Origin of the sequence: Methylophilus sp. VKM B-3414 (assembly GCF_032248435.1) — a bacterium.
GTDB classification, from domain to species: domain Bacteria; phylum Pseudomonadota; class Gammaproteobacteria; order Burkholderiales; family Methylophilaceae; genus Methylophilus; species Methylophilus glucosoxydans.
This window is the reverse complement of sequence record NZ_JAVTLI010000003.1, coordinates 1-57,671: the sequence shown is the minus strand read 5'-3', so window position 1 is coordinate 57,671 and position 57,671 is coordinate 1. Positions and strand designations below refer to the sequence as shown.

At 52.3% G+C, this 57,671-nt stretch carries 50 protein-coding genes, 1 pseudogene and 1 riboswitch (1 of these 52 running past the window's edge); of the genes and pseudogenes, 37 read left to right on the top strand and 14 right to left on the bottom strand.

The window, feature by feature from the left end; all coding sequences use genetic code 11:
* From ntrC to glnA, 4 genes are all read right to left on the bottom strand, one after another.
* Positions 1-782, bottom strand: partial view of a nitrogen regulation protein NR(I) gene (gene ntrC, locus Q9292_RS02540; protein WP_194749576.1) — the 5' portion only. It extends 610 nt beyond the left edge of the window; the window shows 782 of its 1,392 coding nt (coding positions 1-782); it begins with the start codon at positions 780-782; the stop codon falls past the left edge of the window.
* Positions 783-798: 16 nt separating this feature from the next.
* Positions 799-1,902, bottom strand: coding sequence for a nitrogen regulation protein NR(II) (gene glnL / locus Q9292_RS02535; RefSeq protein ID WP_194749575.1), 1,104 nt, complete (start codon positions 1,900-1,902; stop codon positions 799-801).
* 109 nt (positions 1,903-2,011) lie between these two features.
* The gene (locus Q9292_RS02530; RefSeq protein WP_194749574.1) at positions 2,012-2,503 is read right to left on the bottom strand and encodes a DUF4124 domain-containing protein; all 492 of its coding nucleotides are present in this window, start codon (positions 2,501-2,503) and stop codon (positions 2,012-2,014) included.
* Between the two features lie 126 nt (positions 2,504-2,629).
* Positions 2,630-4,039: a type I glutamate--ammonia ligase gene (gene glnA / locus Q9292_RS02525; RefSeq protein WP_194749573.1), complete on the bottom strand. Its 1,410-nt coding sequence runs from the start codon at positions 4,037-4,039 to the stop codon at positions 2,630-2,632.
* A gap of 366 nt (positions 4,040-4,405) precedes the next feature.
* On the opposite strand from glnA, the gene Q9292_RS02520 reads away from it, so the two are divergent.
* The 3 genes from Q9292_RS02520 to mtgA are packed head-to-tail and all read left to right on the top strand — an operon-like array spanning position 4,406 to position 6,385.
* Positions 4,406-4,855, top strand: coding sequence for a rhodanese-like domain-containing protein (locus Q9292_RS02520; RefSeq protein WP_313984400.1), 450 nt, complete (start codon positions 4,406-4,408; stop codon positions 4,853-4,855).
* 11 nt (positions 4,856-4,866) lie between these two features.
* Positions 4,867-5,685 (top strand): shikimate dehydrogenase, encoded by an 819-nt coding sequence (gene aroE / locus Q9292_RS02515; protein WP_313984397.1) that lies wholly within the window; start codon positions 4,867-4,869, stop codon positions 5,683-5,685.
* A 13-nt stretch (positions 5,686-5,698) separates the two neighbouring features.
* Positions 5,699-6,385 (top strand): monofunctional biosynthetic peptidoglycan transglycosylase, encoded by a 687-nt coding sequence (gene mtgA, locus Q9292_RS02510; RefSeq protein ID WP_313984394.1) that lies wholly within the window; start codon positions 5,699-5,701, stop codon positions 6,383-6,385.
* 244 nt (positions 6,386-6,629) lie between these two features.
* On the opposite strand, the gene Q9292_RS02505 is transcribed toward mtgA, so the two are convergent.
* Together Q9292_RS02505 and Q9292_RS02500 are read right to left on the bottom strand one after the other, a co-directional pair.
* Positions 6,630-6,908, bottom strand: coding sequence for an Lrp/AsnC family transcriptional regulator (locus tag Q9292_RS02505; protein ID WP_194749569.1), 279 nt, complete (start codon positions 6,906-6,908; stop codon positions 6,630-6,632).
* Positions 6,909-6,959: 51 nt separating this feature from the next.
* Complete coding sequence (locus Q9292_RS02500; protein WP_313984390.1) at positions 6,960-8,474, bottom strand: NAD(P)/FAD-dependent oxidoreductase; 1,515 nt, start codon at positions 8,472-8,474, stop codon at positions 6,960-6,962.
* 272 nt (positions 8,475-8,746) lie between these two features.
* On the opposite strand from Q9292_RS02500, the gene Q9292_RS02495 reads away from it, so the two are divergent.
* Genes Q9292_RS02495 through andAb form a run of 6 tightly spaced genes read left to right on the top strand, consistent with a single transcriptional unit; the run spans position 8,747 to position 14,641 of the window.
* Positions 8,747-9,976 (top strand): dienelactone hydrolase family protein, encoded by a 1,230-nt coding sequence (locus Q9292_RS02495; RefSeq protein WP_313984388.1) that lies wholly within the window; start codon positions 8,747-8,749, stop codon positions 9,974-9,976.
* An 8-nt stretch (positions 9,977-9,984) separates the two neighbouring features.
* A complete protein-coding gene (locus Q9292_RS02490; protein WP_313984385.1) occupies positions 9,985-10,770 on the top strand; it encodes an SDR family oxidoreductase in 786 nt (261 codons plus the stop codon).
* Positions 10,771-10,825: 55 nt separating this feature from the next.
* Positions 10,826-11,794 (top strand): transporter, encoded by a 969-nt coding sequence (locus tag Q9292_RS02485; protein ID WP_313984382.1) that lies wholly within the window; start codon positions 10,826-10,828, stop codon positions 11,792-11,794.
* Between the two features lie 15 nt (positions 11,795-11,809).
* Positions 11,810-13,093, top strand: a complete 1,284-nt coding sequence (gene andAc / locus Q9292_RS02480) for an anthranilate 1,2-dioxygenase large subunit AndAc (RefSeq protein ID WP_313984379.1) — start codon at positions 11,810-11,812, stop codon at positions 13,091-13,093.
* A gap of 10 nt (positions 13,094-13,103) precedes the next feature.
* Positions 13,104-13,577, top strand: coding sequence for an anthranilate 1,2-dioxygenase small subunit AndAd (andAd, locus tag Q9292_RS02475; protein WP_194749565.1), 474 nt, complete (start codon positions 13,104-13,106; stop codon positions 13,575-13,577).
* Complete coding sequence (gene andAb, locus Q9292_RS02470) at positions 13,574-14,641, top strand: anthranilate 1,2-dioxygenase ferredoxin subunit AndAb (RefSeq protein ID WP_313984375.1); 1,068 nt, start codon at positions 13,574-13,576, stop codon at positions 14,639-14,641. The genes andAd and andAb overlap by 4 nt, the downstream gene beginning before the upstream one ends.
* 173 nt (positions 14,642-14,814) lie before the next feature.
* Here andAb and Q9292_RS02465 read toward each other — a convergent pair whose 3' ends face one another.
* Together Q9292_RS02465 and uvrA are read right to left on the bottom strand one after the other, a co-directional pair.
* Complete coding sequence (locus Q9292_RS02465) at positions 14,815-15,891, bottom strand: AraC family transcriptional regulator (protein WP_313984372.1); 1,077 nt, start codon at positions 15,889-15,891, stop codon at positions 14,815-14,817.
* Positions 15,892-16,107: 216 nt separating this feature from the next.
* Positions 16,108-18,936, bottom strand: coding sequence for an excinuclease ABC subunit UvrA (gene uvrA / locus Q9292_RS02460; RefSeq protein ID WP_313984369.1), 2,829 nt, complete (start codon positions 18,934-18,936; stop codon positions 16,108-16,110).
* A gap of 78 nt (positions 18,937-19,014) precedes the next feature.
* Here uvrA and Q9292_RS02455 point away from each other — a divergent pair, with 78 nt between their 5' ends.
* From Q9292_RS02455 to Q9292_RS02415, 9 genes and pseudogenes are all read left to right on the top strand, one after another.
* Positions 19,015-20,412 carry an MFS transporter gene (locus Q9292_RS02455; RefSeq protein WP_313984366.1) on the top strand — a complete coding sequence of 466 codons (1,398 nt, stop codon included), beginning with the start codon at positions 19,015-19,017 and terminating at the stop codon, positions 20,410-20,412.
* 4 nt (positions 20,413-20,416) lie between these two features.
* On the top strand, positions 20,417-20,947 hold the full coding sequence (ssb, locus tag Q9292_RS02450) for a single-stranded DNA-binding protein (RefSeq protein ID WP_275357292.1): 531 nt from the start codon (positions 20,417-20,419) through the stop codon (positions 20,945-20,947).
* 231 nt (positions 20,948-21,178) lie between these two features.
* Positions 21,179-21,292, top strand: a pseudogene (locus Q9292_RS02445) (IS3 family transposase); the annotation flags it as partial.
* Between the two features lie 412 nt (positions 21,293-21,704).
* Positions 21,705-24,038, top strand: coding sequence for a hypothetical protein (locus tag Q9292_RS02440; RefSeq protein ID WP_313984361.1), 2,334 nt, complete (start codon positions 21,705-21,707; stop codon positions 24,036-24,038).
* 644 nt (positions 24,039-24,682) lie between these two features.
* Positions 24,683-25,141 (top strand): (2Fe-2S)-binding protein, encoded by a 459-nt coding sequence (locus tag Q9292_RS02435; RefSeq protein WP_313984358.1) that lies wholly within the window; start codon positions 24,683-24,685, stop codon positions 25,139-25,141.
* A 2-nt stretch (positions 25,142-25,143) separates the two neighbouring features.
* On the top strand, positions 25,144-27,360 hold the full coding sequence (locus Q9292_RS02430; RefSeq protein WP_313984354.1) for a xanthine dehydrogenase family protein molybdopterin-binding subunit: 2,217 nt from the start codon (positions 25,144-25,146) through the stop codon (positions 27,358-27,360).
* A 9-nt stretch (positions 27,361-27,369) separates the two neighbouring features.
* Positions 27,370-28,650 carry a cytochrome c gene (locus tag Q9292_RS02425; protein WP_313984351.1) on the top strand — a complete coding sequence of 427 codons (1,281 nt, stop codon included), beginning with the start codon at positions 27,370-27,372 and terminating at the stop codon, positions 28,648-28,650.
* Between the two features lie 178 nt (positions 28,651-28,828).
* Positions 28,829-28,913, top strand: a riboswitch (cyclic di-GMP riboswitch).
* Between the two features lie 223 nt (positions 28,914-29,136).
* Complete coding sequence (locus Q9292_RS02420; RefSeq protein ID WP_313984349.1) at positions 29,137-30,546, top strand: EAL domain-containing protein; 1,410 nt, start codon at positions 29,137-29,139, stop codon at positions 30,544-30,546.
* A gap of 114 nt (positions 30,547-30,660) precedes the next feature.
* Positions 30,661-31,275 (top strand): hypothetical protein, encoded by a 615-nt coding sequence (locus Q9292_RS02415; protein ID WP_313984346.1) that lies wholly within the window; start codon positions 30,661-30,663, stop codon positions 31,273-31,275.
* A 1-nt stretch (position 31,276) separates the two neighbouring features.
* Here Q9292_RS02415 and ribA read toward each other — a convergent pair whose 3' ends face one another.
* A complete protein-coding gene (gene ribA, locus Q9292_RS02410; RefSeq protein WP_313984343.1) occupies positions 31,277-31,924 on the bottom strand; it encodes a GTP cyclohydrolase II in 648 nt (215 codons plus the stop codon).
* Complete coding sequence (locus Q9292_RS02405; protein ID WP_274703494.1) at positions 31,911-32,951, bottom strand: sigma-54 interaction domain-containing protein; 1,041 nt, start codon at positions 32,949-32,951, stop codon at positions 31,911-31,913. Before Q9292_RS02405 ends, ribA begins: the two co-directional genes overlap by 14 nt.
* 565 nt (positions 32,952-33,516) lie before the next feature.
* Here Q9292_RS02405 and ssuD point away from each other — a divergent pair.
* The 7 genes from ssuD to Q9292_RS02370 all read left to right on the top strand — a co-directional run bounded on the left by ssuD (position 33,517) and on the right by Q9292_RS02370 (position 41,867).
* Entirely contained in the window at positions 33,517-34,650 is a 1,134-nt protein-coding gene (gene ssuD, locus Q9292_RS02400) for an FMNH2-dependent alkanesulfonate monooxygenase (RefSeq protein WP_313984340.1), read from the top strand.
* 8 nt (positions 34,651-34,658) lie between these two features.
* Positions 34,659-35,879 (top strand): acyl-CoA dehydrogenase family protein, encoded by a 1,221-nt coding sequence (locus Q9292_RS02395; protein WP_313984337.1) that lies wholly within the window; start codon positions 34,659-34,661, stop codon positions 35,877-35,879.
* Between the two features lie 158 nt (positions 35,880-36,037).
* A complete protein-coding gene (locus Q9292_RS02390; RefSeq protein WP_313984334.1) occupies positions 36,038-36,898 on the top strand; it encodes an amidohydrolase family protein in 861 nt (286 codons plus the stop codon).
* A gap of 15 nt (positions 36,899-36,913) precedes the next feature.
* The gene (ribB, locus tag Q9292_RS02385; RefSeq protein ID WP_313984331.1) at positions 36,914-37,618 is read left to right on the top strand and encodes a 3,4-dihydroxy-2-butanone-4-phosphate synthase; all 705 of its coding nucleotides are present in this window, start codon (positions 36,914-36,916) and stop codon (positions 37,616-37,618) included.
* 170 nt (positions 37,619-37,788) lie between these two features.
* Positions 37,789-38,313: a sigma-70 family RNA polymerase sigma factor gene (locus Q9292_RS02380; RefSeq protein ID WP_313984328.1), complete on the top strand. Its 525-nt coding sequence runs from the start codon at positions 37,789-37,791 to the stop codon at positions 38,311-38,313.
* On the top strand, positions 38,310-39,308 hold the full coding sequence (locus Q9292_RS02375) for a FecR domain-containing protein (RefSeq protein ID WP_313984325.1): 999 nt from the start codon (positions 38,310-38,312) through the stop codon (positions 39,306-39,308). The genes Q9292_RS02380 and Q9292_RS02375 overlap by 4 nt, the downstream gene beginning before the upstream one ends.
* A 132-nt stretch (positions 39,309-39,440) precedes the next feature.
* Positions 39,441-41,867 (top strand): TonB-dependent siderophore receptor, encoded by a 2,427-nt coding sequence (locus Q9292_RS02370; protein ID WP_313984322.1) that lies wholly within the window; start codon positions 39,441-39,443, stop codon positions 41,865-41,867.
* A gap of 135 nt (positions 41,868-42,002) precedes the next feature.
* Here Q9292_RS02370 and Q9292_RS02365 read toward each other — a convergent pair whose 3' ends face one another.
* Entirely contained in the window at positions 42,003-43,235 is a 1,233-nt protein-coding gene (locus Q9292_RS02365) for an SfnB family sulfur acquisition oxidoreductase (protein WP_313984319.1), read from the bottom strand.
* A gap of 429 nt (positions 43,236-43,664) precedes the next feature.
* On the opposite strand from Q9292_RS02365, the gene msuE reads away from it, so the two are divergent.
* The 11 genes from msuE (at position 43,665) to Q9292_RS02310 (ending at position 54,198) form a co-directional block, all read left to right on the top strand.
* On the top strand, positions 43,665-44,240 hold the full coding sequence (msuE, locus tag Q9292_RS02360; protein WP_275357256.1) for an FMN reductase: 576 nt from the start codon (positions 43,665-43,667) through the stop codon (positions 44,238-44,240).
* A 13-nt stretch (positions 44,241-44,253) separates the two neighbouring features.
* On the top strand, positions 44,254-44,628 hold the full coding sequence (locus Q9292_RS02355; protein ID WP_313984316.1) for an LLM class flavin-dependent oxidoreductase: 375 nt from the start codon (positions 44,254-44,256) through the stop codon (positions 44,626-44,628).
* On the top strand, positions 44,546-45,379 hold the full coding sequence (sfnG, locus tag Q9292_RS02350; protein WP_313984313.1) for a dimethylsulfone monooxygenase SfnG: 834 nt from the start codon (positions 44,546-44,548) through the stop codon (positions 45,377-45,379). The genes Q9292_RS02355 and sfnG (Q9292_RS02350) overlap by 83 nt, the downstream gene beginning before the upstream one ends.
* Before the next feature lie 31 nt (positions 45,380-45,410).
* Positions 45,411-46,721, top strand: a complete 1,311-nt coding sequence (locus tag Q9292_RS02345; protein WP_313984310.1) for an ABC transporter substrate-binding protein — start codon at positions 45,411-45,413, stop codon at positions 46,719-46,721.
* Positions 46,722-46,778: 57 nt separating this feature from the next.
* A complete protein-coding gene (gene sfnG / locus Q9292_RS02340; protein ID WP_275357250.1) occupies positions 46,779-47,873 on the top strand; it encodes a dimethylsulfone monooxygenase SfnG in 1,095 nt (364 codons plus the stop codon).
* A 22-nt stretch (positions 47,874-47,895) separates the two neighbouring features.
* Positions 47,896-49,050 carry an AMP-binding protein gene (locus tag Q9292_RS02335; RefSeq protein WP_313984306.1) on the top strand — a complete coding sequence of 385 codons (1,155 nt, stop codon included), beginning with the start codon at positions 47,896-47,898 and terminating at the stop codon, positions 49,048-49,050.
* A complete protein-coding gene (locus Q9292_RS02330) occupies positions 49,047-49,835 on the top strand; it encodes an ABC transporter ATP-binding protein (protein WP_313984303.1) in 789 nt (262 codons plus the stop codon). Before Q9292_RS02335 ends, Q9292_RS02330 begins: the two co-directional genes overlap by 4 nt.
* Positions 49,836-49,857: 22 nt before the next feature.
* Entirely contained in the window at positions 49,858-50,739 is an 882-nt protein-coding gene (locus Q9292_RS02325) for a branched-chain amino acid ABC transporter permease (RefSeq protein WP_313984300.1), read from the top strand.
* 25 nt (positions 50,740-50,764) lie between these two features.
* Positions 50,765-51,832: a branched-chain amino acid ABC transporter permease gene (locus Q9292_RS02320; RefSeq protein WP_313984297.1), complete on the top strand. Its 1,068-nt coding sequence runs from the start codon at positions 50,765-50,767 to the stop codon at positions 51,830-51,832.
* A gap of 117 nt (positions 51,833-51,949) precedes the next feature.
* The gene (locus tag Q9292_RS02315; RefSeq protein WP_313984293.1) at positions 51,950-53,296 is read left to right on the top strand and encodes an ABC transporter substrate-binding protein; all 1,347 of its coding nucleotides are present in this window, start codon (positions 51,950-51,952) and stop codon (positions 53,294-53,296) included.
* A 113-nt stretch (positions 53,297-53,409) separates the two neighbouring features.
* Positions 53,410-54,198 carry an ABC transporter ATP-binding protein gene (locus Q9292_RS02310; protein WP_313984290.1) on the top strand — a complete coding sequence of 263 codons (789 nt, stop codon included), beginning with the start codon at positions 53,410-53,412 and terminating at the stop codon, positions 54,196-54,198.
* Between the two features lie 61 nt (positions 54,199-54,259).
* Here the strand turns inward: Q9292_RS02310 and Q9292_RS02305 are convergent, their stop codons facing one another.
* The 3 genes from Q9292_RS02305 to Q9292_RS02295 form a co-directional block, all read right to left on the bottom strand.
* Positions 54,260-55,363 carry a porin gene (locus Q9292_RS02305; protein ID WP_313984287.1) on the bottom strand — a complete coding sequence of 368 codons (1,104 nt, stop codon included), beginning with the start codon at positions 55,361-55,363 and terminating at the stop codon, positions 54,260-54,262.
* Positions 55,364-55,716: 353 nt separating this feature from the next.
* Entirely contained in the window at positions 55,717-56,079 is a 363-nt protein-coding gene (locus Q9292_RS02300; RefSeq protein ID WP_275357237.1) for a hypothetical protein, read from the bottom strand.
* Between the two features lie 73 nt (positions 56,080-56,152).
* Complete coding sequence (locus Q9292_RS02295) at positions 56,153-57,109, bottom strand: L-threonylcarbamoyladenylate synthase (RefSeq protein ID WP_313984282.1); 957 nt, start codon at positions 57,107-57,109, stop codon at positions 56,153-56,155.
* 109 nt (positions 57,110-57,218) lie between these two features.
* On the opposite strand from Q9292_RS02295, the gene Q9292_RS02290 reads away from it, so the two are divergent.
* Positions 57,219-57,542, top strand: coding sequence for a cupin domain-containing protein (locus tag Q9292_RS02290; RefSeq protein ID WP_194749532.1), 324 nt, complete (start codon positions 57,219-57,221; stop codon positions 57,540-57,542).
* Positions 57,543-57,671: the final 129 nt, after the last annotated feature.

Below are 57,671 nucleotides of genomic sequence, written 5' to 3'. Positions count from 1 at the left end.
ACGCGATAAAACTGGCCGTCGGACAAGACGCGCAACAATCTGGTTTGCAAGTCAGCAGGCATGTCGCCGATTTCATCAAGAAACAAAGTGCCGTTATCTGCTTGTTCAAAGCGGCCCCGTCTGGCGGCGGCGGCTCCTGTAAATGCTCCGCGTTCATGACCAAACAATTCAGATTCTAATAAGTCTTTTGGGATCGCGGCTGTGTTGATAGCGATAAATGGTTTGTCAGCCCGTGGACTGTGTCTATGCAGGGCGCTTGCGACCAGTTCTTTACCGCTGCCGGATTCGCCGTTAATGAGCACGGTGGAGTGCGAGCGACTCAGGCGGCCAATGGCACGGAAAACCTCTTGCATGGCGGGGGCCTGGCCGATAATTTCTGGCGAAGGGCCAGTGTCTTCTACGGCCTCGACAGATTGACGCATGCTTTCTTCAACGGCACGTTTGATAATTTCGATGGCTTGGTCTACATCAAACGGTTTGGCCAGATACTCAAACGCACCACCCTGAAAGGCGGCGACAGCGCTTTCGAGGTCTGAGTAAGCGGTCATGATAATGACGGGAATCTCGGGAAAGCGCTGCTTTACCTCGGATAAAAAGTCCAGGCCCGAGCCATTCGGCATGCGGATGTCACTGACAATGACTTGGGGTTGTTCACGATTTAAAGCGTTGAGTGCTTCTGCCGGGGATGAAAATGTTTTGAAATCAAAGTCCGTGCGGGCAAGTGCTTTTTCAAACACCCAGCGGATGGATTTGTCGTCGTCTAGGATCCAGATTGGCTTCATAGCTGTTTCTCGTGAATTATTGTACTGATGATTTTAATTGCGTACTTTCAATAGGTAGCAATATATGGAAGATGGTTTTACCCGGCTGTGAATCACAGTCGATCATGCCATGGTGTTGGGTGATAAAGGTTTGCGCCAGCGCAAGGCCCAAGCCTGTGCCGCCTTCGCGACCAGATACCAGCGGGTAGAAAATGCGTTCTTTGATGCCGGCAGGGATGCCTGGGCCGTTATCAATAATCTCTAAATGAATCCCGACACGGTAACGTTTTCTGGCTAGCGTAATTTGGCGCTCAGCACGCGTGCGGAAAGTAATGCTCGCGCCTTCGGTCTGATGCTGTTGCATCGCTTGTGCCGCATTACGCGCAATATTGAGCACGGCTTGTATCAGTTTCTCGCGATCGCCAATGAGCTCCGGCAAGCTGGTATCGTAGTCGCGGATCACGCGGATATGGTTAGGCGATTCTGCCAGTAACAGACTGCGTACGCGCTCCAGCACTTCATGAATGTTGGTGGGCTCATATTTTGGCACGCGGTGAGGTGCCAGCAGTCTGTCCATGAGGCTATGTAGTCTGTCAGCCTCTTTGATAATCACCTGGGTATATTCTTTTAGGCTGGGTTGCGGCAACTCAAATTCAAGCAATTGTGCCGCACCACGCAAGCCGCCTAGCGGGTTGCGGATCTCATGCGCCAGATTCCTGAGTAATTCAGAGTTGGCTTGCTGCTGTATCAACATGCGCTCTTCACGCGCAATACGCAATTGCTGATCCATTTGCACAAACTCCAGAATCAGCATGTCTTCCGGCGTTTGGTTGAACGCGGCTGAAATAGGGGTGGCTGTGCAGGTCACGGCCGTTGTATGGCCGCGTTGGGTGGTCAGTGCAAACTCATGCTCACGATATGGGCTCTGTGTTTCTATGGCGTTGGTCACGGCCATTTGCAAAATTTCGCAATTCACAAATACGTCATGGATATGCGCCCCTTGAATCTGGTTGGCACTAAATGCAAACAGAATCTCGGCGCTGGAGTTGGCGTAAGTAACTTCTAGTTGGTTATTAAGCAAAATGACTGCCGTGGCAATATGCTCTAAACCACTAAAGCCGTTGGGAGATTTCTGTACCATGTCCTGAGCTTGTTAAAAAGAGTGAATCACGCCCTGTTTTAAAGCAAAACCCAAGCCAATTCTTACAAGAAGCGTAAAAATGATTGAGCAAGCCCCCAAAATGGTGCATTTAAAGGTTGAGTTCTTTATTTAACAGCTCGATATTGCGCTCATGTGCCTGAATTTCCGCCTCAATCACTCGCAGTTTTTCTTCATACTTGGCGACGTTTCTAAACGTTTTGCCATTGGCGCCTCTGTAGACTTCTGGCGTGTTCTGGGCTTCTTCATATAACAGGCGAGCATTCTCAAGTGCTTGTTTTTCTTGAGAAAGCTCGTTCATTAATAGCTCTCGCCGCTTTTGGTCGCGTTGATTTTGTGTCTGATTATCGACTTTGGGAAAATCGGCCGGAGAGGGTGTTTTTACATTGGCTTTTTTCTCCCTGGCAGGGGGAGGAGGCTCTGCGGTTCTGGGCCCACTAATAATGAGCTCTGCCTTGCTTTTGCCTTCGGGTTTGATATTGGTATAGGTGGTGACGCCGTTACTGTCGGTATATTTGTAAATATCTGCCCAGCTTTGGTTGCACATGAGCGCGAAGGTGCAAATGTAAAAAAGTCTTTTCATGGCAATAGTTTAGAGTAGATCGTTGAGGGTATCAACGTCTGCTCGCCTAAAAACGTTGACGGAACAGCGCGCACATAAAAAAACAGGGCAGCCTGGGCTGCCCTGTTTTAGTGCGTGCTCTTGTGATTAGCAGGAGTAGTACAGACCAAATTCCACTGGGTGTGGTGTTTGGCGCAGTTTAGTGACTTCTTCCATTTTCAATGCAATGTATGCATCAATCCAGTCGTCTGAGAAAACGCCGCCGCGTGTTAAGAACTCGCGGTCTTTATCCAGATACTCCAATGCTTGTTCCAGAGATGAACATACTGTTGGGATCAATGCATCTTCTTCTGGTGGCAGATGGTACAAGTCTTTAGTCGCTGGTTCACCTGGGTGAATCTTGTTCTGAACGCCATCCAGACCAGCCATCAACAGGGCTGAGAAAGCCAAGTATGGGTTAGCAATCGGGTCTGGGAAGCGCGCTTCAACACGGCGTGCTTTGTCTGAATGCACAAATGGAATACGAATCGCAGCAGAACGGTTTTTAGCTGAGTAAGCCAATTTCACTGGTGCTTCGTAGTGTGGAACCAAGCGCTTGTATGAGTTGGTGCCTGGGTTGGTAATCGCGTTCAAAGCACGTGCGTGCTTGATGATGCCGCCGATGTAGTACAAAGCGAAGTCGCTCAGGCCTGCATAGCCGTTACCTGCAAACAGGTTTTTGCCATCTTTCCATACCGACTGGTGTACGTGCATACCGGAGCCGTTGTCACCAAACATCGGTTTAGGCATAAATGTAGCAGTTTTACCGTAAGCGTGTGCAGTATTAGTCACTACGTATTTCAGGATTTGTGTCCAGTCAGCACGTTGTACCAAGGTCGCAAACTTAGTACCGATTTCACATTGACCGGCTGTTGCCACTTCGTGGTGGTGCACTTCAACAGGCACGCCCAGTTCTTCTAAGGTCATGACCATGGCAGAGCGGATGTCATGCAATGAATCGACAGGAGGCACTGGGAAGTAGCCGCCTTTAACGCCTGGACGGTGGCCAGTGTTGCCGCCCTCGAATTTTTCACCTGAGGACCAAGCGGCCTCTTCGGAGTTGATTTTCACAAAGCTACCACCCATGGTGGCATCCCATTGTACGCTGTCAAAAATGAAGAACTCTGGCTCTGGACCAAAGTAAGCAGTGTCGCCCAGGCCGCTGGATTTCAGATAAGCCTCTGCGCGCTTAGCCAGGCTACGTGGGTCACGGTCATAGCCTTTGCCATCGGTAGGGTCTACCACGTCACAGGTCAGAACCAGGGTTGGTTCGTCAAAAAATGGATCGATGAATGCGGTGCTTGCATCAGGCATCAATTGCATGTCAGAGGCTTGAATGCCTTTCCAGCCAGCAATGGAAGAACCATCAAAGGCATGACCTTCGGTAAATTTATCTTCGTCGAAGGCAGACACTGGCACGGTCACGTGCTGCTCTTTACCTCTGGTGTCGGTAAAACGGAAATCAACAAATTTGATGTCGTTTTCCGCAACCAGTTTCATTACGTTTGCAACGGACATTACATTCTCCTCAGTGATCAAGATCTAAAATGATTCAACTTGCGCACGCAAAAAAGGGACATGTTGCGGATGTCCCGGAACGTGAGCAAATATAAAAACACAAACTAGCAAAACAAATAGATATGTGGAATTTTTGGTTTACGAATTCCATTGAATCTTAGGATGTAATAGTAGCAGGAAGCATGCCACCCAAAAACAGGCATTTTGCATGGATATGAGATATCTGACATAAAAAAGCAAAATCAATGGGCACTAATTAGGTGCACTGCAACAAATTGAGCACAAAAATGGTGCCAAATGTGTTTGCATGGCTTTCACAGGTATACTCGCGGTTTAACTAAGTGATTGAAAGAGTGAAGGTGTCATTTGGAGAGTGTTGAAAAAATCTTGCAACAAGCCGCTCAGCGTGCTCAGCAAAATGGTTTGCCGTATGCCGGCGCGATGACGCCCCAGGAGACGTATGCGCTGATTAGCCAAGATCAAAATGCGGTGTTGGTGGATGTGCGCTCACGTGCCGAGTTGGAGTTGGTTGGGCGCGTGCCGATGGCGGCCCATCTGGAATGGGCATTTTATCCAGGCATGATTGCCAATCCTGAGTTTGCCGATCAGCTACAGGCGCTGGTTGATCCTGCGCGCACCGTCGTATTTATGTGCCGCACGGGTGGCCGCAGCCATAATGCTGCCTTGCTGGCGCAAAAACTCGGATATCCCAACGCCTACAATATGCTCGAAGGCTTTGAAGGCGAAGCGAATGAGGCCAAGCAAAGAACCCTGATCAATGGCTGGAAACATGCAGGCTTGCCCTGGTCCAACTAGGTGATCTTGGTATGTCGGTTGAAAAATACGCAGTCATTGGCCACCCGATTGCGCACAGCAAATCGCCGTTGATTCACCAGGCATTTGCGCAGCAATTTGGCAAGACGATTGTTTACGAAAAGGTGTTGGCACCTCTGGATGGCTTTGCGTCCACGGTGCAGCAATTGCAGCAGCAAGGGTATGTGGGTGCAAATGTCACGGTGCCATTCAAATTTGAAGCCTATGACTTGAGCCAGACTTTATCTGAACGCGCGCAGGCGGCCGGGGCAGTGAATACCCTCAGTTTTGGGCAAACGCAAATTCAGGGCGACAATACTGACGGCTGTGGGCTGGTCAATGACATTCTCAAACATCACCAGACGGTCCTAGCCGCAAAAAAAATCTTGTTGCTGGGCGCAGGCGGCGCGGCGCAAGGCGTGATGCTGCCGTTGATTGCACAAGGCCCGGCGCAATTGACCATTGCTAACCGCACGCAGGATAAGGCGCAAGCCATGCTGGATAAGTTTGCGGGCGCGGGGGGGCAATGTGGCGTCTCGCTGGCTGTGACCACGTTTGCAGCACTTACCGAGACCTATGATGTGGTCATTAATGCCACTTCTGCAGGATTGACTGAAACGCCATTACAGTTTTCATCGCATGTGTTTGGCACGCATACCCTGGCTTACGACATGATGTATGGCCGGGAGACGCCGTTTATGCAGCAGGCGCGTACCGCAGGCGCACAGGTGGCAGACGGATTGGGCATGCTCATAGAGCAGGCGGCAGAAGCGTTTTTTATCTGGCATGGCTTGCGTCCTGACACGGCCCCAGTGATTCAGACATTCCGCTAATCTTCTTTCAGTCATGAAACAAAGCATCAAGCTGTTTTTTGCCCTGTTTTTACTCTGGGCCTTGTTATATCAGGTTTGGATACTCGGCCATATTTTGTGGTGGGTAGATCACAATCCGGACGCCACTGCCTTCATGCAGGCGCGGCTGGAAGTGATGCAAGAAAGCCATCCCGAAGCCACCATACAGCAGCAGTGGGTGCCTTACGCCAAGATTAGCAACCATTTAAAACGCGCAGTGATTGCGGCGGAAGATAGCAAATTCGTTGACCATGAAGGCTTTGACTGGGTCGGGATCGAAACCGCTTTTGAGAAAAACCTCAAGAAGGGCAAAATCGTCGCTGGCGGCTCCACCATTAGCCAGCAACTGGCCAAGAATTTGTTTTTATCCGGGCATCGCACGCCCTGGCGCAAAGCACAAGAAGCGGTGATTACCTTTATGCTGGAAAAGCTCATGACCAAGCGCCGGATTCTGGAAATCTACCTGAACGTGATTGAGTGGGGCGAGGGCGTGTTCGGTGCACAAGCGGCGGCCAAGCATTACTTTCACGCTTCGGCCGCCAGTCTGGCACCCGCCCAAGCGGCGCGCTTGGCGGCCATGATTCCTAACCCGCGTTTTTATGATCTGCACCGCAGTACCCGCTATTTAAATCGCCACACCGCTACCATTCAGGCGCGCATGCGATTGGTCAAAATACCCTGATTTTACGGGCCTGATTTAGGCATGAACGTGAAACACGCCTGCATACAATGTTTGCTATCAATGGATTTGATACATCATTTCCATCGGCGGTGTATGCAGATGCACCGTCAGGCAGGTTGCATGTTGACCTTAGCCTTTGACAGCGAGATGTTTTACAAGGGTGTGAGGTAACGGCCAGGTAACTGGCCGTATTTTTTTGAACGCATCCACGCTTACCTCACCAAACTTCAGTAGGTGGCCGGTATTAACTGGACCCGATATCAAACATGGCGTCCAGATCCTGTTTGCGGTACGTGCGCAGTGATAGCATGGTTTCGGTTCTCACAATGCCGTTGATGGCAGCCAGTTGGTGGTTCACCAGTGCAGAGAGTGCCTCGGGCCCGGTGACTTGTATGACGGCCACCAGGTCATATTGACCACTCACTGAATAGACTTCTGTCACTTGCGCTAATGATGCCAGGGTTTCCGCCACCGTGGCCATTTGTTGGCGCTCAGCGTTCACCAGCATAATACACGTCATCATAAGACACTCCTTTTCAAGACCTCCGCCTGTGCGCGGCGGAGGCTACGCCCTTCAAACGGTTTTGGTCTGTACCGGCATCTTCTGTGCAGCATGAGGCTGATGGCGTTGCAGCAGGGCCTTGTGCAAATACTGAAAATCCGCCGGATCAATCGGTAAAAACCACTGCTTGAAGCGGGTCGCGACGCCCAGCGGCAGGCGCATGTCCGATAACAACTCGTCAATATGATGCAGTGAGAACGGAATGATATTGGTGCCTTTAGAGTGTTTGCCTTCTGTACGCGCTTCCATCCATGCCAGACGTTCCTTGATTGTGCTGCGTTGTGCTTCTGCGGTCGGCAACTTCATCTTTCCACCAATCCAGTCGGCCAGCCAGTAAGCGCCTACTTCGGCATTGAGCTGGCTAAAGAATGAAGAGTTATAACCATTAAACGCCAGACCTGGTATGCCAACCGGTGCCATCGACCGGTACAGCACAAAATTACCTTCTGCATCGGTCACATGTTTCATCACTTCATCAGTTAAAAAAGGCACACGCTGATGCCAGCCTGTCCCGCAAATCACAATGTCGGCTGGCAAGCGACGGCCATCGGTTAAATGTGCATAACGCACGCCATGCTCAATGCTAAAGCCTGTGATGCTGTTTTGTTTGGCAACGTCAATATGACCCGCTCCCACGCTTTCAAAGAAACCTTCGGTGACCAGGCTGACGGTGCTACGCGCAATCGATTCTAGTGGCTGGTCAGGCTTGAGGCCCAGTTTTTCGAGGCGGCATTGGCGGTTGATGACCCACTGCACCTGATTCAGCATGCTGTTACGGATTGGTTTGCCGATGCCGTGCAAAAAGCGCTCTATACCTTTAAGCCGGATATATTTAAACAAGCCTTCGCCCATGCGCGTCAAAAACAGGTATTTGTAATTGAGTACATTCATGAGTCGTTTGGGCACTTTCCAGATCAAATGTCTGGCCACCACCGTGGTGCTCGCCGCTTGCTGGCAAACCGCTTGTGCCACATCGGTAGAAGATTTGCCGTAGCCCACAATCAGCACATGTTTGCCTTTGGCATCTGCAAGCTCCTTGAACTCGCTGGTGTGGCAAATACGGCCACCTGCGGCGGTAAATTCGGCTGCACCCGGATAGTCCGGGATCATGGGCTGCGAAAAAATTCCGTTACAGACAATTAAAAAATCAAAATGTCGCGTTTCCTCTGCTTTGCCTTCGGTCTTGACGGTGAGTTGCCAGCCTTGACCAACCGGTGTAGCCAATTTCACTTCGGTATTCAAGCTGATCAGGTGTGCAAAATTGAACTGCTTGGTATAGGCATCCAGATAGTGCTGCACCTGCTCGCCACTCGGCCACTCAGGGTAATGCTTGGGATAGGGGAAATCTGAAAAGGCATAGGTGGACTTCACATTTTGTGTGGTCAGGCTAGGGTAGCGTCTGGAGGCGCTCCACACCCCGCCGACGTCAGCCTCCTTCTCAAACACCGTGACCTGGTGACCAAATGCAGTCAGCACTTTTGCTGTACTCAAACCGGCAAACCCGGCACCCACAATCGCAATATTCATACGGTTTCCTTTGCGCTTAAAAAAATCATACAGGGCCTATCCCTGTATCGTCGGCTGCAGTATTGAGCGAGCAAAGTTTGCCGACTATCCAGAAACTGCCTGCACTATCCGCGTTCGGCAACAACCTGCATGCGCACTGCATTTGGCTGCGCAATGCGGATAGTGGCTGCACGGAGCGGATAGCCCCGCCGTCTGCGCTGCGAGAAAGTAGAAACCACAACGAAGGTGATCACTTGCCTTCCCACCCTTCAACCGAGCAAGCGAGACGAAAAATGGGACAAATGATAGAAATCAGCGCGCAATTCCCGGCCTTTAAAGGCTATCTGGCCCTGCCAGCCACCGGCAGCGGGCCGGGCCTGGTGTTGTGCCAGGAAATTTTTGGCGTGAATGCCAATATGCAGGCCATTGCCGACCTGTATGCCGAAGAGGGTTATATGGTGCTGGTGCCAGATTTGTACTGGCGCCTGCAGCCTGGTATTACCCTGACCGATGCAGCCGAGGATATGCCGGCCGCGTTGGGCTATTACCAGCGGTTTGATGAAGCTACCGGCATGCAGGATGTCCAATTGGCCATCAGCTGTTTGCGTGGCATGGCAGGGGCCAGTGGCAAGGTGGGTGTGCTGGGCTATTGCCTGGGCGGCAAGCTGGCTTATCTGGCGGCCAGTCAGACCGATGCCGATGTGGCGGTGGGTTACTACGGGGTAGGTATAGAGCAGGCCTTGCCACAGATGGCTGCGCTACGTTGCCCGTTAACCCTGCATATTGCTGAGAAAGATGCCTTCTGCCCACCTGCGGCCCAAGCCGAGATTCTGGCTGCAGCCAGCACACAGCCGCTGGCGAAGACCTATGTGTATGCCGGTGTAGATCATGCGTTTGCCCGCCTGGGTGGTGCGCATTACCACGCCCCCTCGGCACAAATGGCATATAGCCGCACCCTGGGCGCCTTGCGTAAAGCCATGGGGCCGGATTATGACCTGAGTGCGATTGCAGATCATCACTTTGCGCTCGAATTTGCCACCCGCGATGCCGATGCCACCATGACCACCATGGTCGCCCAGCCGTATGTGAATCATGTGCCCACCATGACGGGCGGGGTCGGCTACACCATGCTGCGTCGCTTTTATCAGCATCACTTTATTCACAATAACCCGGCAGACATGCAAATGACGCCAATTTCACGCGTGGTCGGTACAGACCGCATGGTGGATGAGTTTGTGCTCAGTTTTACGCACGACTGCGAGATTGACTGGTTGCTGCCGAATGTACCGCCGACCGGGCGCCGGATTGAAATCCCCATGCTGGTGGTGGTGACTTTCCGTGGTGACAAGCTGTTTAACGAACATATTTACTGGGATCAGGCCAGCGTGCTGGTGCAAGCGGGGCTGCTGGATCCCGCCCTGATTCCAGCCATCTGCGGGGTCGAGCAAGCACGCAAACTGCTGGACCCCAACCTTCCTTCCAACACGCTGATGGCCAACTGGTCACTCAGTGCTAATGCATGAGGTGTGCCATGAAAGGGATCGCAAACAAAGTCGTCATCGTCACCGGTAGCGCCACGCTGATCGGTGCGGCCGTGGTCGAAGCCTTCCACGCCGCGGGCGCAAAAGTGGTGGCGGTGGATATTGATGCACGTGGGGCTGCGGTGGCTGCGGGCATCAGCCCGGACATTCTGTTTTTACAAACAGACATTACCGATGATGCCGCCTTGCAACAGCTGGTGGCGACCACGCAACACACCTTTGGCGGTGTAGATTTTCTGGTCAACCTGGCCTGTAGCTATGTGGACAACGGCTTTGCTGCCAGCCGCGAGGATTGGTTGCTCAGTTACAACGTCAACCTAGTGGGCAGTGTCATGCTGGCCAAAGCTTGCCATGCGGCCATGTGTCAGCGTGGCGGTGGCGCCATCGTGCATTTTTCCAGCATCTCAGCCAGTGCTGCGCAAACCGGCCGTTGGCTATATCCGGCCAGCAAGGCCGCAACCGAACAACTGACGCGCAGCATGGCGATTGATCTGGCCAGTGACCATATCCGGGTCAATGCAGTGGCCCCCGGCTGGATCTGGTCACGCGTCATGGACGAGCTGACGGGCGGCAACCGCGCCAAAACCGATGCCGTAGCAGCGCCTTTCCATGCCCTGAAACGCGTAGGTGACCCGCAGGAAGTCGCCGATGTGGTGCTGTTTTTATGTTCTGACCATGCTTCGTTTGTTACGGGCGCCGTCTATGCCGTCGATGGTGGCTACAGCGCGATGGGCCCCGAACAGGCAGAGCCCGCCATTCCCAAGCTGGCGGATTGATAGTTATACCCAGATTTTTTAAACGATTGAATCTCACTCTGAAAGGAACCCCTCGATGAACCTCCTCTCCTCTGGCAGTAAACCCCTTGGCGCACTGGGTCTGGCACTGGCCGCCACCAGCATCCCCATGCTTGCCCAAGCCTATGATTTGCCCCCAATCAACCTTGGGTTCACCAGCTTTCTGGATGGTGCCCCGCCCGCAGGCAATGGCTGGTATTTCAGCCAATACGTGCAGCAATACCATGCCGACAAGTTCAAGGATAACGCAGGCAATAGTCTAGGTTTGCCTAACCCCAAAGTGGATGTCACCGTCAGTCTGTCGCAAGTACTGTATATCTCGGATATCGAAGTCGCCGGGGCTAATCTGGGCATGGATGTGATTGTGCCCGTGGTCAGTCCGCATACCAGTTATGGCGCCGCCTCCAATGCGTTCCCCAAAGCGGGTGACAGTGGCGTAGGCGATTTACTGGTCGGCCCCTTCCTGCAGTGGCCTATTGTCATGGGCGAAAAAGGGCCTAAATTCATGCAGCGCGTTGAATTACAGTTTATTTTGCCCACGGGCGAATACAGTGCTAACCGCGAAATCAACCCGGGCAGCAATGCCTGGTCGTTCAACCCTTACTGGTCAGGCACTTATTTTTTTACGCCAGAATGGACCGCCTCTGTGCGTGCACACTATTTGTGGAACGGCAAAAATGATGATCCCAACCGAGGGTTTCAGGCATTGGGCGCCAGCAGCACGCGTGCAGGGCAGGCGTTTCATACCAACTTTGCCATGGAGTATGCCTTTACACCGCAACTGCGCTTGGGCGTTAACGGTTACTACCTCAAGCAAACCACCGATACCCAAATGAACGGTCATGACGTGTCTGGGCGTCGCGAGCAGGTATTGGCACTGGGCGTGGGGGGCATGTACAGCTTTTCCAAGCAGGATCATCTGATGTTTAACTTCTACGATGAAATGGCAGTGAAAAACCGTACCGAAGGTGAACGTTACAACCTGCGTTTTGTGCATCACTTTTAAGGATTCGAGGTCAATATGAACGCTATTCAAGCACAAGCCGTCCAGTTCCATACTGGCAAGTCCCAGTCTGGTGAGCCCTTGCTCAAGTTTCCCACCGATGACGGTTCACGTATTCCCTACGCCGTGTTCAGCTCGCAAGCGGTATATGAGTTGGAACAAGAACGCATCTTTCGCGGCCCGACCTGGAGTTTTCTCGGGCTGGAAGCCGAAATCCCCAACCCCGGCGACTTTAAAAGCACGTTTGTTGGGGATACGCCGGTGGTGATGACCCGCACCAAAGAAGGCGGACTGGCCGCCTGGGTGAACCGCTGTGCGCACCGCGGCGCACAAGTCTGCCGTCAGGCGCGCGGTAATGCCAGTGAGCATACCTGTGTGTATCACCAGTGGAGTTTTGACTGTGAGGGCAATTTGCAGGGCGTGCCGTTCCGCCGTGGGCAAAAAGGCATGTCTGGCATGCCCAAAGACTTTAACCCCAAAGAGCACGGTCTCAAGCAGCTGCGGGTAGACAGCTATAAAGGCCTGGTGTTTGCCACCTTTAGCGACACGGTGGCGCCTTTGCCTGACTATATCGGTCCTGAAATGCGGCCGTGGATAGACCGTATTTTCCACAAGCCGATCGAGTATCTGGGCTGCACCCGCCAATACTCCAAGTCCAACTGGAAACTGTATCTGGAAAACGTCAAAGATCCGTATCACGCCAGTTTGCTGCACCTGTTTCATACCACCTTCAATATTTTCCGTGTCGGCATGAAGGCGCGTTCGATCCCGGATGCCACCCATGGCTTGCATAGCATCATCACCGCAACCAAAAACGAGGTGCAAACCGCCGAGGCGTATAAAGCGCAGGCCATCCGTTCGTTTGATGAAGGCTTTCAGCTCAAGGATGACAGCCTCCTCGGACAGATACAGGAGTATGAAGAGCTGACCACCAACCATATCCAGCCGATTTTCCCGCAATTGGTCGTACAGCAAATCCACAATACGCTGGTGGCGCGGCAGTTGCTGGCCAAAGGCCCCCACAATTTCGAGCTGATTTTCCACTTTTTTGGCTATGTGGATGACACGCCGGAATTGCGCGCCATGCGGCTCAAACAGGCCAATCTGGTGGGCCCGGCGGGGTATATCTCGATGGAAGACACCGAGGCGACCGAGCTGGTGCAACGTGGCACCGTGCGTGATGGCGATGCCTGCTCGGTGATTGAAATGAGCAAAGACCAGCCAGACCAGCAAGACACGCTGATCACCGAAAGCCTGATCAGACGCTTCTGGGTCGGCTATCAGCAGCTCATGGGTTTTTAAGGAGGACAGCATGCAAGAATTACAAACCTGGTTTGAAGTGCAACAGTTACAGCAGGCCTATATTGCGGCGCTGGATAACGATCAGCTGGAGCGCTGGCCACAGTTTTTTACCGAAGACTGCCACTACAGCATTGTGCCGAAAGAAAATTTTGATGCGGGCTTGCCCATAGGCATGATTTATTTTGATAACCGCAATATGCTCGAAGACCGCGTCACTTCCTTGCGCCATGCCAATATTTTTGAGAGCCATACTTACCGCCACATGACCTCTGGCCTGGTGTTGCAGGCCAGCAGTGCGGATGAGGTGCAGGCAGAGTCCAGCTATGTGGTGGTGCAAACGCTGCAAAATGGCGAATCGCACGTCTACCAGACGGGTCGTTACATCGACCAGATTGTGCGTACCGACCAGGGCTGGCGTTTCAAGCGGCGGCAGGTGGTGTATGACACCTCACGTGTACAAACCTTGCTGGCGACGCCGATATGAGTACCGTCCATTTACACCGCTGGACAGACATTGGCGCCGTCGAGGACTTTAGCGAGGAGGAGCCGGTCGTGGTTGAGGCCGGTGGCATGCAGCTGGCCATTTTCCGGCTTGAGGATCAGTTATTCGCTTTGCATGATTTGTGTACCCATGGCGTGGCACGGCTGTCTGAGGGCTATGTGGAGGATGGCTGTGTCGAGTGTCCTTTGCATCAGGGCTTGTTTGATATCCGTACCGGGGCCGCCAAATGCGCGCCGGTGACCGAGGCCGTGCGTAGCTTCCCGCTCAGGATACATGAGGGCAGGGTGCAGGTGGCTGTAGAGGCGGATGCCGCGCCAGCCACTGCCAAGCCTGCGGCGGTGGAGGTGGTGTTGACCAGCCTGGAGAAGGTGGCGCCGGATGTGGCGCTGGTGCGGATGCAACTGCCAGCTGGGCACCGTTTTGCTTACCAGCCCGGTCAATATATCGATATCCTGCTCGGCGACCAGCGCCGCAGTTATTCATTGGCCCAAGTCACGGCCAATGCGCTGGAGTTGCATATCCGTCATCTGCCAGGTGGCTTGTTTACCGATCAGCTGTTTCATCAACTCGCACCGGGCACGCCGCTGTCGATTGATGGTCCGCATGGACAATTCACGCTGCAGGCAACGCAGAAGCCAAAAATCATGGTCGCGACCGGCACCGGCTTTGCCCCGGTCAAGGCCATGCTCGAGGCGCTGATTGCTGTAGGCAACGGGGTCCCCGTCACCTTGTATTGGGGCGGCCGCACCTTGCCGGACTTGTACCAGCATAGCCAATGCCTGAATCTGGCCACCCGCTACCCCTGGTTTCAGTACGTGCCGGTATTATCGGCAGCCACAGCGACGTCCTGGCAGGGGCGGCAAGGCTATGTCACGGATGCGGTATTGCAAGACTGGCCAGACTTACAGCCATTTGAGGTCTATGCCTGCGGCTCGCCAGCCATGGTGGCCACTGCCAACCAGCGCTTTGTCGCACAAGGCCTGGCACCCACGGCATTTTTTGCCGATGCCTTCTATTCACAGGCCGACCGTCGACAGGCCGCATAACCCACGTGTGTCGCGCTGATTAACCAGCCATTACGCTGGCAAAAAGCGCGACACACGGGGCCATCCGCAAGGCTTCAGCACATTGCGCTGTGATGCGCCCATCACCTGAATTAAGTCATCGTGGGACTTAGCGCTAGCCATGAGGTTTGATGATGGCTACTGCTCACTGAGCATCAATGCCCCGGCCCAAACCGGCGGCTGGCGGAAGGGGATTCGCCAAAGCGTTTTTTATAATCAATCGCAAACCTGCCCATATGATTAAATCCCCATTGCATGGCGATTTCAGTCACTGACAGGTGTGCCGTTTTTTCCGATAACAGCATCTCTCGCACGCGGTCCAGCCGGACTTGCCGCAGGTAATCCATCGGGCTCAACCCCCGATAACGCTGAAAGCCCGCGAACAAGGTGCGGGCGCTGACCCCGGCAATCGCCGCCAGGGATTCTATCGTCATGCTGTCGGCAGTATGGGCATGAATATAGTCTTCAACCCGCTTGATGTAGAACGGCGCAATATTGGTAATCGGGGCTTTCATACACAGATTGTGAGGTTGGCCATACAGCAGGGCATTAAACAGGGTGGATTCAAACTGCTCAAATACGATGGGTTCATTTAACTGCGGATACGGGCTCTGCATGTTGTCGGCCAGCATGCTCACCAGTCTTAAAAAATATTGTCCGGCTGGCGTTTGCAGTTGCAAGTCAGGATGAAACTCCAGCGGTTTTTCCAGCTGCGGCATGCCCAGATGCTGCGCACAGTGCTTGTCCAGGCGGGCGCGTTCAATGCGCAAAATGATGTCTGCACTGCCAGCTTCCCATTCAATTTCGAGTGGCAAGGTCGGTGACACCAGCGAGGCATTCTCGGGGGTAGACACAAAGCGGTGATTGCCACAGCGGATGGTGGAACTGCCATTCATCGGGATATGCACCAGAAAAAAATCATTGAGGCGGTCAGGGTCTATCACCACTTCATGCTGGTACTGCAAGCGGTTTAACGACAAGGCGCCCTGACGCACATGATGCATGCTGGCAATGCCATGCTCGCGGTGGTCGCGGATTTTCAGGCGGTGAGGCTTGAAAATATCGCCTACGGTCTGTTGTACTTCGTCCATGTCCGACGAACAAAACAGCCGATTATCGTCATTAAATAATGTCGTTTCCAGCTGAGCAATCAGGGCCGACACACGGTGGTCCGTCCGGCTGGATTGATCCAGTCTGGTTTGCTCCAATATAGTGCTGCCTAACACAGTCATGGTGCGCCTCTCTCTTCCCTCTGGCCTGAGGATCTGCAGTATCCGGATAGTGGCTGCACTTTTTGGATAACCTCAGCTATCTATCTGGATTAAAAAGAATTTTTTACTGTTATAGGTCTTAAAGATAGCAAGATGCATACCACCCCAATGGCGCAGGCACACAGAAAAAAGCCAGGCGTGCATTTGCAGGCCTGGCCATAGAAGCAGGGGGGTAAATCAGGGTTTGAGCTGTTTTAACAGCGGAATCAGGTAGCGGCCCGTGTAGCTGGCGCTGTTGTCTGCCAGTGTTTCCGGCGTACCGACACCGACCACCACGCCCCCGCCATCGCCGCCTTCGGGGCCCATGTCGATCAGCCAGTCGGCGGTTTTGATCACGTCCAGATTGTGTTCGATGATGACCACGGTATTGCCCGCGTCACGCAAACGGTGAATCACGTCCAGTAATAACTGGATATCCGCAAAGTGCAAACCGGTGGTGGGTTCATCGAGGATATACAGCGTGCGGCCGGTGTCGCGTTTGCTGAGTTCCAGCGCCAGTTTGACCCGTTGTGCTTCACCGCCAGACAGCGTGGTGGCCGATTGCCCCAGCGTGATATAGCCCAGGCCCACGTCCAGCAAGGTTTTCAGTTTGCGTTCAATCACCGGCTGCGCATTAAAGAACTGGTGCGCTTGTTCCACCGTCATGGCCAGCACTTCGTGGATGTTTTTGCCCTTGAACTGGATTTCCAGCGTTTCGCGGTTATAGCGCTGGCCTTTGCAGACGTCGCAAGGGACATACACATCCGGCAAAAAGTGCATTTCCACGCGGATCACGCCATCGCCCTGGCAGGCTTCGCAACGGCCGCCCTTGACGTTAAATGAGTAGCGGCCCGGACCATAGCCGCGCGCGCGGCTTTCCGGCACGCTGGCAAACAGGTCACGGATCGGCGTAAACAAGCCGGTATACGTCGCCGGGTTAGAGCGCGGTGTGCGGCCAATCGGGCTTTGGTCAACATCGACCACCTTGTCAAAAAACTCCAGGCCTTCAATACTTTGGTGCGCGGCAGGTTCGGTGCTGCTGCCATATAAGTGCGCGGCGACCACGCGGTAAAGCGTGTCGTTGATCAGCGTCGATTTGCCGCTGCCGGAGACGCCCGTGACGCAAGTCAGCAGACCGACCGGAATCTCAATACTGACGTCTTTGAGGTTGTTCCCGCTGGCGCCATTGAGCTTGATCATGCGCTTGGGGTCTGGCTGCGTCCGTGGCAGCTTGAAGGTAATCTGTTTTTTGCCGCTGATGTATTGCCCGGTCAATGAGTTGGGGTCGGCTTCAATCTGGGCCGGGGTGCCAAAAGACACAATATTGCCGCCATGCTCGCCCGCGCCGGGGCCAATGTCGACAATAAAATCTGCCAACTGAATGGCATCCTGGTCATGTTCGACCACAATCACGCTATTGCCAATGTCGCGCAGGCGCTTGAGGGTTTCCAGCAGGCGGTCATTGTCGCGCTGGTGCAAGCCGATGGAAGGCTCATCCAGCACATACATGACGCCAGTCAGGCCGCTGCCGATTTGCGAGGCCAGGCGGATACGCTGCGCTTCGCCGCCAGACAGGGTTTCTGCCGAGCGCGACAGCGACAAGTAGTCCAGACCGACATTGGTTAAAAACTTGAGGCGGCTTTCGATCTCCTTGACGATCTTGTCGGCAATGGCCAGCTTTTGCCCGCTCAGTTGCAGTGTTTCAAAGAAATTGAGCGCCTGTTTGAGCGGCACTTCGCAGATCTGGTGAATGTTTCTGTCGCCGACCTTGACGTGGCGTGCCTCTTTGCGCAAACGCGTGCCGCCACAATCCGGGCAGGCAGTCGCATTGATATATTTTGCCAGCTCATCGCGTACCGCAGTCGAGTCACTCTCGCGATAACGGCGTTGCAGGTTATTGATAATGCCCTCAAAGGTATGCGACTTGCTAAAGAAGGTGCCTCGCTCATTGAGGTATTTAAAGGCGATTTGCTCGCGGCCAGAACCATACAGCAGAATTTGCTGGGTTTCTTCAGGCAGCGTCTCAAACGGCGCTTCCAGGTCAAAGTCATAATGCTGGCTCAGGCTGGCCAGCATCTGAAAGTAAAACTGGTTGCGCTTGTCCCAGCCTTTAATCGCGCCACTAGCCAGTGATAAATGCGGAAAAGCCACCACGCGCTTGGGATCAAAAAACGTGACCTGACCCAGGCCATCGCATTTTGGGCAAGCGCCCATCGGGTTGTTAAAGCTGAATAAACGCGGCTCGAGTTCGGCCAGTGAGTAGTCACATACCGGGCAAGAGAACTTGGCAGAGAACAGGTGTTCTTTTTCGCTATCCATCTCCAGCGCGACCGCTTTGCCATCTGCCAGTCGCAAGGCAGTTTCAAACGATTCAGCAATCCGTTGCTTCATGTCTTCGCGCACTTTAAGCCGGTCGACGACCACGTCTACACTGTGCTTGGTGGTTTTCGCCAGTTGCGGCAGGCTATCCATTTCGTAGATCTTGCCATCAATGCGCAAGCGCACAAAACCCTGGGCTTTGAGCGTATCAAACAGATCCAGCTGCTCGCCTTTACGGTTAGAGACGACCGGCGCCAAAATCATCAGCTTGGTGTCTTCCGGCAACTTGAGCACACTGTCCACCATCTGGCTCACGGTTTGTGCTTCAAGCTTGATGCCATGCTCTGGGCACTCCGGGTCCCCGGCACGTGCATACAGCAAACGCAGATAGTCGTGGATTTCAGTGACGGTGCCGACGGTGGAACGCGGGTTGTGTGAGGTCGATTTTTGTTCGATGGAGATGGCCGGTGACAAGCCTTCAATCAGGTCCACATCCGGTTTGTCCATGCGCGCCAAAAACTGGCGGGCATACGCAGATAAACTTTCGACGTAGCGGCGCTGTCCTTCTGCATACAAGGTATCAAAAGCAAGCGAAGACTTTCCTGAGCCTGACAGGCCGGTGACCACAACCAGTTGGTTGCGCGGAATATCCAGATTGATGTTCTTGAGGTTATGGGTGCGCGCCCCGCGAATTTTGATAAATTCCATGATACTTTCACGAACAGACAGCCAACCTGATAATATACGCAATTATTTGAAATTAAGCCAAGTTTTCTTAAAGGATTCATGCAGTTCTCCGAAAAAATGACCCAGCTGGAAACCCGTGCCACTGCGGCATTGGCCTCCATCTACGGGCTACGTATGTTGGGCATGTTTTTAATTCTGCCTATTTTTGCCATTTATGCCGAAACCCTGCGCGGCGGCAATAACCATACCCTGATTGGTCTCGCCCTGGGCGCCTATGGCTTCATGCAAGTCATTTTCCAGTTGCCGTTTGGCATGGCGTCTGACCGTTTCGGCCGTAAAAAGCTGATTTATCTGGGCTTGATCATGTTTGCGCTGGGCAGTGTCTGCGCCGCAATGGCGCAGGATATTTACATGGTGATTGTCGGGCGGGCGATTCAGGGTGCGGGTGCCATTTCTGCCGTGGTCACTGCGCTGGTGGCCGATTCCACCCGCGAAGAGCACCGTACCCAAGCCATGGCCATGATAGGCGCAACGATAGGCGTGACCTTTGCCGTGTCACTGGTCGCGGGGCCCATCCTCAACCAATGGATAGGCGTGCCAGGCATTTTCTGGCTCACCGCCGTGCTGGCCATTCTCGCCATCGGCGTGGTTAAGTTTGCCGTGCCAGAGCCCTTGCATGCGCACTTTCACTCCGATGCCCAGGCGGTGCCGGCCAAAATCGGCGAGGTATTACGCGATAAGCAATTGCTGCGCTTGAACTTTGGCACGTTTTGCTTACATGGGGCGCAAATGGCCATGTTTATGGTGGTGCCGTTTGCCATCAAGCACAGCACCGGCATGAATGAAAATTCTCACTGGAAAATTTATTTACCAGTGCTGCTGATTTCATTCATCTTAATGGTGCCCGCCATTATTTATGCCGAGAAAAAAGCCAAGCTTAAACCGGTATTTATTAGCGCCGTCGGCCTCATGCTGTTCACGCAAATCGCCTTCATGTTCAGCCTCAACAGCCTGTGGGGCATTGTCGCCACCCTGTTCTCCTATTTTGTGGCGTTTAATATCCTTGAGGCCTCGCTACCGTCACTCATCTCAAAAATGGCGCCGGTTGCTGCAAAAGGCACCGCCATGGGCGTGCACAACACCGCGCAGTCCTTTGGCATGTTTTTAGGCGCCGCCCTCGGTGGCTGGCTCTCGCACACCTATGGCAGCAGCACCGTGTTTGTCTTCTGCGCTGTGCTCATGCTGATCTGGTTTGGCCTCGCGCTCGGCATGCAGGCACCGCCCAGTGTCAAAACCAAAATGTTCCATTTGCAAGCAGGGTATAATGACGCCCAGGCCGCCAAACTGGTGCAAGATATCCGCGCGATGGAAGGCGTCTATGAAGTCGTCGCCATTCCCTCAGAAACCATGCTCATGGTAAAGTTGGAAAATCAGCGCAGCAAAGCATTTCAGGCGGCATTGTCGCAAGCAATCATGAATCGAATAGGGGAGTCGTAACACCATGGCATCAGTCAACAAAGTGATTTTGATGGGCAATCTCGGGCGTGACCCTGAAGTGCGCTACATGCCAAACGGTGAGGCAGTGGCTAACTTCAGTATCGCCACCACCGAAAACTGGAAAGACAAATCCGGCGTGCGCCAGGAAAAAACTGAATGGCACAATATCGTCATGTACCGCCGTTTGGCCGAAATCGCCGGCGAATACCTAAAAAAAGGCCGCCCAGTCTACATTGAGGGCCGTCTGCAAACCCGTAAATGGGAAAAAGATGGCGTCACCCGCTACAGCACCGAAATCGTTGCCGACCAGATGCAAATGTTAGGCACTGGCCGTGAAGGTGGCAGCGCCTCCTATGATGGCGGTGAGATGGATCAAGGCGGCGGCATGGACGACTACAACCAGGCCCCCCCACGCCAGCAGCAACCTGCGATGGGCAGCGGTAACGCCGCTGGCGGCGCAAACCGCAATGCCTTCCAGCCTGCTAGCAAACCAGCTGGCAATTTTGACGATTTTGATGACGATATTCCGTTCTAGAGTCGACTAAAAGTTATTATGTAAATAACTATTTGGAGCCAATTGATTTGGCTCCATTTTTTTGTTTACATGATCTTCAGTGAGGCATACTATTTTTATAGAAAGCTCACTTGGAGAATGTAAACAAATGAGTAATTCTTTTCTAGTTAGAACAGTCATCTTTGAATCTGGTGAGAGATTTCCTGTCCTGATCGATCGGGATTCTGGAATGCCTCTTTTTGATCCCACCGTATATTTGAATATATCGAAGTGTTTTACAATCGTAAACGTCGGCACAGTCACTTAAGCCAACTAAGTCCGATGATGTTTGAAAGTTACAAAATGGAAACTAATAAACGTCTATGAAACTCTGGGAAGTCCACATCAGGATTCTTTGGGGAGAACATATTCTCAATAGCATTGCGGCATACAAGCAAATTAGTGACAGCTCAAAATTGCAACTTATGGCATATCTCACAGTTGTTTCGCAACTTGTAAATAAAATTTACTTGCTTTTGTATACATAATACAATTTCATAAAATATTTGGTTAGTGGTCGCGATTATGCTCTGATCTGTTGTGAAATTCTAATTAATTTAGAATAATTGATTCATAGACTCAAACTTAATAAGAAATGGATCTGAGTCACGTTAAAAGTGAAGTTAAAAAATAGCTGGAATTGATAAAGCTCTAACGATTAAAAAACTGAGCAAAGCTTGAAGCTCTTAAAGGATCGATAATTTGTTTAGGCTTAATTGTGAAATTCAAGGGGAGAGCTATGAGCAATTTCAGAGATGCCGTGAGCAGGATGCATGCAATCATTCAATTTTCTGTTTTATTAATAAGTCCACTTTCAGGCGCTGCCGCGGATCAAAGCGAGATCAAGAAGTGCGCTAATAACCAGCATGAAGTAATGGAACCGTGCATTGAGGCACGCGATACCATATTTCAGTCTGAGCCAGAAGAGAAGAGTCAAGAGGCCCCTAAAGAACCATCAATCCTCAAAGAAATGCCCAAAGTTGATGATATTCAGGTGCCTTCTACAGTTAATTCCAAATCCCAAATATTAAAATATTTTTCCAACGAACCTTGGTCAAAAAAGAAGGAGTTGCCTTCCATTGGCCTTGCGTTATCAGGTGGGGGGTCTAAGTCGGCGCCCTTCGTAATGGGTGTTATGAAGCGGTTTGCAGAAAATGATTGGATGGCCAAAACAGACATTATCTCAAGTGTTTCTGGCGGAGGATATTCAGCCTATTATTATTATAAAAAGATGTGGATGATAAAGTATGAACCTGAATTCATGAAGGAGTACAGAACCCTTGAAGATTACAAAAAGGGTGTGAAGTCCTTACCATCAACCAGAGAGATATTTGTTGATATAAGAAAGGAAAAATACGGAGAGGTTTTGGGTAATAAAGCATGTGAATCAAACACAGAAACAAATTTGACTAGATGTAATGTGATTACCGACGATTACAAGACCTATGGCAATTTAACTAGAGCAAATAGCTCGTGCAACAAATTTGAACTAAATTCTACTCGACATCAAGACTATATCGAGTGTTACCAAGATGTACTTTCGGTAACACCAGGCGGTACATCGAACACTGATTCTTCGTATCCAGTCCCTGCATTTGTAGGGATGCTGCTAACTACAATCGCTTCTTTGCCTTTTCATCATATTGCAAATAGTTTATTCGATTGGAAAGTGCCTCTTAGCCCTACCCAGTTTACTTACAAACGCGGCATAAAAAGAACTTATGGGAATACGCCGGATGATAAAAGTAATAATCTACTTAAGGACTTAATTCCTACGACAGACAAATTCGATTTCAAAGGGCTGATGGGTCTATATGAGGAGTGCGAAGGGTGCGGCAAGCTACCTTGGTGGATAATCAATATGACTAATAGTGTTTATGAAGATGATAAAAAATCTATAAATAAAACAGTCTTCGAATTAACAGCTAATTCTATGGGTTCTGGCAACTATGGTTATGTTTTTGGTAAGAACTTTTCTGACCTGATTCCGGGTTTTAGGCCCATTGATGCTGTAGCTGCTTCAGGAGCATTTTTTGATACATTAAGTGCTTATTTTCCATACGCAGTCTCAGGGAAGGTCGTATTTCTTATCATGCACGGACTTAATCTCAGGTGGGGCATAGAAATTCCTAATTATTTGGTCAGCAATAGAGTCCGAACGCTTCATTCATTAATCCCCTGGCCTATTTATTACAAATTTAACTTTGATCGAAAACCTGATAGTGCATACATCCGTTTAGCTGATGGTGGACAAAGTGGCGAAAATCTAGGTATTTATTCTTTACTTAGAAGAGGTACGCGAAATATAGTTATTGCTGATGGCGCTTGGGATATTAACGGGGATCGTAAATATTCAGAATTACCAGAGCTATGTTTGACAAATCAATTTCTAAATAGACATGGATTGGAAATGGTTTTCGTGGGTTATCCAAATCGTTTGCCAAGTCAGGAAGGTGATAAAGAGCTTATACGTCTTTCAAAAGTATGTAGTGATGACGAAAAGTTAGGCCCAAGGATCAAAGGTGAACCTCTCAAAGACTTCTCTCCTTATGAGTGGAAGCGAGCAATCTGGGTAGGTCAAATTCAAACTATTGAAAATAAAATCTTACCAAAAGCATATGAGAGTCTAGATAAGGTGAAGTTGTTTTACATAAAGTCAGCAATCGACTATAAACTTGTAGCAACCGAATTAATGAATATTCAAGCTAATCCTACTTTATGCGATGGGGAAGATGACAATCCTCAAGGAGTAGTGACTAAGAACGAAATTCCGTGCACGATGTTGGGATATATTATTGATTCGGGAAATTACCAAACCAGTGATTCAAAAGTGGTAGAAATGAAGATTCCCAATGGTAATAGTGTGTGGCCTCAGACAAATACAGTTAAGGACACTGCTAACAGCTCGGCTAATAAATACAAAGCATACAGAGATCTTGGTTGGTACGCAGCTAGGAAACTGAGTTGTTTGATGGATGACGATGGAATATCCAAGGAAATAGTTAAACTGGATGTTTGTATGAATTACAGTAAGTATGCAAATAACTCAATGCAAGCAGCTGCTTCTTATTGATTAAAAAAAGAGATATAAGGTCGGCTTTTTTGTATCAACCATAATTCAATACCGGGAAAGCTGTCATGAGAGCAAGATAGAATTCCAATTCGGCGTTGTAATATGGGGTGAAAGTAGTCGCTAAATTGAGGAGTGTTGTAAATAAAATGCATTAATACTCTTGCTATAGTTACATTTTGAATGAATTAAAAGGATAAATTTTATAAATTATATAGTTAAATCAGACTGTTATGATCTATTTACATCTGCTTTGGTATGCATAACCTTTTTGATCGACACAATAATAAATGTTGTTGATTTAAATTAGATAAGGCCCTGTTTTTACAGGGCCTTTTTCTTTTGCTATAGCTAAGAATATTCCAGAAGGGCAAAAGAATCTTGAAGAATTATTGGTGTTGCATGAGCCCCGTTGACTCTTTATTCCAATCTGTAGAATGCCAAACTTAAGCAGTGTTGGAGCTTAATAGGCAATTTACAGAAAAAGGTAAAATTGTTTTAGGCAAGAATTTCATAAATTTATACTTGATTCGGGGTTTAAATTAATTCACTCTTGAGTTATTCGTGAATTAATTTATTTCAATGAATAATCGTATTTCATAATAAAAATCACAAGTAGTCGTACGTTTTCAAGGAAGGAGCCATAGATGGCAACCCTGAATATTAATGGCACCACCCACCAAGTGGATGCACCCGCTGATATGCCTCTTCTTTGGGTGATCAGAGACATCATCGGCTTAACCGGAACCAAGTTTGGATGTGGCATCGCGCAGTGTGGCGCGTGTACGGTACATGTGGATGGTCAGGCAACGCGTTCCTGTGTATTGCCCATTTCGGCCGTTGGCGGCAAGAAGATTACGACCATAGAAGCGATTGGGGAAACTCCCGCTGGTCAGGCTGTGCAAAAGGCCTGGCTAGATCTGGAGGTGATGCAGTGTGGTTATTGTCAGTCGGGCCAGATCATGTCTGCCTGTGCGCTGCTTGACCAGCACCCTCACCCGAATGACGCGCAAATTGATGCCGCCATGGCTGGTAATATTTGCCGCTGCGGCACTTATCCACGTATACGCGCAGCTATCAAGGTGGCTGCTAAGGAAGGGGTCTAGTTATGTCACAAGGGCTTATCCAGGGCTTGGCCGACAAATATACGGTTTCTAATCCTCCGCGACGTGATTTTCTTAAAATTGCCGCGACGGTGAGTGCGACGACTGCAGGCGGGATGTTGCTGAGTATCAGTTTGCCTGCATTGAGTCAAAGCAAGCAAACCCAACCTTATAGCGAGCTGGAAACCGGTAAGGATGTGCTCGCCCCGAATGGATTCATCAAGATTGATACTAAGGGCGAGGTCACCATGATCATGCCCAAGGTGGAAATGGGGCAGGGGGTTTATACGTCTATTCCCATGTTGTTAGCAGAAGAGTTGGAGGTTGATCTCCAAACTGTGAAACTGGAACATGCCCCACCGAATGAAAAGCTGTATGCCGATGCGCTGCTCGGGGCTCAGGTGACGGGCGGTTCAACTTCCATCCGTGCCTTGTGGGAGCCCATGCGCCAGGCCGGTGCTGTGTGTCGGTCATTGCTGATTGCTGCGGCTGCACAGCAATGGAAAGTGGCCGAATCTGCCTGTTATGCAAAATCTGGCGTGGTTTACCACGATGCCTCCGGACGAACACTGCGTTATGGGGAATTAGTCAAAGTGGCCAGCACCTTGCCTGTGCCCAAGCAAGTCGCTCTCAAAGACCCTAAAGACTTCAAACTCATTGGCACCGCTGCCAAGCGATTAGATACGCCTGATAAAGTAAATGGCCTGGCGAAGTTTGGTATTGATGCACGCCCTGACAATGTGAAGTTTGCAGTGATCGCTACCAGTCCTGTGTTCGGCGGGACGCTGGCCAGTGTAGATGATAGCCGCGCCGTGAAAATGCCCGGTGTGCTGCAAGTGGTCAAAGTGGATAATGCGGTTGCCGTGATAGCCACGAATACTTGGGCCGCCAAACGCGGCTTGGGCGCACTGGATATTCAATGGAATGAAGGTAAAAGCACTGCGGTAAAAACCAGTGATTTGGTGAATGATCTGCGTGAGGCGTCCAAGAAACCGGGGGCTGTGGCTAAAAAGCAAGGCAATGCCACCAGTGCCTACAAAAAAGCGGATAAAACGCTGAGTGTGGAGTATGAGCAACCCTTTTTAGCACATGCGACGATGGAGCCCATGAATTGCACTGTGGAAGTGAGCGCTTCTGGCTGTGATCTTTGGGTAGGGACGCAAATTCCGACGTTTGCCCAAGGCATGGCCGCCAAAACGCTCAACATTCCGGTTGAAAAAGTCAGGTTGCATAATTTCCTCATTGGCGGTGGTTTTGGCAGACGGCTAGAGTTTGATGGGGTCGTGCAGGCGGTCAAAATTGCCAAGCAGGTAAAGGGGCCGGTCAAGGTCATTTGGACGCGGGAAGAGGATATTCAACATGACATGTTCCGCCCCTATTACTTTGATCGTATCTCAGCAGGATTGGATGCTAACGGCAAGCCGGTCGCTTGGTCACACCGTATTGTTGGCTCCTCCATCATGGCCCGCTTTGCGCCCCCGTTAGTCAAAAACGGGGTAGACCCGGATGCAGTGGAAGTGTCGGCAGAGCCTCCATATGATTTGCCTAATCTGTATGTGGATTATGTACGGGTAGAGCCGCGGGATGTACCCACCGCGTTTTGGCGGGGAGTTGGGCCGACACGCGGTACTTTTGTCGTCGAGAGTTTTATCGATGAACTGGCGCATTTGGCGAAAGTGGATCCGGTGAAATACCGTTTAGATCTACTCAATAAAACGCCTAGATTGAAAAATGCCTTGCAACTTGCGGTGAGCAAGAGCGATTGGGGCAAGCCATTAGCAAAAGGCCAAGGTCGTGGCGTCTCTGTGATGCATGCTTTCGGCAGTTTCTTGGCCATGGTGGTTGATGTCACCGTGAATGATCAGGGAGAGGTTAAAGTCGACCGTGTCGTGTCTGCTGTCGATTGTGGCATGACCGTGAATCCAGATACCGTGATTGCGCAAATTCAAGGGGGCGTTATTTTTGGCCTGACGGCCGTGCTATATAACGAAATCACCATTGAGCATGGGCGTGTACAGCAAACTAACTTTAATGATTACCGTATGCTGCGTATTAATGAAGCACCGGCCATTGACGTCCACCTGATTAAAAGCGCTGAGGCGCCGGGGGGGATTGGTGAGCCTGGTACTGCGGCGATTGGCGCTGCTTTGGCAAATGCCGTGTTCTCAGCGACTGGCAAACGTATTCGCAAGCTACCTATCGTACATCAACTAAAAGCATAAGGAGTCACCATGAACATGGCCTCAGGTTTGATGAAAATAGGTTTCGCAGTCGTCACCTTTACATTCTCGTTGAATGTGTTTGCCGTCAATCCGGTAGAGATCAAAAAAGGGGAGTATCTTGCGCGGGTAGGCGATTGCATCTCTTGTCACACCGCGCCCCATGGCAAAGCCTTTGCTGGCGGGCTGCCCATGCTGACGCCAGTGGGTGCGATTTATACGACGAACATTACGCCTGATGCTGAGACAGGTATCGGCAAATATACCGAGTCCGACTTTGCCAAAGCACTACGGCGAGGGGTGGCAAAAGATGGTCATCATCTTTATCCGGCCATGCCATATCCTTCTTATGCCAAAGTCAGTGATGCCGACATTCACGCCCTCTATGTGTATTTCATGCACGGCGTGAAACCGGTGCGCCAAGCAAACCGGGCGAATGAGATTCCTTGGCCATTGAATTACAGGTTCCCTTTGGCCATATGGAATAGCCTGTTTTTAGATAAGCATGGTTACCAAGCGGATGCCTCAAAAGATGCCAGCTGGAATCGTGGCGCTTATTTGGTTCAGGGGCTTGGGCATTGTGGTGCTTGCCACACGCCACGCGGATTTGCCTATCAGGAAAAAGGGCTGACGCATGCCTCGGATCAATTTTTAAGCGGAGAAACCCTGGAAGGATGGTCTGCTACCAACTTGCGGGGGGACCATAATACCGGGTTAGGCAGATGGTCTGAGGCGGATATTCTTGTCTATCTGAAATCAGGCGCCAATCAGCATAGCTCCGCTTTTGGCACCATGACTACGGTCATTAATAACAGTACTGAAGGCATGACTATCCAGGATTTAACGGGCATCGCTAGCTACTTGAAAACAATCAAAGGGACAAACGATAAAGGTCAAACGACGTATAAATACAATTCTGGTGCGACATTGGCGCAGTTCAAATCATTGACAACCTATCCTGGCGCCCGGCTTTATCAGCAATATTGTGCAGCGTGTCATGGACAAGAGGGTAAAGGGGTTGCCCCTTATTTATCACCGCTTGCGGGCAACCCGGCTGTGATGGATCCAGACCCCTCCTCACTCATTAATGTCATTTTGAATGGCTCGCCTCAACTCAAACCGCAAGGGGTGGCGGCACCCTTCAATATGCCAAAGTTCAGACATACCTTGAATGATACTGAGGTGGCGCAGTTAGTCAGTTTTATGCAGTCCGCCTGGAATCATAATCTTAAACCGACGAGTGCGAAGGCCGTTGCAGACATTCGAAAACTGCCCGCTTCGGCACATGAGTGACAGTGAAATCTATCCATCGGTAGATTGCCAATCGAGCCTTTTGCCAGAGATAAAAGGCATGATTGTTGCTGAGAAAAATGTGTGTGCGGCTTTTTAATGACAAACATACAGTATTGAATGTCGAGAGGATTGACAACCGTTACAAAGTTTGATGAACTTGTCACCTATTGTTAAGTACCATTATAAAAGGCAAACCTGCTGAAAAGCAGGGACGCAAAGCTTCCGGTCTAAAAGCAGTTGCTGATGACAGCGGGGCTACCATTTACCGCAAGGGTTAATGTATCAAGTTCTTTCAAGTAGTGTGTTGTGTGGGCTGGGCTTATGCCGTCTCGGCAAAGCCTGCGTGCTGTTTCGCCCATTGAGGGTATCCGCCGCTGAGGCCTTTATGATCGACCACTTACTAAAGAGAAATGACTTGCTTGCACTGCGCTGTCGCAGTCGTTTGTGGTGGATTGGCAATGGTCAATTGGATGACAGGCGCGCCTAATGCCACACTTTAAAAACACTCCTCTACAACTGAGACTGGTTGCCAAACTTTTTAAAGGCGAGCTTTTTCAGTTTGCCCAAGACCCGCATCAACTGCGGGTGAAACTGTTACTGGCGATTGCTGCCTGTGCCTCCATCATTCTGGGCGGTGCTTGGAGTGTTTACTATTTATGGCAGGCCAAATGGCTGTTAATGGCCTTTAACTTTTCCCTGGTGATATTGAGCATGCTTGTGGTGACCATGATCAATGCGGGCCGGGATCGCTTGGCGGCCATTTTTATGGCGCATGGCTTGGCGCTGATTATTTCTGCGATTTCTGTGTTTGATGTGCCGTTGCCCGGGGTGGTCCGCTCGGTGCATATGTATTATCTGCCGATAGCCGCAGGATCATCGCTGGTGTTCCGTAAAGAGGGCATTTATCTGCGCGTGATTTTTCCGTTGCTCATGCTGTTGGGATGTTTGATTTTTGGTTCGTCTGACATTGGCATTACCCAGGCATCTTTGATTGCAAATCCTGAAATTCGGGCGGTTGGGGCATGGATGAATAATCTGGCCGCCTTAGGTGTTTTGGGGATTGCCTTGATTGTGATGCAGTCTGATATCACCTTGCGAAGCGGGCTTTACGCGGATATGCGCGAAGCGCTCGCCAAAGGGCATTTTTGTTTGCATTACCAGCCGCAGGTCGATGCCCAGGGTCATATTTTTGGCGCTGAAGCGTTGCTACGCTGGCAGCATCCTGAACGGGGCTTGATCCCGCCTGGTGTTTTCATCACTGCCGCGGAAGAAACCGGCCTGATTTTGCCGATTGGTAATTGGGTATTAAAAGAAGCCTGTGCGCAGTTGGTGAAATGGTCTGATCATCCGCATTTGTCCCACTTGAGTATTGCAGTGAATGTGAGCACTTCGCAGCTGCGCCAGCCCGATTTTGTGCAAGAGGTGCAGGAGATTGTAACGCGCAGCGGCGCCAATCCCGGCCAGATTAAACTGGAGCTCACAGAGAGCATGCTGGCAAACGAAGTAGACGATACTATCCAGAAAATGCGCGCATTGCAGGCATTTGGCATGAGTTGGTCGCTGGATGATTTTGGCACCGGATACTCTTCATTAAACTACTTGAAGCACCTGCCATTTGAGCAATTAAAAATTGATCAATCCTTTGTGCGCGACTTGCTGAATAATGAAAGTGACCAGGCGATTGTCGATACGCTGGTGAATCTGGGTAAGCATCTCAAAATGACCCTGATTGCTGAGGGGGTGGAAACGATAGAGCAGCTCGAATACCTGCATAGCAAGGGCTGTATGAAATACCAGGGGTATTTTTTTAGCAAACCTTTAACTGTGCAGGCCTTTGAACAATTGCCTTCGCCGCTGCTTTCGCCAGTTGCGCACTCAACCTCGGGCCTGTTCTGACGAGCATATTCCCACCCCTTGCCTGGCAGTGATTGTAAAAAGGAAAATCTCCCAAGACCCACGCAACTGCAGCTGATTACACTGTGCGCTTTGATTGACGGTGAAAGGGCGTGCATGTTGGTAAATTCTGCAGTCTTCAGGGCGTTTGCTTGCTTCAAGGGGGGTGTTTGGGTGATCAGCCTGTGGGCAATGCTGTCTCTGCCACAGGCGGAAGCGCGCACTGTAAAAAAAGCGGCGCCCTCTTCGGCGCAGCGCGCAGAGATCAGCCCCAAGCAAGCCATGAGTGAGCATACCGATGACTTGCGGGCATTGATGTTGCAGCTCTATACCGAACATCCAGAGGAATTGGCGAAAAGCACGCAGGTTGGGCCGCGCGAAATGACGGAATGGGTATTTGATGGCAAGGCCAACTGGAAGTTTGAGGCGATCCGCCGTTTGCAGGGCATGGCCGCGATAGACCTGGCTTTCGATGAAGCGTTTGGCGGTGACCGTATTCTGGCTTTGGTGGTGGGGATAGAAACCTTGCTGTTTGAAGGCTATGGCAGCCAAAATGAGTTTGAAATCCCGCCGCAACGCGATCCCCAAAAACTGCAGCAGTTGCAGCAACAGCTTAAGGATTTGCAGGCACGCCTGCAGCGTGCACCGCTGCCGTCTTTGCTAGAACAACCCGCCGTGCGCCAGCCCATCGAGGCCACACTCAAGCAGCTGTTGCAACGCTTGAGCGTCTAGCCTAAGGCACCAAACTCAGGTGATGCCCCAGTCTGTGCTTTTTGGTCGCCAGATAGTCGGCATTGGCTGGATTACTTGCGATCTCTAACGGCGTCACGGCCTCCACCATGATGCCCAGCCGGGTGAGGGCGTGCGACTTATCCGGGTTGTTACTCAGTAACTCAATTGACTTCACCTCAAAATGCTGCAACATACTTGCTGCATCATCATATGCTCGGTGGTCTACAGGCAGGCCCAGGGCGAGGTTTGCCGCCACCGTATCCAAGCCGGTGTCTTGCAAATCATAGGCCTGCACCTTGTTGCTGATGCCGATGCCGCGCCCTTCATGTCCGCGCAGATACAGAATAATGCCATTGCCACGCGCCTGAATCAGTTGCTGCGAGCGTTTGAACTGTTCGCCGCAATCGCAGCGCTGTGAGCCAAACACATCCCCGGTCAGGCATTCAGAGTGCACGCGGGTCAGCACTCTGGCTTGACCGCTGACCTCGCCGAGCACCAGTGCGATCTGCTCCTGCCCGCTGTGCATATCAACAAACGCGTGTAAACGGTACTGCCCATATTCTGTCGGTAAGTGAGCACTGGCTTTCCAGCGCAGGCTGCCGCTTTCGATGGCCGCTGTTTGCACAGAGGCAAGCTTATTTAAGCGCATTGATCGCTCCCATTTTAATCAGTTTGGCGCGCAACACATTGCGGCTCAAGCCCAGCAGCTTGGCGGTTTGTACCTGGTTGTGGTGGCAATGCTGATAAGCTGCGCGCACCAGCGTGTCTTCTACATAGTCATAGAGCTGGGCTTTGCCAGATTCAAACAACTGCAGCATTGAAGCTTCCAGCGAATCGCTCTCTGCTTCGTGTGGCAACGCCTGCAGAGCGGCTTTGGGACGATGTAGCGAGATCGAGGACAAATGTAAATCCTCACTGCGCACCACATTGTTGCGGCAAATCAGCAATGAGTGATGAATCACATTTTCGAGTTCCCGGATATTGCCTGGCCAACTGTGTTGCAATAGTTTTTGTTTGGCAGACTCATCGAGACGGATACTCGCATAGCCCAGCCGCCGTGTATATTCGCCAACAAAATAATCCGCCAGTGGCAAAATATCGCCGGGCCGGTTACGTAACGTTGGCAATTCCAGATGCGCGACGCGCAGGCGGTAAAATAAATCCTCCCTGAAGTTACCCGCCAGCACCGCTTCTTCCAGGCGCACATTGGTCGCTGCAATCAGCCGCACATCAATCGGCGTTGGTTTGCGTGCGCCCAGCCGCACGACCTCCCGCTCTTGTAGAACACGTAACAGTTTCACCTGGATACTCAGCGGTAAATCGCCAATCTCGTCTAGGAACAGCGTGCCGCCATTAGCCTCTTCAAACCAGCCTGCTTTGGCAGTGACGGCACCGGTAAAGGCGCCTTTTTCATGGCCGAACAATTCACTTTCGACCAGGGTTTCCGAGAAAGCACCGCAATTCACTGCGACAAATGGTTTGGATTTTCGGTAGCTCAAGGCATGCACATGACGGGCAATCAGCTCTTTGCCCGTGCCCGTCTCGCCGATGATCAGGACATTAGCGTCGCTAGGGGCAATTTGTTGGATGCGGTTGAGCAAGGCAATGGACTTTGGATCTTCAAACACCTGAGCGGTTGCCCGAATTGAAGTCGACATGGCCCGCGAGTTAGGCATGGTTAAGAGGCGCTGCTGCTCCAACTGTGTATCGTGTTCAGTCGCGTAAAAATCGTTTGCTAATAGATTTGCCATCGTGAGGATCTCACTGTCTTTCCATAAGATTAAGCCTGGATACAGTAATTCAGGCTGCAATTTCGTGCCAATAAGTAATGGCGCTATTCATATTCTTTAAAGTTATAAATAAATCTCTCAATAGAAATAATGATTTGATTGCCTAATGAATTAGCAGAATGCATGCCAATCAGGCCGAGGTCGTGCTACCGCAGGCATGAGATGTCGGATTAAAACAATAAATCCCATCAAATCATGGGCTTAAGAAAAGGAGGGCTTGCGGTTGCTCATTGCTGCGTGAGGCATGCAAATGTCACTGTTCTAAATCCGCCTGCTGAAATCGACGCAGAGATGCTGCAAACTCAGCAGCGTTGTAGAACAAGCTGCTGAGTTTGCAGCAATCAAAAAAAATATTTTTTTAAGTGATTGAATTAGAAGTATTTTATTTGTGGCATGGACTTTGCAATTTTCAAGCTGTTATTTCTTTTGAATGGGTTGTAAAGGGGTGTCGATGCAAATATTCTGGTTTTTACCCACGCATGGCGATCAACGGTATCTTGGCAGCAGCCAGGGCGCCAGACCGGCCACGTTTTCTTATCTGAAGCAGATTGCTCAAGCGGCAGATCGGCTGGGCTATGGCGGTGTGCTGGTGCCGTCTGGCCGCTCTTGCGAAGATGCCTGGGTGATTTCTTCGGCACTGATCAATGAAACCAGCCAGCTCAAGTTTTTAGTCGCCACGCGCCCTGGGTTTATTTCACCGGTGGTGTCGGCACGCATGACCTCCACACTCGATCGGATTTCAGGCGGGCGGCTGTTGATTAACGTTGTCGCTGGCGGCGACCCGGCTGAACAGCAAGCCGAAGGTAGCTTTCTCGACCATGATGCACGCTATGCGGAGGCTGAGGAGTTCTTGTCTATCTGGCGCTCGGTACTGAGCGAGCAGCGCGTGGATTTTGAAGGCGATTATTTACGCGTGAAAGGGGCCAGCTTACCGACCGGTAGCCTGCAAAAACCTTACCCGCCACTGTTTATCGGCGGCGCTTCAGAGGCCGCCATCAAACTCAGCAGTGAGCATATTGATGTGCATTTAACCTGGGGTGAACCGCCTGCCGCCGTGGCCGAAAAAATCAAGGTGATCCGTGCGGCGGCGGCAGCCAAAGGCCGCCACATCCAGTTTGGTATCCGCTTGCACGTGATTGTGCGTGAAACCAGCGAGCAAGCCTGGCAAGCCGCCGACACGCTCATTTCGCAGGTCACCGATGACACGATCGCAGCAGCACAGGCCGCAGTGGCCAATTTTGATTCTGTGGCACAAAAACGCATGACGGCCTTACACCACGGCCGCCGCGACCGGCTCGAAGTCTCCCCGAATCTGTGGGCCGGTGTGGGCTTGGTGCGCGGCGGTGCCGGCACTGCGCTGGTGGGCAATCCGCAAGAGGTGGCTGACCGCATTAAAGAGTATCAGGCACTCGGCATTGATTACTTTATTTTCTCAGGCTACCCGCATCTGGAGGAGGCTTACCGTGTCGCTGAATTATTGTTCCCGCTTTTGCCGCTCCAGCAACAGGCCCCGCATGAAGTCAGTATCACGACCAATCTCACCGGCCCGTTTGGCGCAGCCCAATCTGTTAAGCATGCTGCGTAGGGGGGAAGATGACTTTGGCTCTGAATTTACGCCAGCCCGCCGTTGAGGCGGAGCACGGCATTGTGTTTCACGGTACCCCAGAACAGCGCGCAGAACAGCTTTGCGATTATCTGGCACTCACTGCAGTTGAGCGTGATGTCGCAGGAGGGACGCCCTACCTGCAGCGTCAGGCGGTGCGTGATAGTGGCTTACTCAGCTTGTGGATTCCGCAACAGGCCGGTGGCTTGGGCGCTAGCTGGACGCAGACTTTCCGCATCATCCGCCAGATTGCCCGCGTCGACAGCTCAATTGCACAGGTGTTTGCATTCCAGTTTTTGATGCTGGCGTCCATCCGTTTGTATGGCAGCGAGACGCAATGGCAGCATTATTTCAAGCTCACTGCGCAACAGCACCTGTGGTGGGGCAATGCCCTCAATCCGCTGGACCAGCGCACGGTGGCACATAAGATAGACGACGGCTATGTGTTTCACGGGCAAAAAAGTTTTTGCTCCGGCTCCATGGATTCTGATTTCTTAATCGTCTCCGCGATTGAAGAGGGCAGCGGCAAATTTCTGGTGGCTGCAGTGCCAACCAGTCGGGCAGGCATCACGCTCAAGGGCGACTGGGACAACATCGGCCAGCGCCAGACCGACAGTGGCAGTGCAGAATTTAACCAGCTCAAGGTGGAAGACCATGAGTTGCTTATGCAGCCGGGCCCGCTCAGTTCGCCGTTTGCCAGTTTGCGTTCGTTGGTGGCCCAACTGATCTTTACCAATATCTATCTCGGCATTGCCGAAGGTGCCCTGGCCGAAGGTGCAAACTACACCCTTGGCAGTAGCCGGGTTTGGGCTGGCTCGTTGGCAAACAATGTGTTTGAAGATCCTTATACCTTGTTGCATTACGGCGAATTTTGGGCTGGATTACACGCGTCATCGGTGTTGGCTGACCATGCTGCAACCTTGCTTGATGCGGCCTGGCAGCAAGGGTTGGGACTGGAAGATGCACAACGCGGAGAAGTGGCGCTGGCCGTATTTTCAGCCAAAGTGCAGGCGACCCGCGCCGGGCTGGATGTGACCACGCGTATTTTTGAAGTGGCTGGCGCCCGTGCGACCACCGCCAAGCTGCGCATGGACCGTTTCTGGCGTAATTTACGCGTTTATACCCTGCATGACCCAGTGGATTACAAATTCAAGGAGTTAGGCGATTGGGCGCTGAATGGGCAGTATCCCACCCCTAGCTTTTACTCATAGAAAACACATGATCCATAGCTACGCGGGCGAATAACAGCGTTGCGCGGTACTCAAAATCCTCATGCACGCCTTGTACATTCCGATTTTTGCGTGCCGTGCGCCTTGGTCTTCATCCCGCTCGCGCATTGCTTAAGTGTTTCCATCACTAAAGAATAGATATGAAACAAAAAATTATTGATTTACGTAACCGTCCTGCGTTTTTGCATGACTTTTTTGGTGCCACGCCCAACACGCCTGGCTATGAGACGGCTAAATGGCTGAATCAGCGCGTGGGTTCACTGGAACCAGAGCATTTCCGCCGCTCGTACACCGTTGAGGGCTATTTGCAGGAAATAGACGACGCTGGCATTGATATTGCAGTGGTGGTCGGCCGTGAAACGCCAGACCTGACCATTGATGACCAGCAGATTGCAGACCTGGTCAAACACAGCCAAAAGCTGGTGGGCCTGGGCTCGGTGGATATTGCAAGCCGCGGCGTAGACAGCACCTTGGCAGCGATTGAAAAAGCCATTCACCATTATGGCTTTAAGGCCATCAATATCGAGCCGGGCTTTGGCAAGCCTGCGCGGCAGGTGGATGATCCACTGTTTGACCCAGTGTATGATGCGTGCCAGCAGTATGGCGTGCCGGTGTGCGTGATGTCGGGCCCGACCACGCCGGATCTCGATTATGCGCATCCCAATGCGGTGGCACGGCTGGCGCGCAAATATCCCCAATTGAACATTATTTGTTTTCACGGCTATTACCCGTTTGTGAACGAGATTGTCGGTGCCGCCTTCCGCTACCCAAATCTGTACCTGGTGCCGGATATGTACATTTTCCAGCCCGGCGCCGAGCTGTATGTGCAGGCCGCCAACCAGTTTCTGGGCGACCAGTTACTGTTTGGCACCTCTTATCCGTTCCGCCCCATGAAACAAACTATCGCTGATTTTGCGGCATTGGGCTTCAAGGATGCCGTGCTCGAAAAAGTGTTTTATCAGAATGCGGCCAGGGTGCTGAATCTCAGCCTGACAGCGTAAGTAAAAGGAATCTGTATGTTAGAAACAACCCAACCATTTGATACCGTTGCAAGCGCCATTCAAGCCATCGCTAACGGCGAGTTTGTTATCGTGGTCGATGATACCGACCGCGAAAACGAAGGCGATCTGATTATCGCCGCCGAAAAAATCACCACCGAAAAAATGGCCTTTTTGGTCAAACACAGTAGCGGCCTGGTCTGCGTCGGTATGCCTGCGCCACGTCTGCAAGCCCTGGACTTGCCACAAATGGTGACACACAATGCCGACCCGTTCCGCACCGCATTTACTGTGAGCGTGGATTACAAATACGGCACCACCAGTGGCATATCGGCCGCGGATCGTGCCCTGACCCTGCGCAAGCTGGCCGATACCAGCAGCCAGGCAGATGATTTTCACCGTCCCGGCCATATCTTCCCGCTACGCGCCCGCCGTGGCGGCGTGCTCGCGCGGCCTGGCCATACCGAAGCCGCGCATGACCTTGCCGCCATGGCTGGCCTGCAGCCAGTCGGCGTGTTATGCGAAATCGTCAATGACGACGGCAGCATGGCCAGACGCCCCGATTTATTCAAATTTGCCAGCGTACACGGGCTTAAAATTATCAGCATTGCCGATATGAAAGCCTATCGTGCGCGCGACCTCAACTACGCGTTGCCGGGCTTGCAATGCATTCCGCGCCAGCAAAGCCGATTGCTGGATGCGGCCATGGTGTATAGCGGTTAAGTACGGATACCGGCTAGCCTTGCGCCCAACCTTGCGTTGGGCTTTTTAATGGCCTGGCCGGAGATGAGGTGGCCGCATTGTTTGTGGGCGATGCAGACGCGTTTTAAGCTTGTCGATTGTCTGGCTTAATATTAAAATGAGAATTATTATCATTTATGTATTAAGCAGTCATGGCAGACTCTTCGCATTTACCGGTCACGCATTGGTATCAGGCGCATCATCACTGGTTGTGTTGCTGGCTGAATAAAAAAGTCGGTTGTACACACCACGCCGCAGACCTGGCCCAGGATACCTTTGTCAAACTGTTGCTAAAACAGGAGGCGTTACAGCATGTCTATACGCCGCGTATCTATCTGTTGCAGATCGCCAAAGGCTTGATGATAGACCAATGGCGACGTCAGGCCCTGGAGCAAAGTTACCTCAATGCGCTGAGTCAGGAGGAGCCTGCCTGCATCTCCCAGGAACAGCAGGCCATGATTACCGAAGCCCTGCTGGAAGTGGATGCGATGCTGAGCCGGTTAAACCCCAAGGCCAAAGCCGCATTTTTGCTGGCGCAGATCCACGGCTTCCAATACCAGGAAATTGCAGACAGGCTGGCAGTCTCTGAGCGCATGGTCAAAAAATATATGGCAACTGCCATGATGCATTGCTTGATGTTGCGCCGGCAATGGCAAGATGAAAGACAGGCCTCATGAAGTCATCAGCCGTTAAGGTGGCGATGTCGCCGGTAGAACAGTTGGCGCTGCAGCAAGCGGCAGAATGGTTTGCCGTACTCAGTGATGACGCCCCCGAGGCGTCTGAGCGGCAGGCCTGGCAAGCGTGGCTAACTGCGCACCCAGCCCACCAACGGGCTTGGACAGAGGTGGAGGCGATTAATGCCGCCTTCTCCAATCTCAATGCTGTGGCAAGCAAGTCGGCCTCGCATCAGGCCTTGTTGCATTTCAGTGGGCGCAGGCAGGCGTTAAAAATGCTCGGCCTGGCGGGCGTCACTTACTTGGGCGTGAGCCTGTTGCATCGCTACAGCCCCTGGCAAGATTGGCTGACAACGCTCACTGCCAGCGCCATCACCTACCATACGCCAGCAGGCAGAACGCATCGCGTGCTATTGGCGGACCAAGGCAAACTTTGGCTCAATACCGACACCCAGGTGCGCGTCACCTATGGCTGGATGTTGCGGCGCATCACGCTGGAATACGGCGAGATACTGCTGCAATCTGGCCATGACCCGCAAGCGCGGCCCTTGGTCGTAGATACGCAGCATGGGCGCTTGACGGCCCTGGGGACGCGTTTTACCGTCTGCCAGGAGGCCACTCGTACCTTGCTCGCCGTGTATGAGGGGCGGGTGGCGATTACGCCATCACAAGGCACTGCCATCACGTTGAATGCCGGTCAGCAGGCCTACTTTGACCGGTATGGCGTCGGTGCAATACAGGCCGCGCTTCCTGCCCGTGAAGCCTGGACCCGTGGCATCCTGATTGCGGATAATCAATCGCTCAAAGACTTTATTGCCGAGCTGGCACGCTATCATTCAACCAGGCTATCGGTAGCCCCCGACATTGCCCATTTACGCTTGATGGGCGCATACCCGTTTGCCAACGTGCCGCTGGTGCTGCAGGAAATTACCCATAGTTTGGGCATTCGCCAGCACACCGACGCGCAAGGCAATATTCAATTGCTCCCTGCTTCTTGAGCGCCTGTCATTGGCTTTGGTATCAGGCGCGCGCGAAATTTTCGTATTTTTTGCGCTGGAGGTTCCCTTTTTAACGGGCTGTTTCGGTTTAGAGATAACAACACGTTATTTTTAACCTAACAGGGAGCTTGAATGAAATCGCATCACACTTTGCCGCTTGCGCGGCATGTCCGGGCGGCGTTACTGACACTGATGATCAGCAGCATCACGCCCATACCGGTATTGCATGCTGCTGAAAAAGAGGCGGTGGCACAGGAATACCAGATTCCTGCCGGACCATTGAGTCAGGTATTAAGCCGATTTGCCGCTGAAGCCGGCATTCTGCTGTCAGCCAATGCTGCGCTGGCAGATGGTAAAGCTAGCGCAGGGTTGCATGGCAAGTTTACTGTGCAGCAGGCGCTGGACACCTTGCTCAAAGGCTCGGGTCTGGAAGTTGAGCATCGCGGGGATCACCGCTATGCCATTCTCCCGCACTCAGCCAAGGCGAGTACCTTGCCCGAGGTACAAGTGACAGCCGCGGCCAACAAGGAAATGGCCTGGAGCCCAATTAAAGGCTATATTGCCGAGCAATCAGCCACGGGGACCAAAACCGATACGTCGCTGATGGAAACGCCGCAGTCGGTCTCGGTGGTGACGAAAGATTTTATTCAGGCCATTGGTGCACAAAGCTTGCGCGAAGGCATGGCCTATACGCCGGGGGTGAATGTGGCGCCTTACGGCCCGGATTCCCGCTATGACTGGATTGCCTTGCGTGGCATTGATGCGTATTCACCCGGTTTTTATCAAGATGGCTTGCCATGGCGCAATGCCGGCACGTTTGCGACCGGCAGAATCGAAAATTATGGCATTGAGCGTCTCGAAATCCTGCGCGGGCCAGCCTCGGTGCTGTATGGACAAAGTACTGCAGGCGGCTTGATCAATGTGGTTAGCAAACGTCCAACCGCAACCCCGCTTAAAGAAATCCAGATGCAATTGGGGAATTACTCGCGTGAGCAGCTCGCCGGTGATTTTTCGGGGCCGCTCAATGAAGACGGCACCGTGTTGTACCGCATTACCGGCCTGGTACGCGATGCCGATTTGCCGCGTCAAGGCATGAAGGATGACCGGGTGTTTATTGCGCCGTCAATCACTTTCCTGCCCTCCGACAAAACCAGTTTGACGGTCATGTCGCAGTATATGAACTCGGATGCCGGGATCGTGGCTGGTGCCTTGCCTGAGCAAGGCACCTTGCTGCGCACGCCATCGGGACAAAAGTTGCCTTACAAGACCTTTGTCGGCGATAGAAAATTTAACCGCTTTGAGCAAAAGCAATGGTATGTCGGCTATCTGTTTGAGCATAGCTTCAACGACCAGTGGACCTTCAGGCAGAATGCACGCTACAGCGAGGTAGACTTGGCTTACTGGCAGGTGTTCGGCAAGAGGTACACGAAGGTCAACCTGGCTAATCCTGAGGATCCTAGCAACTTCCGCTATATCACCCGCGATATGAACGGTAGCCCGGATCACATCAAAGCGTTCACCATCGATAATCAGCTGCAATGGCGGATTCAGGCGGGGGATTGGCAACATACCTTGCTGGCGGGTCTGGATTACCAAAAGGTCAGGGACCGCAATCAATTCTATTCTGGCAGTGCGCCAGATCTGGATTTGTTGGCCCCGGATACGGCACAAACCATAGTGAGGGGTGACCCTGTGCAGGATAGCAGCATCAAACTGGCGCAAACAGGTTTTTATCTGCAAGACCAGATCAAATGGGGTTCGCATTGGATTGCGACCCTCGGTGGCCGCTACGACGATGCCACCACCCAGAACGCGGAGCGTGTGGCAGGCACCAATGATCGCTTTAATGACCACAAGTTTACCAGCCGTGCAGGCTTGCTCTATTTGGCAGACAATGGCATTGCCCCTTATTTCAGCTACTCAGAGTCTTTTATACCGACGGTCACGGTCAACACGCAAACAGGCAAAGGCTTTAAACCCGAAACCGGCAAGCAGTATGAGTTTGGCGTACGCTATCAGCCGCCAGGTAGCAAGAACCGTTACAGCGCTGCCTGGTTTAATCTGGAGCGTAACAACTTTATCAGTTATGACCCCAACAGCGGCAGTCCGAGCCAGACCGGGCAGATTCAGGTGCGTGGCCTGGAGGTCGAAATACAAGCGCAGCCAATAGAAAATATGAATCTGATTACGGCCTATACGTATACGCCCAAGGTTGAAGTCACTGCCAGCAGCAATCCTGCGTTGATTGGTACGCCTTTGCTGGCCACGCCGGAAAACACGCTCGCCGTGTGGAGTGATTACCGCTTTAACAATGGATTCAAGGTGGGCTTGGGTGCGCGCTATAACGGCTCAACCCATGGCAATTTTGATTCCGCATCCGAGCGGATTCCATCATTTACCTTATGGGATGCCTTGGTCGCGTATGACCTGCCGCACTGGACGCTGGCATTGAATGCGCGCAACCTGACTAACAAAGAATATGTCGCCAATTGCGCCTCTGGCAGTTGCTACTATGGGGAACCACGGCGTGCCATGCTAACGGCGACTTACCGCTGGTAAACCTGTTGCCTTCAGCGCGGTTAACGGCCCGAGCCAATGCAAACAGCCCGACATCATGTCGGGCTGTTGTTTCAATCAATGCGGCATGACTTGCAGAAAGCGCCATCGCTTATGGCGCCTTCATGGCCTTGCCATTTAAATCCAAGGATGGCGCGGCGGTTTGACCTTGTTCAGGCTGTAGTTGCCGACGGCATGGTATTTCCAGCGCACCGGATCGTGCAGCGTATGCGTGCGTGCATTGCGCCAGTGGCGGTCCAGGTTGTATTCGCTCAGGGTAGAACGGGTCCCAGCCAGTTCAAACAACTTGCTACCCGCCAGCAATGCAGTTTCGGTACTCAGCACTTTGGCTTCTGCCACCGCAATCGAGGCTTCGGCCACGGTGTCTTCATTTGGGTTACGCTGCGCTTCGTCTATGTATTCACCTGCGCGTGCCAGTAAGGCCTCGGTGGCGTGCAGGCGAATCTGCAAGTCACCGATGTCTTTGATGGTATGCGGGTCTTCATAGCCGTGTTCCAGATCGGTATCTATCCATGGCCGTGTGTAGTTGCGTACAAAGTGCAGGGTATCTTTAAACGCCGCGCGGGCGATGCCGGTATCGACTGCCGCCTGGATAATCTGCGCAATTGGCCCCATGGTGGTCGGGCGGTCAAAAGCCAGATGATGCGGCAACACGTATTCGCTAGGCACAAAAATATTTTCCAGGATGGTCGTCCCGCTGGCGGTGGTGCGTTGGCCAAAGCTGGACCAGTCATCAATAATGGTCAGGCCTTCTGCGCCAGCGGGTACAAATGCCACCACGGTATTGTCGTGCTCATCCTTGGCCACTACCGGCACCCAGTCCGCCAGCAAGGCACCAGACGAATAGAATTTTTTGCCGTTTAAAAAGTAGCCGCTATTGGTGGGCGTGAGCTTGGTTTTCACGTCATTCACGCTCTTGGTGCCAATCTCAGAGAACGCATTACCAAACCGCACCCCTTGCAACACCAGCTCAAAAAAGTATTTTTTCTGAAAGTCTGAGCCATCCAGGCGCAAGCCTTCCACCATATATAAATGATTCTGTGGAATCTGGCCGACACTGGGGTCTGCCTCGGCCACGGTGGCAATCACTTCTGCCAGGGTTTTGTTGGAGACGAAGGCACCGCCGTATTCTTTCGGCACGGTAATGCCCCACAAGCCACTGCTTGAAAACAGGTCTAGCTCTTTACGTGGCAGTCGGCGTTCCTGGTCGCGCAGGGCGGCTTCTTTGGCGATTTCGCTGGCAACCTGTTTGGCGACGGTCAGGGCTTCTGCGTCACTTTTAATCAAATGCGCCGCTTGTCGCGGCAGGTTTACAGGCAAATGCGCAATCTTATTTGCTTGTGCAGTCATAGTCAGTCCTTATTCAAAAAGAGATCAATAAAGGCATGGCGAGCAGGCACCATGCGTCTGCAGTCACTGTTGCATTTAGTGTGCCAATCAATAAAGCATTGAATTTAAAGGAAAATGTAAAAATCCATCTCTGCCTCCGCCTCTATAGAAACAGTTTGCTGCTGAATGGCTGCTGTAAAAGCAGCAGCCACTGGAGTGCGGGGCGGGAGCGGACTGCAGCGTGATCGCGCAAAACTGCTGCTTTTGCAGCAGTTGATCAGCAACTAGCGCTGGAATCTAGCACCATTTAAAAAGCAGGTTTTATATTAAGTCATTGAAAAATATAAACATTATTGCCTGGCATGGATGCTGCTAATACTACTGGCAAGCAAGGTCGTCTGCGAAGCATCGTAAGCAACGACCTCCGTCATTGTTATTTCAGGAGTCATGATGAGCCGTCCATTAAAAGTCACTGCCGTTTCCGGCAGCTATAAATTACCTTCCAGAACCGCTGCACTGGTGCAGGCGATCACACAGAAGTTGGGACAGCAAATCCCGATTGATCTGCACGTGGTGGAATTAAGCGAAATTGCGGGCAGCTTGGTCGCTTCCTACGATCCCAAAGCTTTGCCAATCAACGTACAGCAAGATATCCAGGCGATTGAAACCGCCGATTTACTGGTGGTGGCTACGCCTGTGTATCGCGCCTCTTATGGAGGGTTGTTCAAGCATTTGTTTGATCTGGTCAATCTCGAAGCATTGATTGATGTGCCCGTGCTGCTGGCAGCAACCGGCGGGACTGAGCGTCATGCCTTGATCATTGATCATGAGCTGCGTCCCTTGTTTAGCTTCTTCCAGGCAGTCACGTTGCCGATCGGCGTATATGCCGTTGAAGCGGATTTTGAAAATTATCAAATCAAGAGTGAGGCGGTGAAAGCGCGCGTAGCGCTGGCTGTTGAGCGTGCCTTACCGCTCCTTAAACACCGTGAGCTGGCAGAAAACGCTTCAGTCTTGGTTAACGCCTAAACGGGAGCGCCTGATGAGCCAATCAACGATTCAATTTGCTTACTGGGTTTCCAACCTGAGTGGCGGCCAGGTCGTGAGCGAAATTGCCCAGCAAACTGGCTGGAGCACCGAGTACAACATTCAGCTTGCGCAAATCGCCGAGCGCGTTGGCTTTGACTATGCGCTGACCGCTACCCGCTTTTTGGGCGGCTACAAGGCGGATGGGCAACATGAGTCTGTCATTCTGACCTCGGCCCTGTTGCAGGCGACGCAGAAGCTCAAGGTGATTGCCGCGGTATTGCCCGGCGTCTGGCCCCCCTGCGCTGTTGGCCAAGCTGGGCATTACCGCCGACCACCTTTCCGGTGGCCGCTGGGCGGTGAATGTGGTCAGTGGCTGGTTCAAGGATGAGTTTACCGCTTTGGGCGAGCCCTGGCTGGATCATGACGAGCGCTATCGCCGCTCTGAAGAGTTTATCCGCGTGCTCAAGGGCTTGTGGTCGGGCGAACCGTTGACCTTTAAAGGCGATTTTTACCGCATCAATCAATTGGCTTACCAGCCAACGCCGATTCAGCGGCCACATCCACCCATTTTCCAGGGTGGGAATTCGACCGCGGCCAGGCAGATGGCGGCCCGTGTGTCGGACTGGTATTTCATGAATGGCGGTTCACCTGAAGTGTTGAAAGCACAAATTGACGAGGTGTCGGCTGAAGCGGCGAAACATGGTCGCAAGCTCAAGTTTGCCGTGAATGCCTTTGTGATTGCGCGGGAGACCGAGGCCGAGGCGAAAGCCGTGCAGGAGGAGATTGTCAGCCTGGCCGACCCAGAAGCGCTGGAAGGCTTTGCTCAAGCCGTGAAGCAAGCGGGTTTGGCGACGCAGGACCAACTGGGCATGTGGTCAAATTCGCGCAAGCAGGATTTGGTGCAACCCAATGACGGCTTTAAAACCGGGCTCATCGGTACCCGCGAACAGATTGCCGAGCGCATTGTGCAATTGCGCGAGATTGGCATCGACCTGGTGCTGGTGGGCGTACTCAACTACGACTGGGAACTGGCCGCGTTTGGTGAACAGATCATTCCGCAGGTGCGTGCTCTTGAGAAGCAAGTGCTCGAGACACAGTCTGCGTCGCAACAGAAGATTAAAGACAGCGTAGCTGCCTGAGGGCAGCATCAAACGCATAGGGAGAAGAAGCGTGTTTAACCGAAGTATCTATCAACTTTCTGTCGCTCTGCTGACCGCATTGAGTGCAGCCGCATTACAGGCAGCCCCTGCAGAGCAGCAGTTCAGTATTGCCGGCTACCGCATTGGGCCTTATGCCGCCGGCGGTTCTGGTCAGGCCAGCGGGCTGGAAGATTATTTGCAGTTGATCAACCTGCGAGATGGCGGCGTCAATGGCGTCAAGCTGGCATGGACCGAGTGCGAGACCGAATATGTGGTTGAACGCGGTGTCGAGTGCTACGAGCGGACCAAAAAACAAGCCACGACCTTTAACCCGTTTAGTGTGGGCATTGCTTATGGCGTGATTGAGCGCGCCACCACGGACAAGATCCCGGTGATTACGCCCAATCATGGCCGCACAGACTCCACTGATGGCCGCGTGTTTCCGTTCGTGTTTCCGGTGATTTTGAATCCCTGGAGCGAAGCGTCGGCAATCATTAATTACATCGGCAGCAAATCGGGTGGGCTGGATCAGCTCAAGGGTAAAAAAATCGTCACGCTTTACCATGGCTCGCCCTATGGCAAAGAAACCATCCCGATTTTTGCGTTGCTGGCCAAAAAATATGGCTTTGAAAATACGCAGATTGAGGTGCCGCATCCGGGCAATGACCAACAGTCGCAGTGGCTGAACATTCGGCGGATCAAACCCGATTACGTGATTTTGCGTGGCTGGGGAGTGATGAACCCTGTGGCGATCAAAACCGCCCAAAAAACCGGTTTTCCAGTCGATCACATCATAGGCAATGTCTGGAGTAACTCCGAAGAGGATGCGCAACCGGCCGGTTCTGCGGCCAAGGGCTATATCTCGGCCACCACCCATCCGTCAGGCACCGCGTTCCCTGTGCTGCAGGACATCCAGAAGTATGTGTATGCCGCAGGCAAGGGCAAGATCGAGCCGCAACGCGTCGGCAGCATTTACTACAACATGGGCGTGCTTGATGGCATTTTGCACGTGGAAGCGGTGCGGGTGGCACAGGCCAAATTTGGTCACCGCCCCCTGTCTGGGGATGAGGTGCGTTGGGGCTTTGAGCACATTGATCTTGATAAAAGCCGCCTGGAAGCTCTGGGAGCGAACGGCCTGCTGCAACCGATCAAGCTCAGTTGCAGCGATCACGAGGGTGGCGGTGCAGTGAAGTTCCAGCAGTGGGATGGTAAGCGATGGCAAGTTATCAGCGACTGGATACAGGCCGACAGACAGCTGTTGCGGCCATTGATTGAGAAATCTGCGGCCCAGTATGCCCAAGAGCGAAAAGTCCCGATCCGGGATTGCAGCAAAGAGCTTTAATGATTCACACATTCTGAAAACGTGGGAGGCTCAGCCTCCAAAAGGAAAGGAAAATAAATGTCTACACATCAAGCAGCGATTAAATTTGCCTATTGGGTGCCTAACGTCAGTGGTGGCCTGGTGGTCAGTAACATTGAGCAGCGCACCAGTTGGGATATCGATTACAACCGCAAGCTGGCACAAATTGCCGAAAAAGCCGGATTTGAATATGCCTTGAGCCAAATCCGTTTTACAGCGGGGTATGGGGCCGAGTTTCAGCATGAGTCAGTATCTTTTTCACATGCCTTGCTGGCGGCGACCACCAAACTCAAAGTGATTGCCGCGATTTTGCCTGGCCCCTGGAATCCGGTGCTGGCTGCCAAACAATTGGCGACCATTGATATTCTCACCCAGGGACGGATTGCGGTGAATATCGTCTCCGGCTGGTTCCGTGGTGAGTTTACGGCGATTGGCGAGCATTGGCTGGATCACGACGAACGCTACCGCCGTTCACGCGAGTTTATTGAAGCGCTCAAGGGCATCTGGACCCAGGATAACTTTACCTACCGCGGCGATTTTTACCGCTTTAGTAACTACTCACTCAAGCCTAAACCACTGCAGCAGCCACATCCTGAAATTTTCCAGGGTGGTAGTTCACGTGCTGCACGTGATAATGCGGCCGCGGTCTCAGATTGGTACTTCACCAACGGTAACACCGTGGAAGGGATCAAGGCACAGGTGGACGATATTCGCGCCAAGGCGGCGGCCAATAAGCATCAGGTCAAGATCGGGGTCAATGCCTTTGTGATTGCCCGCGATACCGAAGAAGAAGCCAAAGCCGTATTGAAGGAAATCATTGATAAAGCCAACCCTGAGGCGGTAAATGCCTTTGGCCATGAAGTGAAAAATGCCGGCGCTGCCAGCCCGGAGCGTGAAGGTAACTGGGCGAAATCGAGCTTTGAAGACCTGGTGCAATATAACGATGGATTTAAAACCAATCTGATTGGTACACCACAGCAAATTGCCGAGCGCATTGTGGCTTTGAAGGCGGTGGGCGTAGATTTAGTGTTGGCGGGCTTTTTGCACTTTCAGGAAGAGGTCGCTTATTTTGGTGAAAAAGTACTGCCACTGGTGCGTGAGCTGGAAGCTAAAACCTTGGCCAAAGCGGCTTAACTGAAACGGCGGGAAACAGGCAATGGCAGAGACTTTACCCCACTTGCTGACCGTGCAAGCCGTGGAGCGGCCGCATCGTGTCGCAATCAGGCATAAACAACTGGGCTTCTGGCAGCAGGCCTCTTGGCTTGCGGTGCAAGAGGACGTAAAAAAGGCAGCGCAGTATTTGCAGCAACACGGCTTTCGCCAGGGTGACACTTTATTTTTGTTGAGTGAGCCGCGGCCCGAGGCGTTGTTGTTGTCGCTGGCTTCCCATTGGCTGGGCGGCGTGGCGGCGCCACTGGATCCGGCCTTTGCGCAGTCGCAGTTACTGGATTTATTGCATACCTTGCGGCCGCAATTTGTGTTTGCCGAGGCACAGGCACAGGTGGATCAAGTATTGGCTGCCAAACCGGATAGCGCCGTGGTGATTTATGCCGATGCGCGCGGCTTGGCCGGGTATCAGCATCCTGCGCTCGTTAGCTATGCACAGATGGTGGCGACGCCAGAAATTCAAGCCATTGCGCCTGCGGTAACGGCTGAGGAAATTGCCTTCCGCTTTTACCGTTTGAGTACCGACTATGCGCTGGAATACAGTGAGGTGAGCCATGCCGAACTACTCAGGAATGGCCGCCAACTGGTCACTCAGGAGGCGTTGACTGCGCATGAAGAGGCCTTGGCCGCCCGCGCATTTGCTGCCAGCGGCCATGCTAAATATCTGCTTTCGCCGTGGCTATTGGCGGGCTTTACCCTCAATTTTCCAGAAAACCTGGCGACACGCGACACCGACAGGCGTGAGCTGGGCCCTACGCTGGTGGCAGGCACGGCGACGACTTACCAGCGCCTGTATACCCTCACCCAATCCCGCTGGCCCTTGCCCGGCAGCTGGCAGCATCGGGTTGTGGCCTGGGCCTTGCGTACAGCCAAAACCCGGCTGCCGCTGATCGCTGCCTTTGCGCGCTGGCTGGTCATCTTACCCTTGCAGGATGTGCTGGGTCTGCGGCGTACCCGTGTGCCATTGCTGGTAGGCGAACCCTTGTCAGCCGAGGCGACACAGTTTTTTGCTGATATTGAGATCCACGTGCGGGCCTGGCCGGAAGCCACTGCCTGGCAAACCAGCCAGTTGCAAGTCATTCCGCATCAGTCCAATGACTTGCATAGCTATTTGGGATTAGCGACATGGAAGGCTGCGATATGAGTTCCATCCACGCTGCACCTAAACAATTACTGGCCTTAGAGGGTATTTCATTGTCTTTTAAGGGCGTGAAAGCCATCACCAATATCAGTTTTGCTGTCAATGAGGGCGAAATTTGTGCCTTGATCGGCCCCAATGGCGCGGGCAAAAGCTCATTACTGAATGTGATTAATGGCGTTTATAAACCCGATGAAGGCAGTATCCGCTACCAAGATGTAGCGCGTCGCGCCATGCATCCGCAATGGGCCGCCAGACGCGGTGTGGCACGCACATTTCAGAATATTGCCCTGTTTAAAGGTATGTCGGTGCTCGACAACGTGCTTACCGGCACCAACCTCAAGGTGAAAAGCAGTTGGCTGGAGCAGGTATTTAATGTGGGCCGCGCGCCTGCGGATGCGTTGTCACAACGGCAAAAAGCCGAGCGTGTGATTGCTTTTCTCAAACTGCAACCCTGGCGTAATAGCATTGTGGGCAGTTTGCCCTATGGCTTGCAAAAGCGCGTCGAGCTTGCCCGTGCGCTGGCTGCCGAGCCTCAACTGCTGTTGCTGGATGAACCGATGGCTGGCATGAACGCCGATGAAAAGGCGGAGATGAGCCGGTTTATCCGTGAAACCAACCGCGAGTTTGGCACCACGATTGTGCTGATTGAGCATGATATCGGCGTGGTGATGACGCTGTCAGACCATGTGGTGGTGCTGGATTATGGCAAGAAGATCGGCGATGGCAAGCCGGATGAAGTGCGCGCCAACCCCGAGGTGATTGCCGCCTACCTGGGCACCAAACACTGAGGCAATACAAGGATCAATTGAGATGAGTTTCTTTTTCGAAGTCCTGACCGGTGGCTTGCTGGCGGGTGTCATGTATTCGTTGGTCGCCATCGGCTTTGTGCTGATCTACAAGGCGTCTGGCGTGTTTAATTTTGCACAGGGGTCTATGGTGCTGTTCGCGGCATTGACCTTTGTCAGCCTGGTCGAGCGTGGCGTGCCGTTCTGGGGCGCCTTTGTGTTGACCTTGCTGACCATGGCGGTGTTGGCCTGGCTGATTGAATGGCTGGTGTTGCGGCCGCTGGTGAACCGGTCGCCGATTACCCTGTTTATGGCGACCCTGGGCCTGAGCTATATCGTTGAGGGGCTGGCACAAGCGGTGTGGGGTGCACAAGTGCATGCGCTGGAGATTGGCATCAACGACGAGCCGTATGAGGTGTTCGGTATTTTGCTGTCACAGTTCGATTTGTTTGCTGCCGCGATTGCGGGCGGCCTGGTCACACTGCTTGGTGTCCTCTTCAATAAAACCCGCATTGGCATTGCCTTGCGCGCTGTGGCAGATGACCAACTGGCGGCCTTGGCGGTGGGCATCCATCTGCAACGCTTGTGGCTGATTGTATGGGCGGTGGCTGGCTTTGTGGGACTGGTTGCCGGCATGTTGTGGGGTGCACGCGTCGGCGTGCAGTTCTCGTTGTCACTGATTGTACTCAAAGCCTTGCCGGTGCTGATTATTGGCGGATTTACCTCGATTGAAGGTGCGATTGTTGGCGGCTTGATCGTCGGCGCCAGTGAAAAACTGGCCGAGGTCTTCATCGGCCCGCTGATAGGCGGTGGCATTGAAAACTGGTTCCCTTATGTGTTGGCGATGTTGTTTCTGCTGGTCCGGCCCTATGGGTTATTTGGCGACAAAGCGATTGAACGTGTTTAGAAAATAGAGAGCAGGCAGGCGTAGCATGTGGTATCAAGAAACAGGACAATTTATTACCGAGTATAGGCTGGATAAACGGTTTTTCCGCCTCAAGCAGGAGCGTTGGGCGTTTGCGGCCTTACTGGCATTCGCCTTTCTGGTGGTCCCCGCCATTGGCAACGATTACTGGTTTAGCGCGATCCTCATCCCGGTGCTGGTGCTGTCGCTGGCCGGGTTGGGCTTGAATTTACTCACCGGCTATGCGGGCCAGCTCTCCTTGGGCTCTGCGGCCTTTATGGCGGTAGGCGCGTTTGCCACCTACAACTTTCACCTGCGGCTAGAGGGCTTGCCATTGCTTGCCAGCCTGATTTTGGGTGGGTTGACGGCAGGCGGCGTCGGTCTGGTGTTCGGGTTGCCGAGTTTGCGCATCAAGGGCTTTTACCTGATTGTGGCGACGTTGGCGGCACAGTTTTTTGTGCAATGGGTGTTCACCACATTCTCCTGGTTTTCCAATAACTCTTCTTCTGGTGTTATTACGGCGCCACCTTTGCAGATATTAGGGACCGATTTGAGTACACCGGCAGGGCGTTACCTGCTCACCCTGACGGTCGTCGTGGCGCTGGGGTGGCTGGCAAAAACCATCGTCAGTGGCGAACTCGGACGCAAGTGGATGGCGGTACGCGACATGGATACCGCTGCCGCTGTGATCGGGATCTCGGTGCCAAAAACCAAATTACTGGCCTTTGCCATCAGCTCGTTTTACCTGGGGATTGCGGGTGCGCTGTGGGCATTCACTTACCTGGGCACCGTTGAACCACATGGCTTTGATTTGTCACGCTCCTTCCAGATTCTGTTCATTATTATCATCGGCGGCATGGGTAGTATCCTCGGCAACTTTCTGGGCGCGGCTTTTATTGTGCTGTTCCCCATTCTGCTTTCCAACCTGACCAGCAGCCTGTTGGCCGGAGCGATTGATCCTGGCCAGCTGGAGAATTTTCAGAAAATGATTTTTGGCTCTTTGATCATCTTTTTCCTGATCAAAGAGCCCAATGGCTTGGCCAAGGTCTGGCAAACCCTCAAGCAACGGCTGCGGGTTTGGCCGCTACGTTTCTAGGCCGTTCCTGACGAATTGATTGAAGGAGACTTTCATGTGTTAAACAGCCTCACACGGCCTTTTATATAACCAAGAACGATTAAGAGAGATTTCTATATTTTTATAAGGAGTATTTAAGTGAACTTTTTAAGTAAACATCGCTGGCTGTGGCTGGCATTGGGCTTGGGGGTTGCCAGCTTGTCTACGCAAGTGCAAGCCGCCAATGAGCAGTATTTCCCGCTGCAGAGTTACCGGATTGGCCCTTATGCGGCAGGCGGTTCCGGCTTTTTTGGTGGGTTTATCGACTATTTGCAATACATCAATGCCAAAGAGGGTGGCGTCAATGGCGTCAAGCTGACCTGGAGTGAGTGCGAAACCGAATACGTCGTGGAAAAAGGCGTTGAGTGCTACGAGCGCCTGAAAAAAGGCCTGAACGGCGCGCCTGCTGCAGCGACCAATCCGCTGTCCGTGGGCATTGCCTACGCGACCCTAGAGCGCTCGACCACAGACAAATTGCCGCTGATCACGATTAACCATGGCCGCACCGATTCGACCGATGGCAGCGTGTTCCCTTATGCCTTCCCCTTGCAGTTGAACCCTTACAGCGAAGTGTCTGCGATTGTGAACTATATCGCCCAGCAATCTGGCGGACTGGACAAGCTCAAAGGCAAAAAAATTGTCACCTTGTATCACGGCTCGCCTTACGGCAAGGAAACCAGTCCTATTCTGGAACTGCTGGCAAAGAAATACGGCTTTGAGCTGACCTTGCTCGAAGTGCCGCATCCGGGCAACGAGCAACAGTCGCAATGGCTGACGATACGTCGCATCAAGCCGGACTGGGTGATTTTGCGCGGCTGGGGTGTGATGAACCCGGTGGCGTTGAAAACTGCGCAAAAAACCGGTTTTCCGGCCGATCATATCATCGGCAATATCTGGAGTAACTCTGAAGATGATGCGGCGCCTGCGGGCAATGCAGCCAAAGGCTTTATCTCAATCACCACTCACCCTTCAGGTACCAGCTTCCCGGTGCTGCAGGGCATAGACAAATATGTGATCAAGGCCGGTAAAGGCAATCTGCAAGACGCTAAACGCTTTGGCAATGTGTATTACAACTTGGGCGTGGTCAATGGCATCCTCAACGTGGAAGCCGTGCGTGTGGCGCAAGCCAAATTTGGCAAACGCCCATTGACCGGTGAAGAGGTACGCTGGGGCTTTGAGAACCTCAAACTGGATGATGCGCACCTTAAAGAGTTGGGCGCTCTGGGTCTGGTACAGCCGCTCAAACTGAGTTGCGCTGACCATGAGGGCGGCGGCGCCGTGCGCTTCCAGCAGTGGGATGGCAGCAAATGGAAAGTGATTTCTGACTGGGTGCAGGCAGACCGTCAGTTGTTGCGTCCGATTATTGAAAAATCTTCCCATGAGTATGCCAAGGAAAAAGGCATCACGCCACGCGATTGCAGTAAAGAGGTTGTTGCTGTCAACTAAATATTGATGGCATCACGATAATCGCGGCACACCGCAGGGCGGTGTGCCGTTGCAGTTTGCTGCCGTGGGCAAGGCCTGTCCCTTGCCGACGACAGTCAATTGAGGAGTCAAACATGACACAAGCACAGTTAAATACGATCCCAGTGCAAGCGCTGACTGCGGTTGAGCCCTTGTTGCAGCTGGACAATGTTGAGGTGATCTATGAAAAGGTCATTTTTGCTATCAAGCATATTTCTTTAGAGGTTAAACCACGGTCTATTGTGGCCTTGCTCGGCGCAAATGGCGCGGGCAAAAGTACCATCCTGAAAGCGATTTCTGGCCTGGCCCCGGCACAACGCGGTGAGATTGTACAAGGCCGGATTGTCTATGGTGGTAAAGACGTGACCAAGGCCACACCGGGCCAACTGGTGGCACAGAGTCTGGTTCAGGTGCTTGAAGGTCGGCATTGCTTTGGCCATTTAACGGTTGAGGAAAACCTGCTGACCGGGGCCTTTATTCGCAGACCGTCGAGCAAAGGGCTGGCGCAAGACCTGGAAAAGGTCTATGCCTTTTTCCCACGCCTGAAGTTATTGCGTAAAAACTATGCCGGGTATACCTCCGGGGGCGAGCAGCAAATGGTGGCGATCGGCCGTGCGTTGATGGCGAATCCCAAACTGATTCTGCTCGACGAGCCTTCCATGGGGCTGGCGCCGCAAATTGTGGAAGAGATTTTTGAAATCGTGCACCAGTTACAGCAAACGCAAGGCTTGAGCTTTTTGCTGGCGGAGCAGAACGCCACGGTGGCCTTGCGTTACGCCAACCATGCTTATGTACTTGAAAGTGGCCATATCACGCAAGAGGGCGATGCACAGACCATTGCCAATAGCCAGGCATTGAGTGATTCTTATCTGGGTAGCCGTTAAGTTAAAATGGCGGCTAATAAAAAAAACGGCCATCATGGCCGTTTTTTATTGCAGGATACTTTTAGAAAAAGTGTGCCACATGGAAAATGGCTTTAATGCCGTCAATATCCGGTAGCGTATTGCGGTTTTCCCTGAAGTAAAACACATCAATGCGTTTGTTGCTGTCACCGTCAATCAGGTAACCCACCCCGATATCCACGCGTTTGCGGTCCAGGCCCGTCGTATCATTATTAAATTCCTGGTAGATGATTTTAGGCTGGAATTTGCCTATGCCCACTTTTTCGGCAAAGGTATAGCTGCCATTGACAAAAAAGCCTTTGGCTTCTGGCAAGACTGTATCGCCGGTATTGTCATTGTCATAGTTGTAATAGGAGGCTTCTGCCCCCAGCACGGCGCCATCACTCAATGGTTTTTCCAGGCGTGCATCCAGGTTCCAGTATTTGGAATCGCCTTTATTCAGGATCGTCCCTGCGCCATCTTTTTGATAACGGTAAGAGCCGCCCACAGACAAAATCGATTTCTTGCCATCATAGCTGGCCAGGTTATAAAAGCCTGGCTCGGTATCCCAGAAGTTATATTGCAGACGGGTGGCATAAGATAGATTGTCGGCTTGATTGGAGCCGCCCTGGCGACCGTTAGTGGCTGAAACGTAGTATTTGAAGGCCTCGCTCTTGTCTGTACCGAAGAAGACTGCACCATTATCCCGACCAGCAAACTGGTAAGAGCCTAACTCGGCAATCGGGAAGTCAAACGTGGTGGAATACATCGGTGCAGCAGCGGAGGCGCGGCTCGCTGCCGGTAAGAAGCGACCCACCCAAACATGCGCGTAGTTGTTAAACTCCAAGCCCAGATGACCATCCAGCAACTCAACTCTGTTGTCTGCTGAATTGCGTGCGAAGTTGAACTCAAAGGAGACGTTCTCATGCACCTTACCGTTGGTATATAAACGTGCCTCTTCAACCTCAAAGTCATTCGAGCGGTCTTTGCCATTCGGCGCGGCATCTTTCACCGAGCTAAAGCTGACGCGAGAGGCAATGCCGATATTGATAAATTGGTTTTCGTTGCGTTGCAGCGTGGCCTCTGCAAAAGCTTGTGTACTCAGCAGGGCCAAGCTGGTGTAGAGAGAAATTTGTCGTAGTTTAGGATTAATGGTTTGTATATTCATGTGTTCACTCTGTGATAATCAGTTATCAATAAATGGAGATCAGGCAACCGGATGACGATGAAATGGTTGCTTTCCAGAGTGAGCTTTTGCAGAATCTGTGCCAGAAAATTATTTGATAAAAATCAATGGCTTATATTTAATTTGGCTGGGCGTGCTTGCTGGCGATGGCGCAAGCTGCTGTTCGCCTGTCTTTTAATCAGCAAAGGGCGAACGCAGCATGTGATTGGGTGGAATGACGTACGATGACAAAACACGCGCGGCATGCGCAGAAGCGGGTGCGATACCCAATGGACTCGGCAAACAGGGGACATGACCACCGTAAACAGTGGCCATGGATAGATGAGAATCAGTGTTTATTTGGACGTATCGGCGGTCTTGCAACCTTTCAGGTGCAAGTGGTCACTGTCATCCAGCGTGGTTTGGTCGCCATTCAGGCGCAAATCCATGGTGCCATAATGGTAGTGTTGCTTATCGTCGGCATCACGTAACAGCCCCACCTCATGGTCAGGCAGCATGACCCATGCTTCATCGCCAGTGGCAGAGAGTTTGAGGCCAAACGACTGATAATTTTCGCATTGGTAATGCAAAGCTTCTTTGCCATAGCGTGGAACTTCCTTGGTCCCTTTGTCGAACACGCTCGGCAGTTCAACGCTTTTGCAGCCAAACAATAGACTGCTGGCGCCAACCAATAGGATGAAGGAGTAGATGTTTTTCATGATTTAATCTGGGCTTTATTTAAGATAAGGGAATCGACTATGCACGCTATTGTGCCAGCCATGCTTGGCAGACTCAATCGTTTTGGCGCTTGGGTTGGTAGGCTGCCCGTTGCAGCCGGTCTCGCACGGCGTCCCAGGCCGCGGTGTTAGGCGGCGATTCTATTAAGATCACGTCAGCATGTGCGGCATCCAATATGTGCAGCGCCGCATAGAGCTGCTCGGCGGCTTGTCCAGGCGTGGCTGGCAAATGTGTATCTTTGGCCGTGACTGCCGCCCCGGCGCCAAACAACAAGGCGACAGCATGAGGGTGATGCTGTGCATAGTCTGTCATCGCTTGCCTGGAAGAAAACAGCAGGCAGGGTGTTCGTGGCGAATAATGCAGCAAATGCTGCCCGGGGGCCTTGGGAATCTGCGCCGATGCATCTACAGACGCCGGCGTGCCTGCGACGGCTGCAATCGCCGCCTCATCTATCATGCCAGGTCTGAGCAAGCGCCAGCCATCTTCATGCACGCTGACAATGGTCGACTCTATGCCTATCTGGCAAGCGCCACCATCCAGTACCGGAATGTCTGCCCCCAGTCCTGCTTCCACATGGTCTGCCGTGGTGGGGCTCAGTTGCGTATACTTATTCGCTGAAGGGGCTGCCAGGCCCAGGCCACTTTCGTTGAGCAGCGCCAGCGCCACGGGGTGTGCCGGCACGCGTAAAGCCACCGTTGGCTCGCCAGCCCTCACCGCCGCTGAGACCTCCACGCGCGCAGGCAATACCAATGTCAGCGGACCCGGCCAGAAGGCCGCGGCCAGCCTTTGTGCCAGTGGCGGAAAGCTGCTGGCCCAGTCGACCACTTGTTCTGTGCGTCCAATATGGACGATCAATGGGTTATTGGCTGGCCGCTGTTTGGTGGCGTAGATGTTGGCAACAGCTAAGTCATTGCGTGCATCTGCCGCCAGGCCATAAACGGTCTCGGTCGGGATGGCGACCACCTCGCCCCGTTGCAATCGTTCTATCGCCTCTGCCTGGTTGATCCGCATTGCGCACTCTATATATATAAATCATCAAAAAATGTATTTTACTCTGTAAAACCCTGACGGCTAAAGCGGGCTTGCTATAAAATGCCCGCTTTGATTCAAGGAGCGACACATGCAAATTCAAGTTCAGCACAATCCTGCCGAAACACAACTAAAGGACTTGGGTGTGTCCAAGTGGCCTACATGGAAAAAAGAAGTATCAACCTTTGATTGGATTTTTCACGAACAAGAGCAGGCTTATATACTAGAAGGTCAATGTGTAGTGACGCCTGTGGGTGGTGCGCCGGTCAGCTTTGGTAAAGGAGACTTTGTGGTCTTTCCTGCCGGCCTCAAGGTGAGTTGGGAAGTCAAACAACCTTTGCACAAGCATTATCAGCTGGATGGCAATGTCTTGACGCAAACCTGGTTGCGCATTAAGGCCGCTTTCAAGAAATAATCATCAATTTGTAACAAAATTGTAAGAATGGCAAATAAGGGTTGACCGCAACGCTTATCGCTGTAAAATGCGCGGCTCTCTTCAACGAAACGGTTGTTTAGTTGTGTGAGAAGAAATAAAAAAGCGCAG

What these genes read in the sequence shown, in the direction of transcription:
- Q9292_RS02495 (WP_313984388.1), top strand. Translation starts at nt 8,747, where the DNA reads ATGGGACAAATGATAGAAATCAGCGCGCAATTCCCGGCCTTTAAAGGC.
- uvrA (WP_313984369.1), bottom strand. Translation starts at nt 18,936, where the DNA reads ATGGAATTTATCAAAATTCGCGGGGCGCGCACCCATAACCTCAAGAAC.
- Q9292_RS02415 (WP_313984346.1), top strand. Translation starts at nt 30,661, where the DNA reads ATGTTGGTAAATTCTGCAGTCTTCAGGGCGTTTGCTTGCTTCAAGGGG.
- Q9292_RS02355 (WP_313984316.1), top strand. Translation starts at nt 44,254, where the DNA reads ATGAGCCAATCAACGATTCAATTTGCTTACTGGGTTTCCAACCTGAGT.
- Q9292_RS02325 (WP_313984300.1), top strand. Translation starts at nt 49,858, where the DNA reads ATGAGTTTCTTTTTCGAAGTCCTGACCGGTGGCTTGCTGGCGGGTGTC.
- Q9292_RS02430 (WP_313984354.1), top strand. Translation starts at nt 25,144, where the DNA reads ATGTCACAAGGGCTTATCCAGGGCTTGGCCGACAAATATACGGTTTCT.
- Q9292_RS02440 (WP_313984361.1), top strand. Translation starts at nt 21,705, where the DNA reads ATGAGCAATTTCAGAGATGCCGTGAGCAGGATGCATGCAATCATTCAA.
- Q9292_RS02455 (WP_313984366.1), top strand. Translation starts at nt 19,015, where the DNA reads ATGCAGTTCTCCGAAAAAATGACCCAGCTGGAAACCCGTGCCACTGCG.
- aroE (WP_313984397.1), top strand. Translation starts at nt 4,867, where the DNA reads ATGTCGGTTGAAAAATACGCAGTCATTGGCCACCCGATTGCGCACAGC.
- Q9292_RS02505 (WP_194749569.1), bottom strand. Translation starts at nt 6,908, where the DNA reads ATGATGACGTGTATTATGCTGGTGAACGCTGAGCGCCAACAAATGGCC.
- Q9292_RS02395 (WP_313984337.1), top strand. Translation starts at nt 34,659, where the DNA reads ATGACTTTGGCTCTGAATTTACGCCAGCCCGCCGTTGAGGCGGAGCAC.
- msuE (WP_275357256.1), top strand. Translation starts at nt 43,665, where the DNA reads ATGAGCCGTCCATTAAAAGTCACTGCCGTTTCCGGCAGCTATAAATTA.
- Q9292_RS02435 (WP_313984358.1), top strand. Translation starts at nt 24,683, where the DNA reads ATGGCAACCCTGAATATTAATGGCACCACCCACCAAGTGGATGCACCC.
- Q9292_RS02405 (WP_274703494.1), bottom strand. Translation starts at nt 32,951, where the DNA reads ATGCCTAACTCGCGGGCCATGTCGACTTCAATTCGGGCAACCGCTCAG.
- Q9292_RS02335 (WP_313984306.1), top strand. Translation starts at nt 47,896, where the DNA reads ATGGCAGAGACTTTACCCCACTTGCTGACCGTGCAAGCCGTGGAGCGG.
- Q9292_RS02310 (WP_313984290.1), top strand. Translation starts at nt 53,410, where the DNA reads ATGACACAAGCACAGTTAAATACGATCCCAGTGCAAGCGCTGACTGCG.
- ssb (WP_275357292.1), top strand. Translation starts at nt 20,417, where the DNA reads ATGGCATCAGTCAACAAAGTGATTTTGATGGGCAATCTCGGGCGTGAC.
- Q9292_RS02530 (WP_194749574.1), bottom strand. Translation starts at nt 2,503, where the DNA reads ATGAAAAGACTTTTTTACATTTGCACCTTCGCGCTCATGTGCAACCAA.
- Q9292_RS02305 (WP_313984287.1), bottom strand. Translation starts at nt 55,363, where the DNA reads ATGAATATACAAACCATTAATCCTAAACTACGACAAATTTCTCTCTAC.
- Q9292_RS02485 (WP_313984382.1), top strand. Translation starts at nt 10,826, where the DNA reads ATGAACCTCCTCTCCTCTGGCAGTAAACCCCTTGGCGCACTGGGTCTG.
- ribB (WP_313984331.1), top strand. Translation starts at nt 36,914, where the DNA reads ATGTTAGAAACAACCCAACCATTTGATACCGTTGCAAGCGCCATTCAA.
- Q9292_RS02500 (WP_313984390.1), bottom strand. Translation starts at nt 8,474, where the DNA reads ATGAATATTGCGATTGTGGGTGCCGGGTTTGCCGGTTTGAGTACAGCA.
- mtgA (WP_313984394.1), top strand. Translation starts at nt 5,699, where the DNA reads ATGAAACAAAGCATCAAGCTGTTTTTTGCCCTGTTTTTACTCTGGGCC.
- ssuD (WP_313984340.1), top strand. Translation starts at nt 33,517, where the DNA reads ATGCAAATATTCTGGTTTTTACCCACGCATGGCGATCAACGGTATCTT.
- andAb (WP_313984375.1), top strand. Translation starts at nt 13,574, where the DNA reads ATGAGTACCGTCCATTTACACCGCTGGACAGACATTGGCGCCGTCGAG.
- Q9292_RS02330 (WP_313984303.1), top strand. Translation starts at nt 49,047, where the DNA reads ATGAGTTCCATCCACGCTGCACCTAAACAATTACTGGCCTTAGAGGGT.
- ribA (WP_313984343.1), bottom strand. Translation starts at nt 31,924, where the DNA reads ATGCGCTTAAATAAGCTTGCCTCTGTGCAAACAGCGGCCATCGAAAGC.
- Q9292_RS02425 (WP_313984351.1), top strand. Translation starts at nt 27,370, where the DNA reads ATGAACATGGCCTCAGGTTTGATGAAAATAGGTTTCGCAGTCGTCACC.
- Q9292_RS02380 (WP_313984328.1), top strand. Translation starts at nt 37,789, where the DNA reads ATGGCAGACTCTTCGCATTTACCGGTCACGCATTGGTATCAGGCGCAT.
- Q9292_RS02295 (WP_313984282.1), bottom strand. Translation starts at nt 57,109, where the DNA reads ATGCGGATCAACCAGGCAGAGGCGATAGAACGATTGCAACGGGGCGAG.
- Q9292_RS02365 (WP_313984319.1), bottom strand. Translation starts at nt 43,235, where the DNA reads ATGACTGCACAAGCAAATAAGATTGCGCATTTGCCTGTAAACCTGCCG.
- Q9292_RS02390 (WP_313984334.1), top strand. Translation starts at nt 36,038, where the DNA reads ATGAAACAAAAAATTATTGATTTACGTAACCGTCCTGCGTTTTTGCAT.
- Q9292_RS02465 (WP_313984372.1), bottom strand. Translation starts at nt 15,891, where the DNA reads ATGACTGTGTTAGGCAGCACTATATTGGAGCAAACCAGACTGGATCAA.
- Q9292_RS02300 (WP_275357237.1), bottom strand. Translation starts at nt 56,079, where the DNA reads ATGAAAAACATCTACTCCTTCATCCTATTGGTTGGCGCCAGCAGTCTA.
- Q9292_RS02375 (WP_313984325.1), top strand. Translation starts at nt 38,310, where the DNA reads ATGAAGTCATCAGCCGTTAAGGTGGCGATGTCGCCGGTAGAACAGTTG.
- andAd (WP_194749565.1), top strand. Translation starts at nt 13,104, where the DNA reads ATGCAAGAATTACAAACCTGGTTTGAAGTGCAACAGTTACAGCAGGCC.
- Q9292_RS02290 (WP_194749532.1), top strand. Translation starts at nt 57,219, where the DNA reads ATGCAAATTCAAGTTCAGCACAATCCTGCCGAAACACAACTAAAGGAC.
- glnA (WP_194749573.1), bottom strand. Translation starts at nt 4,039, where the DNA reads ATGTCCGTTGCAAACGTAATGAAACTGGTTGCGGAAAACGACATCAAA.
- Q9292_RS02320 (WP_313984297.1), top strand. Translation starts at nt 50,765, where the DNA reads ATGTGGTATCAAGAAACAGGACAATTTATTACCGAGTATAGGCTGGAT.
- Q9292_RS02420 (WP_313984349.1), top strand. Translation starts at nt 29,137, where the DNA reads ATGCCACACTTTAAAAACACTCCTCTACAACTGAGACTGGTTGCCAAA.
- Q9292_RS02490 (WP_313984385.1), top strand. Translation starts at nt 9,985, where the DNA reads ATGAAAGGGATCGCAAACAAAGTCGTCATCGTCACCGGTAGCGCCACG.
- andAc (WP_313984379.1), top strand. Translation starts at nt 11,810, where the DNA reads ATGAACGCTATTCAAGCACAAGCCGTCCAGTTCCATACTGGCAAGTCC.
- glnL (WP_194749575.1), bottom strand. Translation starts at nt 1,902, where the DNA reads ATGGTACAGAAATCTCCCAACGGCTTTAGTGGTTTAGAGCATATTGCC.
- sfnG (WP_275357250.1), top strand. Translation starts at nt 46,779, where the DNA reads ATGTCTACACATCAAGCAGCGATTAAATTTGCCTATTGGGTGCCTAAC.
- Q9292_RS02370 (WP_313984322.1), top strand. Translation starts at nt 39,441, where the DNA reads ATGAAATCGCATCACACTTTGCCGCTTGCGCGGCATGTCCGGGCGGCG.